General features: G+C 74.6%; 53 protein-coding genes (1 of these 53 running past the window's edge). 31 read left to right on the top strand and 22 right to left on the bottom strand.

Annotation, left to right across the window (positions count from 1 at the left end; translation table 11 throughout):
- Positions 1–462: 462 nt before the first annotated feature.
- Positions 463–1,983 carry a glutamate-cysteine ligase family protein gene (locus IF45_RS0103310; protein WP_003946917.1) on the top strand — a complete coding sequence of 507 codons (1,521 nt, stop codon included), beginning with the start codon at positions 463–465 and terminating at the stop codon, positions 1,981–1,983.
- Between the two features lie 45 nt (positions 1,984–2,028).
- Here the strand turns inward: IF45_RS0103310 and IF45_RS0103305 are convergent, their stop codons facing one another.
- Entirely contained in the window at positions 2,029–3,798 is a 1,770-nt protein-coding gene (locus IF45_RS0103305) for a substrate-binding and VWA domain-containing protein (RefSeq protein WP_030305370.1), read from the bottom strand.
- 165 nt (positions 3,799–3,963) lie between these two features.
- Between IF45_RS0103305 and IF45_RS0103300 the strand changes: the two genes are divergently transcribed.
- Positions 3,964–4,764: a CPBP family intramembrane glutamic endopeptidase gene (locus IF45_RS0103300; RefSeq protein ID WP_030305368.1), complete on the top strand. Its 801-nt coding sequence runs from the start codon at positions 3,964–3,966 to the stop codon at positions 4,762–4,764.
- A 28-nt stretch (positions 4,765–4,792) separates the two neighbouring features.
- Here the strand turns inward: IF45_RS0103300 and IF45_RS0103295 are convergent, their stop codons facing one another.
- Complete coding sequence (locus IF45_RS0103295) at positions 4,793–5,611, bottom strand: PhzF family phenazine biosynthesis protein (protein WP_030305366.1); 819 nt, start codon at positions 5,609–5,611, stop codon at positions 4,793–4,795.
- Between the two features lie 93 nt (positions 5,612–5,704).
- On the bottom strand, positions 5,705–6,289 hold the full coding sequence (locus IF45_RS0103290; RefSeq protein WP_030305364.1) for a GNAT family N-acetyltransferase: 585 nt from the start codon (positions 6,287–6,289) through the stop codon (positions 5,705–5,707).
- Positions 6,290–6,475: 186 nt separating this feature from the next.
- On the opposite strand from IF45_RS0103290, the gene IF45_RS0103285 reads away from it, so the two are divergent.
- The 5 genes from IF45_RS0103285 (at position 6,476) to IF45_RS0103265 (ending at position 11,169) form a co-directional block, all read left to right on the top strand.
- Positions 6,476–7,297: a S1 RNA-binding domain-containing protein gene (locus tag IF45_RS0103285; protein ID WP_242534395.1), complete on the top strand. Its 822-nt coding sequence runs from the start codon at positions 6,476–6,478 to the stop codon at positions 7,295–7,297.
- A gap of 197 nt (positions 7,298–7,494) precedes the next feature.
- Complete coding sequence (locus IF45_RS0103280) at positions 7,495–8,160, top strand: PadR family transcriptional regulator (protein WP_026235181.1); 666 nt, start codon at positions 7,495–7,497, stop codon at positions 8,158–8,160.
- 174 nt (positions 8,161–8,334) lie between these two features.
- On the top strand, positions 8,335–8,952 hold the full coding sequence (locus IF45_RS0103275; RefSeq protein ID WP_030305360.1) for a Clp protease N-terminal domain-containing protein: 618 nt from the start codon (positions 8,335–8,337) through the stop codon (positions 8,950–8,952).
- A gap of 99 nt (positions 8,953–9,051) precedes the next feature.
- Entirely contained in the window at positions 9,052–10,059 is a 1,008-nt protein-coding gene (locus IF45_RS0103270; RefSeq protein ID WP_003946909.1) for an EamA family transporter, read from the top strand.
- Between the two features lie 147 nt (positions 10,060–10,206).
- Positions 10,207–11,169 (top strand): DMT family transporter, encoded by a 963-nt coding sequence (locus IF45_RS0103265; RefSeq protein ID WP_003946908.1) that lies wholly within the window; start codon positions 10,207–10,209, stop codon positions 11,167–11,169.
- A gap of 44 nt (positions 11,170–11,213) precedes the next feature.
- On the opposite strand, the gene IF45_RS0103260 is transcribed toward IF45_RS0103265, so the two are convergent.
- Complete coding sequence (locus IF45_RS0103260; protein WP_003946907.1) at positions 11,214–11,894, bottom strand: pyridoxamine 5'-phosphate oxidase family protein; 681 nt, start codon at positions 11,892–11,894, stop codon at positions 11,214–11,216.
- A 36-nt stretch (positions 11,895–11,930) separates the two neighbouring features.
- Between IF45_RS0103260 and IF45_RS0103255 the strand changes: the two genes are divergently transcribed.
- Entirely contained in the window at positions 11,931–13,262 is a 1,332-nt protein-coding gene (locus tag IF45_RS0103255) for an aminotransferase class I/II-fold pyridoxal phosphate-dependent enzyme (RefSeq protein WP_078842834.1), read from the top strand.
- Here the strand turns inward: IF45_RS0103255 and IF45_RS0103250 are convergent.
- Positions 13,253–14,257 (bottom strand): DMT family transporter, encoded by a 1,005-nt coding sequence (locus tag IF45_RS0103250; RefSeq protein ID WP_030305357.1) that lies wholly within the window; start codon positions 14,255–14,257, stop codon positions 13,253–13,255. The two genes, IF45_RS0103255 and IF45_RS0103250, sit on opposite strands and share 10 nt — an antisense overlap.
- A 73-nt stretch (positions 14,258–14,330) precedes the next feature.
- Between IF45_RS0103250 and IF45_RS0103245 the strand changes: the two genes are divergently transcribed.
- From IF45_RS0103245 to IF45_RS0103235, 3 genes are all read left to right on the top strand, one after another.
- The gene (locus IF45_RS0103245; RefSeq protein WP_030305356.1) at positions 14,331–15,236 is read left to right on the top strand and encodes a LysR family transcriptional regulator; all 906 of its coding nucleotides are present in this window, start codon (positions 14,331–14,333) and stop codon (positions 15,234–15,236) included.
- A 136-nt stretch (positions 15,237–15,372) separates the two neighbouring features.
- Complete coding sequence (locus tag IF45_RS0103240) at positions 15,373–17,154, top strand: PP2C family protein-serine/threonine phosphatase (protein WP_030305355.1); 1,782 nt, start codon at positions 15,373–15,375, stop codon at positions 17,152–17,154.
- The gene (locus IF45_RS0103235; RefSeq protein ID WP_030305353.1) at positions 17,151–17,624 is read left to right on the top strand and encodes a response regulator; all 474 of its coding nucleotides are present in this window, start codon (positions 17,151–17,153) and stop codon (positions 17,622–17,624) included. The genes IF45_RS0103240 and IF45_RS0103235 overlap by 4 nt, the downstream gene beginning before the upstream one ends.
- On the opposite strand, the gene IF45_RS0103230 is transcribed toward IF45_RS0103235, so the two are convergent.
- Both IF45_RS0103230 and IF45_RS0103225 read right to left on the bottom strand, forming a co-directional pair.
- Positions 17,585–19,924, bottom strand: a complete 2,340-nt coding sequence (locus IF45_RS0103230) for an ATP-binding protein (RefSeq protein WP_030305350.1) — start codon at positions 19,922–19,924, stop codon at positions 17,585–17,587. The two genes, IF45_RS0103235 and IF45_RS0103230, sit on opposite strands and share 40 nt — an antisense overlap.
- Positions 19,925–19,978: 54 nt before the next feature.
- A complete protein-coding gene (locus IF45_RS0103225) occupies positions 19,979–20,611 on the bottom strand; it encodes a TetR/AcrR family transcriptional regulator (protein WP_010639805.1) in 633 nt (210 codons plus the stop codon).
- Between the two features lie 112 nt (positions 20,612–20,723).
- Here IF45_RS0103225 and IF45_RS0103220 point away from each other — a divergent pair, with 112 nt between their 5' ends.
- Positions 20,724–22,202 carry an amidase gene (locus IF45_RS0103220; protein ID WP_030305348.1) on the top strand — a complete coding sequence of 493 codons (1,479 nt, stop codon included), beginning with the start codon at positions 20,724–20,726 and terminating at the stop codon, positions 22,200–22,202.
- 25 nt (positions 22,203–22,227) lie between these two features.
- On the opposite strand, the gene IF45_RS0103215 is transcribed toward IF45_RS0103220, so the two are convergent.
- Together IF45_RS0103215 and IF45_RS0103210 are read right to left on the bottom strand one after the other, a co-directional pair.
- Positions 22,228–23,559 (bottom strand): flavin monoamine oxidase family protein, encoded by a 1,332-nt coding sequence (locus IF45_RS0103215; protein ID WP_030305346.1) that lies wholly within the window; start codon positions 23,557–23,559, stop codon positions 22,228–22,230.
- A gap of 84 nt (positions 23,560–23,643) precedes the next feature.
- Positions 23,644–24,066 (bottom strand): Rieske (2Fe-2S) protein, encoded by a 423-nt coding sequence (locus IF45_RS0103210; protein WP_003946897.1) that lies wholly within the window; start codon positions 24,064–24,066, stop codon positions 23,644–23,646.
- Positions 24,067–24,217: 151 nt separating this feature from the next.
- On the opposite strand from IF45_RS0103210, the gene IF45_RS0103205 reads away from it, so the two are divergent.
- The 7 genes from IF45_RS0103205 (at position 24,218) to IF45_RS0103175 (ending at position 30,370) form a co-directional block, all read left to right on the top strand.
- Entirely contained in the window at positions 24,218–25,054 is an 837-nt protein-coding gene (locus IF45_RS0103205) for a HipA family kinase (protein ID WP_003946896.1), read from the top strand.
- Entirely contained in the window at positions 25,051–25,437 is a 387-nt protein-coding gene (locus IF45_RS0103200) for a DUF3037 domain-containing protein (protein WP_010639798.1), read from the top strand. Before IF45_RS0103205 ends, IF45_RS0103200 begins: the two co-directional genes overlap by 4 nt.
- Before the next feature lie 168 nt (positions 25,438–25,605).
- Positions 25,606–26,367, top strand: coding sequence for a 3-oxoacyl-ACP reductase FabG (gene fabG / locus IF45_RS0103195; RefSeq protein WP_003946894.1), 762 nt, complete (start codon positions 25,606–25,608; stop codon positions 26,365–26,367).
- 32 nt (positions 26,368–26,399) lie between these two features.
- Entirely contained in the window at positions 26,400–27,155 is a 756-nt protein-coding gene (locus tag IF45_RS0103190) for an SDR family oxidoreductase (protein WP_003946893.1), read from the top strand.
- A 125-nt stretch (positions 27,156–27,280) separates the two neighbouring features.
- Positions 27,281–28,861 (top strand): ABC transporter substrate-binding protein, encoded by a 1,581-nt coding sequence (locus tag IF45_RS0103185; RefSeq protein WP_030305344.1) that lies wholly within the window; start codon positions 27,281–27,283, stop codon positions 28,859–28,861.
- Between the two features lie 116 nt (positions 28,862–28,977).
- Positions 28,978–29,667, top strand: coding sequence for a uracil-DNA glycosylase (ung, locus tag IF45_RS0103180; RefSeq protein ID WP_003946891.1), 690 nt, complete (start codon positions 28,978–28,980; stop codon positions 29,665–29,667).
- Positions 29,668–29,824: 157 nt separating this feature from the next.
- A complete protein-coding gene (locus IF45_RS0103175; protein WP_030305342.1) occupies positions 29,825–30,370 on the top strand; it encodes a hypothetical protein in 546 nt (181 codons plus the stop codon).
- 13 nt (positions 30,371–30,383) lie between these two features.
- Here the strand turns inward: IF45_RS0103175 and IF45_RS0103170 are convergent, their stop codons facing one another.
- Positions 30,384–30,857 (bottom strand): hypothetical protein, encoded by a 474-nt coding sequence (locus IF45_RS0103170; RefSeq protein WP_030305340.1) that lies wholly within the window; start codon positions 30,855–30,857, stop codon positions 30,384–30,386.
- A 176-nt stretch (positions 30,858–31,033) separates the two neighbouring features.
- Entirely contained in the window at positions 31,034–31,699 is a 666-nt protein-coding gene (locus IF45_RS0103165; protein WP_015508209.1) for a TetR/AcrR family transcriptional regulator, read from the bottom strand.
- A 95-nt stretch (positions 31,700–31,794) separates the two neighbouring features.
- Here IF45_RS0103165 and IF45_RS0103160 point away from each other — a divergent pair, with 95 nt between their 5' ends.
- Entirely contained in the window at positions 31,795–33,090 is a 1,296-nt protein-coding gene (locus tag IF45_RS0103160; protein ID WP_030305338.1) for an FAD-dependent oxidoreductase, read from the top strand.
- Positions 33,087–33,992 (top strand): Gfo/Idh/MocA family protein, encoded by a 906-nt coding sequence (locus IF45_RS0103155; RefSeq protein WP_030305336.1) that lies wholly within the window; start codon positions 33,087–33,089, stop codon positions 33,990–33,992. Before IF45_RS0103160 ends, IF45_RS0103155 begins: the two co-directional genes overlap by 4 nt.
- A 13-nt stretch (positions 33,993–34,005) precedes the next feature.
- Here the strand turns inward: IF45_RS0103155 and lnt are convergent, their stop codons facing one another.
- Both lnt and IF45_RS0103145 read right to left on the bottom strand, forming a co-directional pair.
- Positions 34,006–35,517 (bottom strand): apolipoprotein N-acyltransferase, encoded by a 1,512-nt coding sequence (gene lnt, locus IF45_RS0103150; RefSeq protein ID WP_030305334.1) that lies wholly within the window; start codon positions 35,515–35,517, stop codon positions 34,006–34,008.
- Positions 35,518–35,589: 72 nt separating this feature from the next.
- Positions 35,590–36,045: a nuclear transport factor 2 family protein gene (locus tag IF45_RS0103145; RefSeq protein WP_030305332.1), complete on the bottom strand. Its 456-nt coding sequence runs from the start codon at positions 36,043–36,045 to the stop codon at positions 35,590–35,592.
- 200 nt (positions 36,046–36,245) lie between these two features.
- Here IF45_RS0103145 and IF45_RS0103140 point away from each other — a divergent pair, with 200 nt between their 5' ends.
- Complete coding sequence (locus IF45_RS0103140) at positions 36,246–36,455, top strand: hypothetical protein (RefSeq protein ID WP_234479433.1); 210 nt, start codon at positions 36,246–36,248, stop codon at positions 36,453–36,455.
- An 85-nt stretch (positions 36,456–36,540) separates the two neighbouring features.
- Here IF45_RS0103140 and IF45_RS0103135 read toward each other — a convergent pair whose 3' ends face one another.
- Positions 36,541–37,725, bottom strand: a complete 1,185-nt coding sequence (locus IF45_RS0103135; RefSeq protein ID WP_030305328.1) for an alcohol dehydrogenase catalytic domain-containing protein — start codon at positions 37,723–37,725, stop codon at positions 36,541–36,543.
- A gap of 201 nt (positions 37,726–37,926) precedes the next feature.
- Between IF45_RS0103135 and IF45_RS0103130 the strand changes: the two genes are divergently transcribed.
- On the top strand, positions 37,927–39,390 hold the full coding sequence (locus IF45_RS0103130) for an aminotransferase class I/II-fold pyridoxal phosphate-dependent enzyme (protein ID WP_030305326.1): 1,464 nt from the start codon (positions 37,927–37,929) through the stop codon (positions 39,388–39,390).
- Between the two features lie 10 nt (positions 39,391–39,400).
- Here the strand turns inward: IF45_RS0103130 and IF45_RS0103125 are convergent, their stop codons facing one another.
- The 5 genes from IF45_RS0103125 to IF45_RS0103105 all read right to left on the bottom strand — a co-directional run bounded on the left by IF45_RS0103125 (position 39,401) and on the right by IF45_RS0103105 (position 44,079).
- A complete protein-coding gene (locus IF45_RS0103125) occupies positions 39,401–40,195 on the bottom strand; it encodes a VOC family protein (RefSeq protein ID WP_015508213.1) in 795 nt (264 codons plus the stop codon).
- A 188-nt stretch (positions 40,196–40,383) separates the two neighbouring features.
- A complete protein-coding gene (locus IF45_RS0103120) occupies positions 40,384–41,271 on the bottom strand; it encodes an undecaprenyl-diphosphate phosphatase (protein ID WP_003946880.1) in 888 nt (295 codons plus the stop codon).
- A 280-nt stretch (positions 41,272–41,551) separates the two neighbouring features.
- Entirely contained in the window at positions 41,552–42,304 is a 753-nt protein-coding gene (locus tag IF45_RS0103115; protein ID WP_015508214.1) for a DUF4230 domain-containing protein, read from the bottom strand.
- Between the two features lie 82 nt (positions 42,305–42,386).
- Entirely contained in the window at positions 42,387–43,280 is an 894-nt protein-coding gene (locus tag IF45_RS0103110; protein ID WP_030305325.1) for a class I SAM-dependent methyltransferase, read from the bottom strand.
- Between the two features lie 76 nt (positions 43,281–43,356).
- Positions 43,357–44,079, bottom strand: a complete 723-nt coding sequence (locus IF45_RS0103105) for a TVP38/TMEM64 family protein (protein WP_049977513.1) — start codon at positions 44,077–44,079, stop codon at positions 43,357–43,359.
- A 332-nt stretch (positions 44,080–44,411) separates the two neighbouring features.
- On the opposite strand from IF45_RS0103105, the gene tuf reads away from it, so the two are divergent.
- From tuf to IF45_RS0103090, 3 genes are all read left to right on the top strand, one after another.
- On the top strand, positions 44,412–45,584 hold the full coding sequence (tuf, locus tag IF45_RS0103100) for an elongation factor Tu (RefSeq protein WP_008412796.1): 1,173 nt from the start codon (positions 44,412–44,414) through the stop codon (positions 45,582–45,584).
- A gap of 189 nt (positions 45,585–45,773) precedes the next feature.
- Complete coding sequence (locus IF45_RS0103095) at positions 45,774–46,391, top strand: ArsR/SmtB family transcription factor (protein WP_030305324.1); 618 nt, start codon at positions 45,774–45,776, stop codon at positions 46,389–46,391.
- Positions 46,388–47,629: an MFS transporter gene (locus IF45_RS0103090; RefSeq protein ID WP_030305323.1), complete on the top strand. Its 1,242-nt coding sequence runs from the start codon at positions 46,388–46,390 to the stop codon at positions 47,627–47,629. The genes IF45_RS0103095 and IF45_RS0103090 overlap by 4 nt, the downstream gene beginning before the upstream one ends.
- Before the next feature lie 22 nt (positions 47,630–47,651).
- On the opposite strand, the gene IF45_RS0103085 is transcribed toward IF45_RS0103090, so the two are convergent.
- The gene (locus IF45_RS0103085; protein ID WP_003946873.1) at positions 47,652–48,278 is read right to left on the bottom strand and encodes a LysE/ArgO family amino acid transporter; all 627 of its coding nucleotides are present in this window, start codon (positions 48,276–48,278) and stop codon (positions 47,652–47,654) included.
- Between the two features lie 88 nt (positions 48,279–48,366).
- Between IF45_RS0103085 and IF45_RS0103080 the strand changes: the two genes are divergently transcribed.
- The 3 genes from IF45_RS0103080 to IF45_RS0103070 all read left to right on the top strand — a co-directional run bounded on the left by IF45_RS0103080 (position 48,367) and on the right by IF45_RS0103070 (position 51,371).
- On the top strand, positions 48,367–49,278 hold the full coding sequence (locus IF45_RS0103080; protein WP_078842833.1) for a LysR family transcriptional regulator ArgP: 912 nt from the start codon (positions 48,367–48,369) through the stop codon (positions 49,276–49,278).
- 113 nt (positions 49,279–49,391) lie between these two features.
- On the top strand, positions 49,392–50,468 hold the full coding sequence (locus tag IF45_RS0103075; RefSeq protein ID WP_008412806.1) for a ParB/Srx family N-terminal domain-containing protein: 1,077 nt from the start codon (positions 49,392–49,394) through the stop codon (positions 50,466–50,468).
- Positions 50,469–50,522: 54 nt separating this feature from the next.
- A complete protein-coding gene (locus IF45_RS0103070; RefSeq protein WP_030305319.1) occupies positions 50,523–51,371 on the top strand; it encodes a spermidine synthase in 849 nt (282 codons plus the stop codon).
- On the opposite strand, the gene IF45_RS0103065 is transcribed toward IF45_RS0103070, so the two are convergent.
- Positions 51,327–52,769: an MFS transporter gene (locus IF45_RS0103065; protein ID WP_018893983.1), complete on the bottom strand. Its 1,443-nt coding sequence runs from the start codon at positions 52,767–52,769 to the stop codon at positions 51,327–51,329. The genes IF45_RS0103070 and IF45_RS0103065 overlap by 45 nt on opposite strands.
- A gap of 105 nt (positions 52,770–52,874) precedes the next feature.
- A complete protein-coding gene (locus tag IF45_RS0103060; protein WP_008412813.1) occupies positions 52,875–53,981 on the bottom strand; it encodes a DUF8017 domain-containing protein in 1,107 nt (368 codons plus the stop codon).
- A gap of 135 nt (positions 53,982–54,116) precedes the next feature.
- Here IF45_RS0103060 and IF45_RS0103055 point away from each other — a divergent pair, with 135 nt between their 5' ends.
- Together IF45_RS0103055 and IF45_RS0103050 are read left to right on the top strand one after the other, a co-directional pair.
- Entirely contained in the window at positions 54,117–54,554 is a 438-nt protein-coding gene (locus IF45_RS0103055; RefSeq protein WP_003946867.1) for a DUF4442 domain-containing protein, read from the top strand.
- A 171-nt stretch (positions 54,555–54,725) separates the two neighbouring features.
- Positions 54,726–54,761, top strand: partial view of a DedA family protein gene (locus IF45_RS0103050; RefSeq protein WP_008412815.1) — the start only. 606 nt of this gene lie beyond the right edge of the window; only the first 36 of its 642 coding nucleotides appear in the window; its start codon is at positions 54,726–54,728; its stop codon lies beyond the right edge, outside the window.

Genomic DNA, 54,761 nt, shown 5'->3' with positions numbered 1-54,761 from the left:
TCCGCCGGACAGGTCCTGGCGGTCGCCAATTCACTGCCTCGTTCGCGGAGTTTATACGACGTGTGTTCCATCGGCGCTTCGCCTACCGTTGCTCGGAATTGCGGGCAAGGCGGTATTCGGTCGCCATAATGAGGGGTTCATCCGGATTTTCTCGGGACGGCACGCCTGTGACCTGGATATTCATCCCGTGGGCGGTCGGCCTGTTCCTGTCGGCGATTTCACCACCCGCCCGCCGCCCTCCGGGGGCCGAGTGAGCGACGGATCAGGGCCGAACAGGTGCCGTGCTGCGCGAGGTCATTCGCCCGCGGCTTGCCGCGTGAATGTGCCCAGTGCCTCGGTCCGGATCGAGCCTAGCGCGCGGCGGGCCGCCGCGGGGCGTTATGGATCGCATTGCCTGGGCATCATCTTCCGTGGACCAGCCCTGGTCGGCAGCCGGGGACCAGTACCCCGGGGAGGGCATCGATGGGCGAGAAGGTCGAGGCGGGATCGTTCGATCTGGCGGATCGGCATGCGTTCCGGCGCAAACTTCAGCAGTGCCAGCGGGCGCTGGAGCGGATGCTGGACGAGAAGCGCTTCGACCGCCCGAAGAACCTCCTGGGCCTGGAGATCGAACTCAATCTCGCGGGCTCCGACGGCCTGCCGCGAATGATGAACCAGCAAGTGCTGGAGCGGATCGCGAGCCGCGATTTCCAGACCGAGCTGGGAATGTTCAATCTCGAAGTGAATATCGCCCCCCACCGATTGGGTGATCGCGTACTGGACCGGCTGGCCGAGGAGTTGCGGATCGGCCTCGGGTATGCCGACCGTAAAGCCGGAGAGCTGGACGCCGGGATCGTCATGATCGGAATTCTGCCGACCCTCACCCGTGATGATCTGGTCTCCGCCAATCTCACCGACGTCGACCGCTACCGCCTTCTCAACGACGAGATCGTCGCCGCCCGGGGCGAGGAATTCCCGCTCGACATCGAGGGGGTCGAGCGGCTGCGCTACACCGCCTCGTCGATCGCCCCCGAGGCCGCCTGCACCTCCGTGCAGCTCCACCTCCAGGTGACCCCGGACCGCTTCGCCGACGTGTGGAACGCCGCGCAGGCCGTCGCCGCCGTGCAGATCGCGATCGGGGCCAACTCGCCGTTCCTCTTCGGCAAGGAGCTGTGGCGCGAGTCGCGGGCGCCCCTCTTCCTCCAGTCGATCGACACCCGTCCGGTGGAACTCCAAGTCCAGGGGGTGCGCCCGCGCACCTGGTTCGGCGAGCGGTGGATCTCCGGTGCCCGCGAACTCTTCGCGGAGAACCTGCGCTACTTCCCCGGGCTGCTGCCGATCTGCTCCGAGGAGGACCCCGAGGCCGCCCTGGCCGCCGGCCAGGCCCCCTCCCTCGCCGAGATGGTCCTGCACAACGGCACCGTCTACCGCTGGAACCGCCCGGTCTACGGCGTCGCCGACGGTGTGCCCCACCTGCGCGTCGAGAACCGCGTCCTGCCCGCCGGCCCCACCGTCGTCGACGTGGTCGCCAACGCCGCCTTCTACTACGGGCTGGTCCGCTCGCTGGCCGAGAGCCGCACCCCGGTCTGGACGAAGCTCCCCTTCGAGGCGGCCGAGGCCAACTTCGACGCCGCCTGCCGGTACGGGATCGACGCCCGCCTCACCTGGCCCAGGCGTGGCAAGTACACCGGGACCGCCGAGACCGACGCGGCCACCCTCGTCCTGGAGGAGCTGCTCCCGCTCGCCTCCGCCGGGCTGGACGCCTGGGGCGTCGACCCGGCCGACCGGGACCGCTACCTCGGCGTCATCGAGGCCCGCTGCCGCCGGCGGACCAACGGCGCCGCCTGGCAGGCGGCCACGTACCACCGGGCGCGGGAGAGCGGGATGGAGCGGCGTCCGGCGCTCGCCGCCATGGTGCGCCGCTACAGCGACCTGATGCACGCCGGGGAGCCGGTGCACACCTGGCCGGTCGGCGTCACCGACGCGACCGCCCGGCCGGTCTGAGCCCGGCCGGGCGGGGGAGCCGTACGGCTCGGGAGGTGGCGGCGGTCAGAGGGTGCTGCCCGCCTCCATGATCGCCTTGAGGATCACGGCGTGGATCTGCGCTGGGTCGCTGACCTGGTGACCGGAGCCGCCGGTGGCCTCGGCGATCTCCTTGACCTCCTCCTTGTCGGCGGCCGGGCCGACCGCGATGGCGATCACCGGGACGGGGCGGTCCGGGTCGCGCAGCCCCTCCAGCTCGGCGACGAGGGAGCTGCGGGAGATCGACCCCGGGTCCTCGTTGACCCCGTCGGTGAGGATCACCAGGGCGTTGAACTTCCCGCTGACGTAGCTGTCCTGCGCCGCCCGGTAGGCGGCGAGAGTCGTGTCGTAGAGCCCCGTCGCGCCGTCCGGGACGGGGGTGAGGTCGCCGAAGGCGGCGGTCAGCTTCTCGCGGTGCGCCTTGCCCTTCTCGTCCCGGTCGCCGAGGCGGCGGGTCTCGACCAGCTTGCGGAAGTCCTTGTCGCCGTCGAGGTGGGTGGCGAACTCCCACAGGCCGATCTCGTCGTCCGGGGTGAACTGGGAGAGCGCCTGGATCAGCGACGCCTTGGTGACGTCCATCCGCGACTGGTCGCGGCCCGGCACCGGCTGCGCCATCGAGCCGGAGGCGTCGACCACCGTGGTCAGCCGGGCGCTCTGCACCGTGATGGTCCACATGCCGAGCGTCTCCTGCACCGCCTCCGGGGCCGGCGGCTCGAACTCCTCCTGCTCGTACGGCTGCGGGGTGCGTCCGCCCGCCGCGGTGACGACGGCCTCGTCGGCGCCGCCGGACTCCGGGCGGAAGCCGTGCCGGGCGAGGACCCGGCGGCCCTCCGGCTCGCCGAAGAAGGTCATGAAGCGGACCGCCGCCCGGCTCTCGTCGGTGGTCTGCCCGCGCTCGTCGACCAGGGTGAAGGGGTAGTCGAGCAGCGGCGTGCCGTCCTTCGGGTAGAAGAGGTCGAGCCCCTCCTCTTCCTCGGTGCCGGCGTTGTGCCGGTGGGCGGCCTGCTCGGTGAGGATCAGCGCCTGGTTGCGGCGCGGGTTGCCCTGCTCGGTGCCGGAGTCGTCGCGGGCCAGAGTGTCCAGGACCTGGCCGTCGCTGTCCGACATGCGCGAGGCGAGGATCTTCGCGGCCTCGGCCACCTGGGTGTTGTCCTTGTCGCCCGCCTCGGCGGCGGAGGCGCCGACCATGGTGAGGGCGAGCAGGCCGGGGGCGCTGCGGGCCGGGTCGGCCGTGCCCAGGCGGAGCTTCTCGCCCGAGGTGGCCGCCGCGGTCAGCTCGGCCCAGCTGTACGTCTTCGACGGCCACCCCAGCGAGCGGGCGGCGCTCGGCAGCATGGCGACGCCCACCGGCGTGGCCGCGAGGTTGCCGGTGGGCGTGACGGGGGTGCTGTCGCTGTCGGAGCCCGCTCTGTCCAGCCAGAGGGCGGAGTCGGGCACCCACACCTCGTACTCGCCGCCCTTGCCCGCCCGCAGGGCGTCGGCCACCTGGTAGGCGTCGCGCGGCGTGACCCGGACGTCCATGCAGTGGCCGTCCGAGGTCACCTCCTTGTCGCGGATGTGGGTGGCCGCCTGTCTGAGCGCCGGGGCGATGTCCGGCGCGGCCACCACGTCGACGCGTACCGCCTCGTCCGTGCAGGAGCCGCCGAGCGGCAGCAGGCCGTTGCGTCCGGCCACCGCGGTGCCCGCGGCGACCGCGAGGACGAGGACCGTGGCGATGGCGACGGTGCGGCCCCGGGCCCGGGGGCGAGGGTCGGGCGCAGCGGCCCCGTACTCATCGGGCAAGCTGTGACGTCCCATTGCGGTGGTGCCCCTCCTTGAGCGATGAAGCAAGGAGAGGGGGACAGGCGCGCCGTCGACGGCGCCCGTCCCCCTCGGCCTGTCGCGCACGATCTTCGGATCTGTTTTCGAGACCCTAGCGGGGTGTGCGGGCGGATGGGCCGGGATTGCACAACTGGAGGCAGAGTGCGGACGGAGGCAGGGCTGGTGGCTGGTTCTCTACGGGGGGAAGATCCCTCACGACGGGTGTTCCGGGACGAAACGCTGATCGTGCTGGCGCTGTCGCTGGGGGCGAGCGCCGTCTCCTCCCTGATCAGTTTCGTCGGCTCGGTCACCCGGCCGGGCGGACTGAAGGACCAGGCGGCCAATCTCAACTCCTCGGCGGCGCCGGGGCGTCCGTGGCTGGATCTGGCCTGGCAGCTCTTCGGCATCGCGACCGCCCTGGTGCCCGTGCTGCTCGTCCTCCACCTGCTCACGCGGGAGGGCGCCGGAGCCCGTTCGATCGGCTTCGACCTCACCCGGCCGCGCTTCGACCTGACCCGGGGCACGGCTCTGGCGGCCTGCATCGGCAGCGCGGGACTCGCCTTCTACCTCGTCTCGCGCGCCGTCGGCATGAATCTCACCGTCGTTCCGGAGTCGCTGCCCGGCGAGTGGTGGAAGTTCCCCGTGCTGATCCTCTCGGCGGCCGAGAACTCGGTCCTGGAGGAGGTGATCGTGGTCGGCTACCTGCTGCGCCGGCTCGAACAGCTCGGCTGGAGTCCGGTCGCCGCCCTGCTGGCCAGCTCGGTGCTGCGCGGCTCGTACCACCTCTACCAGGGCATCGGCGGCTTCATCGGCAACCTGGTGATGGGCGTCGTCTTCGCCTTCCTCTACCAGCGCTGGCGCCGTGTCGGGCCGCTGGTGGTCGCCCACACCCTCCTCGACATCGGCGCCTTCGTCGGGTACGCGCTGCTGGCGGGGAAGGTCGGCTGGCTGCCGACGGCCTGAGCGGCCGCCGGCAGCCGGGCCCGGTCGCTCACACCAGCAGTTCGCCGTCGAGGACGGTGACCGCGTCGCCGGTCAGCAGCGTCCGGTCGCCGCGCACTTCGGTACGGACGATGCCGGTCCGCGCCCCGCCCTGGAACCCGGTCAGCCGGTCGCGGCCCAGGCGGGCCGTCCAGTACGGGGCGAGGGCGGTGTGGGCGCTGCCGGTGACCGGGTCCTCGTCGATGCCCACCTGCGGGAAGAAGCCGCGCGAGACGAAGTCGTAGCCGGCGGCCGGATCGTCGGCCAGGGCGGTGGCGATGATGCCGCGCCGGCTGTGGCGGACGAGGGCGCGGTGGTCGGGCTCCAGCTCCCGGACGGTCTTCTCGTCGGGGAGCTCCAGCAGCAGGTCGCCGCAGTGCGGGCCGGTGTCGTGGACGCTGAGCGGCACGGCGCCCAGGGCCTCGGCGAGTCCCTCGGGCAGGGGCTCCTCGGTCAGCGGGGCGGTGGGGAAGTCCAGCGTGTGCCCGCCGTCGGCGTTGGGCACCGCGGTGAGGACACCGCTGCGGGTGGCGAAGCGCAGCGGGCCCCCGCCCGGGGCGACCCGCCCGTCGGAGGTGAGCGCGTGGGCGGTGGCGAGGGTGGCGTGGCCGCACAGGTCCACCTCGCGGAGCGGGGTGAACCAGCGCAACGCCCAGTCGGCCTCGCCGCCCGGCTCCAGCGGATGGGCGAAGGCGGTCTCGGAGAGGTTCACCTCGGCGGCGATCCGCTGGAGCCGTTGGTCGTCGGGAAAGGCGTCGAGCAGCATGACCCCGGCCGGGTTCCCGGAGAAGGGGCGGTCGGTGAAGGCATCGATGATTCGCAGGCGCATGGGGCGAGCGTGCCGCCCCCCGGCCAACGGCGGCAAAGGCCAATCGCGGGTCGGTGGACCTGCTTTCGCCGCGCCCGGCACGGCTTCCGGCGCTCACCGGCGCCCGGCCGCGCCGCCCTCGGGGACCGTGGGTCGTACATTCCCGGAGACCAGGGCCCAGCGTTCGTGGTCCCGCCACTCCCCGTCGATCACCTGGAAGGCGGGCGAGAACCCCTCGTACCGGAACCCCAGCCGTTGGACGAGGGAGAGCGAGCGGGTGTTGCCGGGCTGGATGTTCGCCTCCAGCCGGTGCAGGCCCAGGGGACCGAAGGCGTACCGGATCACGAGGCCCAGCCCTTCGGTGAGGTAGCCCCGGCCGGTCGTCGCCGCGTACGCGGTGAAGCCTAGGGTGCCGCACTGCCGGCTGCCGCGGAGGATGTCGTTGACGTTGACTCCGCCCACGATCGCCCCGCTCTCTGGCAGGCAGATCACGAACCCCTCGTGCGCCGGCCGCCCGAACCGCTCCAGGCGGCGCTCGAACGCCTCCACCGTCGGCTCCTGGACGCCCAGCCAGGGCCGGTGCAGCTCGGCGCTCTCGCGGGTGAGGGCGGCGATCTCGGCGTAGTCCCGCCGGCGGAGGTGACGCAGGGCCACGCGGGGGCCCTGGCTGAGGTGGGGGCTGGGCTTGATCGATGCCATCGGCTCACGGTAGGGGGGCGGCCGGGGGCGGCGACAAGCAGGCGGCCTGTGCCGATGCGTGAGGTTCTCGCCCTCTCAGGGGATTTCGCGCGGCGGACGGGGGCGGTCGATCCCGGGTTTCTCGGCGAGGTCTGAGGCTCTCGGGCGTCGCTCGACGGCACGGGGGCGCGTACTAGGCTCGGCTTCGTGACCGCGTCCGCGCCCGATCCTCGGCTGGAGTCCCTGAGGGGCCGGCTCCTGCCGGGAGCCGTGCGGACGGTGAGGGTCGTCGGGTTCGACGGGGCGGACGTCCTGGTGCGGGTGGTGGACGCCGGGGAAGGGGCGTCGGAGACCGGGCGGATTCCGCTGCACGACGTGTCGATGCGCCGGGTGGGGCACCCGTCCGAGCTGTTCACGGTCGGTCAGGAGATCGAGGCCGAGGAGACCGGGCGGTGGCGCGGCGGGCAGCCGCACTTCTCCGCCAGGGCGTGCGAGAACCCGGCGCTACGGGCTTTCCTGCTCGGGTGCGCACCGGGGCAGGTGGTCACCGGGACTGTTGCCGGGGTGCACGGCTTCGGGGTCTTCGTCCATGTCGACGGTGAGCCGGAGGGGATGTGCACCGGCTTCGTCCGGGTGCCGGACCTGACCTGGGGCTGGATCGAGCACCCGTCCCAGGCGGTCGAGGCCGGCCGGCGGATCACCGCCGAGGTGATCACCGCGGAGACGCGCAGCGGGCAGATCGCGCTGTCCTTGAAGGCGCTGCAGGAGGATCCGCTCATCCGGTTCGCCGACCAGGCCGGCTTGGTCCTCACCGGGACGGTCGTCAGGATCCTTCCTTTCGGCGTGCTCGTGCGGCTCGCTCCGGACGTCGTGGGGCTCCTGCACCTCTCCGAACCGGGTGGCGGGCCGTCCGCCACGCCGGGCCGGCTGGTCGCCGAGGGTGAGCCGATCACGGTGAAGGTCACCGAGGTCGATCTTGAGCGGCACCGGGTGCGGCTGTGCGCCGTCGGCCGGGCGGCCGAGAGCTAGCGAACCGGCTGGGCGGCGGCCCCAGGGGCCGGGGCCTGGCCCCTGGACGTACCCGCTGCGGGGGCGCTCCTCGCCCCCGCGCTCCATGGTCCATCAGACGTCGCCTCGGGGAGACGCAAACCAGAGCCTTGCCGTAAGAACAGTTCCGATATATCGTTGAGGCATCGCGACCGATTACGAACGGAAGGAGCGTTGCGATGCGTATCCACGGACACGAACACGAGCATGAGCACGGACTGGGGCACGGGCGGCAGTTCGGCTCCCACCACGGAGGGCGCGGCCCTGAGGGGTTCGAGCGTTGGGGTGGGGGCCGGCGTGGGCCGGACGGTGACGACCGGCGGCGTATGGCCTTCGGGCCGTTCGGGCCCGGCTTCGGGCCCGGTGGGCCCTGGGGCGGGCGCGGGCGTGGCGGCGGCCGGGGGAGGGCGCGGCGCGGTGACGTGCGCGCCTCGATCCTGGCGCTGCTGGCCGACCGGCCGATGCACGGCTACGAGATGATCCAGGAGATCGCCGAACGCAGTGGCGGTGCCTGGAAGCCCAGCCCCGGATCGGTGTACCCGACCCTCCAGCTGCTGGAGGACGAGGGCCTCATCGCCAGTGAGAGCAGCGGCGGCAAGAAGCTGTTCGCGCTCACCGAGGAGGGCCGGACCGCCGCCGAGGCGGGGCCGGACGCCCCCTGGGAAGAGGTCGGCCGGGGTGTCGACTGGGAGAGCGTCAACGAGATCCGCCAGGCCGGGGCCGGGCTGATGGAGGCGTTCGGCCAGGTCTGGAAGACCGGCACCAAGGAGCAGCAGGAGAAGGCGCTCGCCGTCGTCAACGACGCCCGCAAGCGGCTCTACCTGATCCTCGCCGACCAGGACTGACCCCGCGGCGTGCCCCGGGGGCGTGCGGAACGACCCGCACGCCTCCCGTCCGCGCCGGGCCGCCCCTCCTCCGCAGGGAGGAGGGGCGGCCGCGTCGTGCCCACCCTGTGTCGGACGCGCGAATGCGTCCCCCCGGGGATGTGGACGAAGCGCCCGAATGGTGAGGTGGTGGGTGTGTACCGCCCTCTCCACACATCGGACCCCGGACCCGTCCCGGCCGACGGTTCCCCGCGGCCCGAGCTGGCCAACGCCCTGGCGGGCGCGCGCCGCCGTGCCCAGCGGGACGGCGACGGCCAGGCCGACACCGCGCACCTGCTCCACGCCCTGCTGGAGCACGACCCCGCCAGCCGCGAGGCCGTCGACGCCTGCGAGCAGGGCGGCGAACAACTGGTGAAGCTCCTCGGCCTGCTGGTCCAGCGGAACATCGGTTACGGGCTCAAGTGGCACGGTTCCGTCGAGGACTCCGGCGCGGTGCCGATGGCCCGGTCCGACGGCTGGTCGCCGGCGGCGGCCGAGGCGCTGGAGGCCGCCCGGAAGCGGGCGGACGGCCGGGGCGACCGGCCGGCGGGCCCCGATCTGCTGGCCGGGCTGGTCGCCGACCCCGAGTGCCGGGCCGTCGAGGTCATGGAGCGGGCCGGGGTCGACCGGGAGCTGCTGCGCCGCCGTCTCGGCACGGAGCCGGTGCCTCCGCTTGGGGACCCGGTCCCTCGCGTCGGCGAGCAGGCCGGGCCGATCGACGTGTCGGCGCTGCGCCGGGAACTCGGCGCGCCGAAGGACCGCCCGGGCTCCTGACGGTAAGGAGCACCACGGGGTGACGCCCCTGATCTCTGCTGTCATGATGTGCCCGTGTCAGCCTCCTCCGCTTCCCCCGCATCCGCGGCCCACACCCCTGTGACCTCCCGTCGGCCGTTCGGCGGGCGCGGCGCGGGGCTCGGCCTCGCGCTCGTCTCCGCCCTCGCCTTCGGCGGCTCCGGTGTCGCCGCCAAGCCGCTCATCGAGGCCGGGCTCGACCCGCTCCACGTCGTCTGGCTGCGGGCGGCCGGCGCGGCCGTGGTCATGCTGCCGCTCGCCTGGATCCACCGCGATCTGCCGCGCAGGCGACCGGCGTTGCTGCTCGGCTTCGGCCTGCTGGCCGTGGCGGGCGTCCAGGCGTGCTACTTCGCCGCGATCTCCCGGATTCCGGTCGGCGTCGCGCTGCTGGTCGAGTACCTGGCGCCGGCGCTGGTCCTCGGCTGGGTGCGGTTCGTGCAGCGGCGTCCGGTGACCCGGGCCGCCGCCTTCGGGGTGGTGCTCGCCGTCGGCGGGCTCGCCTGTGTGGTCGAGGTGTGGGCCGGGCTCCGCTTCGACGTGGTCGGGCTCCTGCTGGCGCTCGGCGCGGCCTGCTGCCAGGTCGGCTACTTCGTCCTCTCCGACCAGGGCGGCGACGCCGGGGACGAGGCACCGCATCCGCTCGGCGTCATCGCGTACGGGCTGCTCGTGGGGACCGCGGTGCTCACCGTGATCGCCCGGCCCTGGTCGATGGAGTGGAGCCTGCTCGCCGGGACGGCGCGGATGGACGGGACGCCGGTCGCGGCCTTCCTGCTGCTCGGCTGGATCGTGCTGCTCGCCACCGCCCTCGCCTACGTGACCGGGGTGGTGTCGGTGCGCCGGCTGTCGCCCGCCGTCGCCGGGGTCGTGGCGTGTCTGGAGGCGGTGGTGGCCACCGTGCTCGCCTGGGTGCTGCTCGGTGAGCATCTCTCGCTGCCGCAGATCGCCGGGGGCGTGGTGGTCCTGCTCGGCGCGTTCATCGCCCAGTCCTCCACCCCGGCGGCTCCCTCGGCGGGGCCGGTCGCAGGGTCGGCTCCGGCCGGGAAGCGGACGGCCGGTGAGGAGTTGTCCGGGGCCCGCGACCCTGCCTAGAGTGCGGTCCATGCCCCATGCACTCGTCCTTCCGCCGCCTGCCGCCTGAGGCGGGCCCCCGCGCGTCGTGACCCGGCCGGCCGCCGGGGCGGCGAGTGCTGCCCGCAGACGTGAACCGTTCGCTTCACACCACCTGCGGAGAACACCATGTCCCACCCCTCTGCCGTCGCCCTGCCCGTGGGCCGCGGCCTCTTCTACCTGGTCGTCGCCGGTGCGGCCTGGGGAACGGCGGGCGCCGCCGCCTCCCTGCTCTACCGCGCCAGCGACATCGGCCCCGTCTCCCTCTCCTTCTGGCGCTACGTCGGCGGGCTCGCCCTGCTCCTCGGCGTGCACGCCCTGCGGCGCGGACGGCGCGCGCCGCGGCCCGCCGAACCGCTGCGACGCAAGGTCCGCCGGGTCCTCGCCACCGGGATCGGCCTGACGGTCTTCCAGACCGCCTACTTCGCCGCGGTGCAGGAGACCGGGCTCGCGGTCGGCACCGTGGTGACCCTCGGTTCGGGGCCCGTGCTGATCGCGCTCGGCGCCCGGCTGCTGCTGGGGGAGCGGCTGGGGCTCGGCGGCCTCCTCGCCGTGGGCGGCGCGCTGCTCGGGCTGGCCGTGCTCGTCCTCGGCGGGGAGGGGGCGACGGTCCGGCCGTGGGGGATCGCGCTCGGCGTGATCGCGGCCGCCGGGTACGCCTCCATCACCCTGATGACGCGCTTCTGGGGCCGGGACGGGGACGGCGATCCGCTCTCCACCACCACCTGGGCCTTCGCCGTCGGCGCCCTGCTCCTCCTGCCGTTCGGCCTGCTGGAGGGGCTGGTGCCGCAGAGCGCCGACCCGGTCCGCGTGGTCTGGCTCCTGGTGTACGTCGCCGCCGTGCCGAGCGCCCTCGCCTACGCCCTGTACTTCGCCGGGGCGGCCGTGGTCCGCTCGGCGACCGTCTCCGTGATCATGCTGCTGGAGCCGGTCAGCGCCGCCGCCATCGCGGTGCTCCTGCTCGGCGAGGAACTGACGGTGCCGACGGTGCTCGGGACGCTCCTCATGCTGGTCGCCGTGGTCGGCCTCGCGGTGGCCGAGACGCGCGGCGCCTCCGCCGCCCGGCGCCCGGCCGCCGGGACGGCCGGCTGACGCGGCCGGGGCGGTGCCCCGCCGGGCGCCGCCCCTGGCTCCGGTCAGCTCGCGGGAGCGAGGTACCCGGGCAGCGGGACGTCCGCGCCGAGGTCGGCGGCGGGGGCCGGGGTCCCGTACCGGGTCTCGACGGGGACCAGCCCGGACCAGTAGGGCAGCGCCAGGTCCTCCGGTTCGTCGTTGGGCTCGCCGGTGCGGGACTTGGCGGAGACTTCGGCCAGTTCGAGGCGGAGCACGGCCGTGGCGGCCAGTTCCTTGGCGTCGGCGGGGCGGCAGTCGGCTGAGCGGCCCGGCACGACCTGGTCGACCAGCGCGTCCAGGGCGGCGGCCTTCTCGGCCGGGTCGGTCACCTGGTGGGCGGTGCCGTGGGCCACCACCGAGCGGTAGTTGAGCGAGTGGTGGAAGGCGGACCTGGCCAGCACCAGGGCGTCGAGGTGGGTGACGGTCACGCAGACCGGCAGTCCGGCCTCGCCCCGGGCGGAGTGGAGCGGGCGGGACCCCGTCGAGCCGTGGACGTAGAGGTGCTCGCCGATCCGGGTGTACAGGGTCGGCAGGACGACCGGGGCGCCGTCGCGCACGAAGCCGAGGTGGCAGACGGTGCCTTCGTCGAGGATCGCGTGCACGGTCTCCCGGTCGTAGGAGGCGCGGTCGCGGGAGCGGGTGGGGACGGTGCGCGGGGTGGGGACGTAGGCGCCCTGGTCCGGGGATTCTTGCGGCGCGGCCATGGCGAACTCCAATTGCACTAGTGCATAATGTGGTTTGTGCTAGGAGAGTATCGGATCACCGGGCGGCGTGCCGCAGAGATTTCCGCCAGCGTGGAGCGGGGCGTCGCCACCGGCGCGCTCCCGCCGGGCCACGCCCTGCCGCCGCTGCGGGAGCTGGCCGACCGGCTGGGGGTCAACGCGAACACCGTCGCGGCCGCCTACCGCCTGCTGCGGGAGCGCGGGGTGATCGAGACGGCCGGGCGGCGCGGCAGCCGCGTCCGGGCCCGGCCGGTCTCCACGCCGCGCGACCAGATCCGGGTCGAGGTGCCGCCCGGCGCCCGCGACCTGTCGACCGGCGACCCCGACCCGCGGCTTCTGCCCGCCCTCGCGCCCGCCTTCGCCGAGGCCGCCCGCGCCGCCGACGCCCGGCCGGTCCTCTACGGACAGGAGCCGCTGGACGCCGGGTTCGCCCGGCTCGCCCGCGCCGCCTTCCTGGCCGACGGGGTCCTCGCCGGCCCGCTCGCCGCGACCTCCGGCTCCCTCGACGCCATCGAGCGCGTCCTCGCCGCCCATCTGCGGCCCGGTGACGCCCTCGCGGTCGAGGACCCGGGCTGGGGCAGTCTCCTCGATCTCGTCCCGGCGCTCGGGCTGCGGCCGCTGCCGGTCGCCGTCGACGACGAGGGTCCGCTGCCCGGGGAGATCCGGCGGGCGGTGGCGGAAGGCGCCCGCGCCGTGGTGCTGACCTGCCGGGCGCAGAATCCGACCGGCGCGGCCGTCTCCGCCGAACGTGCCCGGGAGTTGCGCGAGGTGCTCGCCGCCCACCCCGAGGTGCTGCTCGTCGAGGACGACCACGGCCACGGCATCGTCGCGCCGCCCCCGCATCCGCTGGCCGGCACCACCACCCACTGGGCCTTCGTCCGCTCGGTCGCCAAGGCGTACGGCCCTGACCTGCGGGTCGCCGTCGTGACGGGGGACGCCGTCACCCTCGACCGGCTCCGGGGCCGCCAGCGGCTCGGGCCCGGCTGGGTGAGCCTGCTGCTCCAGCGGGCCGTCGCCGCGCTCTGGCGGGCCGGCACCCCCGGCCTCGCCGAGGTCGCCCGCGCCTACGACGAGCGGCGCGAGGCGCTGATCCGGGCGCTGGAGGCCCGTGGGGTCGCGGCCCGGGGCGTGGGCGGACTCAACGTCTGGGTCCCGGTCCCCGACGAGACCCGCGCGGTCTCCGCGCTGCTCCAGGCCGGCTGGGGCACGGCGCCGGGCGCGCGCTTCCGGCTCGGCGCTCCGCCCGGCGTCCGGATCACCGTGTCCCCGCTCTCCCCGGACGATCTGGAGCCCCTGGCGGACGCCGTGGCGGAGGCGGTGCGGCCCTCGCGGGGGGTGCGTTACGACTGAGGCCCGCCGGTGCGCGCCGGCCTGGCGCGGCTCTGGGCGAGGGCCGCACCGACCAGCACCACCACCGCGCCTACCGGTGTCGACCAGGTCAGGGGCTCGCCGAGCAGGGCGACGCCGGCGGCGGTGGCGATGACCGGGATCAGGTAGGTGACCATCTGGGCGATGGTCGGGCCTACCTCGGTCACCAGCCCGTACTGGAGGAGCAGGGCGAGGCCGGTGCCGAGGGCGCCGAGGGCGACGACGGCCAGCAGCGGGCCGAGCGGGAACGTGGTCGGCACCGAGGTGAAGAGCGGGGTGACCAGAGCCAGTTGGACGGTGGCCAGCAGCAGCTGGCCGGTCATCACGGAGAGGTGCGAGGCGTCCACCCCGGCCAGCGTCCGGCGTACGTAGATCCAGCCGACCGGGTAGCAGAGCGAGGCGAGCAGGGCGAGGGCCGTTCCCCGGACGTCCAGGCCGCTGAATCCCTCCCAGACGCCCAGCACCGTCAGCACGCCGAGGAAGCCGAGGCCGAGTCCGGCGACCCGGCGCCGGGTCGGCCGGTCCTCGGAGAGGGCGACCAGGGAGAGGGCCATGCCCCAGAGCGGCGAGGTCGCGTTGCAGATCCCGGCCAGGGTGGAGGGGATGGTCAGTTCGGCGTAGGCGAAGAGGGTGAAGGGCACCGCGTTGAGCAGGAACGCCGCCACCGTCAGATGGGCCCAGACACGGGCGCCGCGCGGCAGCCGGTCGCGGCGGACGGCGAGTGCCCCCGCCAGCAGCAGGGTGCCGAAGACCAGGCGGCCCAGGGTCACCTGGAGCGGGGCGTACGCCTCCGTGCCGACCTTGATGAGCAGGAAGCTGAAACCCCAGATCAGCGACAGCACGGCGAACCGGACCCGCCAGCCGGCCCGGCGGGCGCGGGGCGGGGCGGGGAGGGCCGGCGGGGCGGGGGAGGCGGCCGGAGTCAGCTCCGGTATCTGCGTGGCGGGAGCCCCGGGGACCGGGGGAGCGGTGGTCATGCCGCTACTCTGCGCCGCGTCACCTTTAAGAACAAGCGACGATAATTGCGAGGAACCGCGTAGGATCGCTTACATGTTGAACCTGGAGCGCCTGCGCACCCTCGACGCCCTCGCCCGCCACGGCTCGGTGGTCGCGGCCTCCGCCGCGCTGCACGTCACCACCTCCGCCGTCTCCCAGCAACTGGGCAAGCTGGAGCGCGAGACGGGCCGGCAGCTCATTGCCCGGCAGGGGCGCGGGGTGCGGCTCACCGACGCCGGGCGGCTGCTGGCCGGCCACGCGGCCCGCATCCTCTCCCAGGTGGAGCAGGCCGAGGTGGACCTGGAGGCACAGCGCGGCGCCGTCGTCGGCGAGCTGCGGCTCAGCGCCTTCCCGACCGCCGCCCGCGGCCTGGTGCCCCCCACCCTCGCCGTCCTGGCCGCCGCCCACCCGGCCCTGCGCGTCCGCTCCCGCGAACTGGAGGCCGGGGAGGGCGTACGCGCGGTGCTGCGCGGGGACCTCGACCTGGCGGTGGTGCTCGACTGGTACAACAAGCCGCTCCCGCTCCCCGCGGGGCTGGTCAAGGCCCCGCTGCTGGACGACCCGGCCGACGTGGCCGTGCCGGTGGACCATCCGCTGGCCGGGCGGGAGTCGGTCGAGCTGGCGGAGCTGGCCGAGGACCCCTGGATCACCTGGGGGGAGGGCGAGTTCTGCCACGAATGGCTGATGGTCACGCTGCGCGCCCAGGGCGTCGAACCGCGCACCCCCCACCGCGCGGAGGAGAGCCACACCCAACTCGCCCTGGTCGCCGCCGGGCTGGGCGTCTGCGTCGTCCCCCGGCTCGGCCGCGACCCGGTTCCCGAGGGCATCCGCACCCTGGCGGTCCGCAACGGCATCCGCCGCCACGTCTACGCCCTCTGGCGCGCCGACGCCGACCGGCGCCCCTCGATCCGGGCCGCCGTCGCCGCCCTGGAGCAGGCGGCGGCCGCCGTGCGGAGCTGAGCGAGGGCCCGCCGCGGCTACCCACCGGTAATCTTGGTCCGCCGCTCCCCCCTTCACCGGGGGAGCGGCCCGCGTGGCGGCCGTAGCATGCCAGTCGCACGGTGGGGAGGTCTCATGTCGACGGGTGGGAGGTGTCATGGTGGAACCGGGTACGGACGTACCGGCGCGGGCCGGGGCACCTTTCGACGGGTGGGCCGCCTGGCTGCACCGGCTGTGGCGGGTGGGCACCGACGCGGGTGACGTCACCGCCCTGGCCTCGCTGGTCTACGAGGCGCTGCTCGATGACCCCGGCGTCACCGTCGTCGCCGGGGCCCGCTGGGAACGCGGCCGGTCCAGCTACGTACGCCATCGCGGCCGGGGCGACACGGAGGTCACCACCCTGCCGGGCTGCGACCACACCGAGGGGCCCTGCGCCCCGCCCCCGCTCGACGACGGTCCCACGCTGCTGCTGATCCGCCCGGACGACCCGGAGATGCTGCTGCCCTGCCCCGGCGGGAGCGCCCTGCGGGACGCCGGGGCGGCCGCCGTGGTGCGCTGCGTCTTCGAACTGGGCGACGGCGACCGGGCCGCCCTGTGGGTCGGGGCCGGGCGGGAGCCGGGAGCGCCGTGGGTCGCGCGGACCGGGGAGCGGCTGCGCCAGATCGCGGACGTGCTGACGGTGAGCAACCAGCGCATCCTGGAGTCCCAGGAGCACGAACGGCGCCAGGCCATGGACGCCTTCCTCGCCGAAGCCTCCCTGCAGCTGGCCGGGAGCCTCGACGTGGAGGAGACGCTGCGCCGGGTGGCCCGGATGGCCGTACCCGCCGTCGCGGAGGGCTGCATGGTCCACCTCGCGGACTTCCGGGGCACCCTCTCCGCGGTGGCCGTCGCGCACATGGCCTCCGACGCGCAGGTCCGGCTCCGCGAGGTCGCCGAGGACGACCCCTGGCTCGCCAAGGAACTGCTGCGCGGCGCCGAACGGCGCCACGGTCTCGTCCTGACCGGCGAGGACCTGGAAGGCGGCCCCTTCGGCCCCGGCGCGCCCGGACCCGCCGTCCGCGCGATGAGCGTCAGCCCGCTGACCGCGCGGAACCGGGCGCTGGGCACCCTCACCTTCCTGTACAGCCGCGACAGCGCCGACGCCGACCGCCCGCTCCTCACCGACCTGGCCGGCCGGGCCGCCCTGGCCATCGACACCAGCACGCTGTACGAGCAGCGCCGTCGCCACGTCGAACAGCTCCAGCGCCACCTGCTGCCGCCGGGCCTGCCCGACTGCCCGGGACTGGCGCTGAGCGCCGCGTACCAGGTCGCCGACGACAGCCTCGACGTGGGCGGTGACTTCTACGACGCCGTGCGGGTCGGTGACCGGCTCGCCGTCTTCATCGGCGACGTCTGCGGCCGGGGCGCCGAGGCCGCCGCCTTCACCGGGCTGGCCCGGCACACGCTGCGCACCCTGCTGGAGAACGGCACCTCGCCGGCGGGTGCCCTGGCCCGGCTCAACGGCGCCCTGATCGCTCAGCGGGCCTCGCGCTTCGTGACCGCCCTGGTCGCGGTCCTCACCCCGCGCGACGACGGGACGTGGCGGGTCCGCGTCGCCAACGCCGGGCACCCGTTGCCGCACGTCGCGCGGGCGGGCGGGGAGGTGGTCGCGGTGCCGGCGCAGGGGATGCTGCTCGGTGTCGTACGGCAGGCCGCGTACCGGTCCGTCTCCGTGACGCTGGGGCCCGGGGACGCCTTGGTGCTGCACACCGACGGGCTCGCCGAGGCCCGGGCCGCCGACGGCTCCTTCTTCGAGGACCGGCTGCCCGAGGCGGTCGCGCGGTGCGTGGACGCGGACGGCGGCGGGGCGGACGGGCTCATCGGCGAGGCCGCCCGCTTCCGGGTGTCCGGCGACGACGACACCGCCGTGGTGATCGTCCAGGTGGAGGGAGAACGGTGACGGACGACGGCCGGGTCGCGGCACGACGGGTGGACCTGACGCGGGTCCTGGTGGTGGAGGACTCCGAGGAGGACGCCGAGGCGATCGAACGGGCGCTGACCCGCACCCACCCGGCGCTGCGCCTGGAGTTCACCGCGCACGGCGACGGCCTCGCGGAGCGCCTGCTCGGGTGCGACGAGGAGCTGCCCGGCATGATCCTGCTCGACCTCAACATGCCCGGCGCCGACGGACACAAGGTCCTCGCGGCCCTGCGCGCCCGCCCGGAACTCGCCGGCCTCACCGTGGTGGTCTTCACCTCCTCGACGGCCCCCGCCGAGGTCGACGCCTGCTACGCCGCGGGCGCCGACAGCTACATCTACAAGCCGGTCAACTTCGACCTCTTCCGTACCGTGCTCAAGGGCGCCGTCGACTACTGGCAGCAGGCGAAGGGTCAGCCGCCGGCCGCGCCCGGCTCCCCGAGGGTGAAGTAGAAGGCCGTCCCCTCGCCCGGGGTGCTGGTCAGCCAGACGCGTCCGCCGTGCCGCTCCACGATCCGCCGGACGACGGCGAGGCCGACGCCGGTGCCGCCGCTGTGCTCGGCGGGGCCGTGCAGCCGCTTGAAGAGCCCGAAGACCTCCTCCTGCCGTTCCGGCGGGATGCCGATGCCGTTGTCCCGGACCACGACCGCGAGCCCGCCGCCGGGACAGGGGGCGACCTCCTCCACCTCCACCCGGACGGTCCGGTCCGGGCGGTCCGCCGCGTACTTGGCGGCGTTGACCAGGAGGTTGACCAGGACGTCGTCGAGCCGGTCCGGGTCGGCGTCCACCGCGGGGAGGCGGTCGGGCCGCAGCACCCGTACCCCCGCGTCGGCGAGCCGGGGCCCGGCCACCTCCAGGGCGTCGTCCAGGGCCCGGTCCAGCTCCACCCTGGTCCGGCGCAGCCCGCCTCGGCCCATGCGGGAGTAGTGCAGCAGGGAGTTGAGCAGGTCGTCCATGCGGCCGGCCAGCCGCCGCATGGTGCCGAGCCGGCGCACGCTGGTGGCGTCCAGCCCGGCCCCGGCGTCCTCCACCAGGAACTCCGCCGCGTGGGAGATCCCGCGCAGCGGCTCCTTCAGGTCGTGCGCGGCGGCGTGCGCGAAGGAGTCCAGGTCGGCGTTGATGACGCGGAGTTCCTCGTTGAGCGCGCTCAGCTCGTCGGCGTGCCTCAGCACCATGCCGGTCAGCAGCCGCCACAGCTCCACGGCGGTGTGCTCCTCGCGCGCCTGCCAGGGCAGGCTGCGGCCCCGCGTCACCGAGCGGAAGACCGCGCCCGAACCACGCGGGGTCAGCCGCTCCCCGCGCGGGCCGACCCGCACCGGGCGGTCGGGGTCGGCGGCCCACCGGCGCGGCTCGGGCCGCTCGGCCCGCGTCCACGCCAGGTACGAACGGCCCCGCTCCAGCGCGATCAGCAGGACACCGGACGGGCCGCCCTCGGCCGCCGAGGCGTCGCCCCCGCCGGCCTCCAGCGTCTCGGCCAGCCGGTCGGTCGCCCACACCTGGCCCGGCGCCAGTCCGGCCGCCAGCCGCTTCAGTTCGCCCGCGAGCCGCGCACCGACGGCGGGCCCGGTGGTGCGCACCTGGCCGTCCCGCGCCACGACCAGGCCGTCCGCGCCGGCCAGCTCCCGTACCTCGGCCTCGTGCCGCAGCAGCGAGTCGTACACGTCGGTGCCGAGCAGCCGGGCCACGGAGGCCGCCCGGCCGCCGACGCCGACCAGTGAGTCGGCCCGGTCCCGTTCCTCCAGCGCCGTCAGGTGCAGCGAGAACGCCGTGCCGAACAGCTCGCAGGCCGAGCGGACCTCCGGGCCCAGCCGCTTGGGGTCCGCCCCGTGGCAGGCGATCAGCCCCCACAGGCGCCCGTCGCGCAGCACGGAGACCGACATAGAGGAGCGGACCCCGATGTTGCGCAGGTACTCCAGGTGGAAACCGGAGACCGTGCGCAGTCCGGCCCTGGAGAGGTCGAGGACGCCGCCCGTGTCCGCGCGCCGCTCCGGCACCAGCCGGGCGGTGGCGTCGTCGACGTCGCCGATGACCCGGATCCAGTTCTCCTCGTAGAGCCGGCGCGCCTGCGGCGGGATGTCCGTCGCCGGGAACCACAGGCCGAGCCAGGGCTCCCACCCGTCGGCCACGGACTCGGCCACCACCTCGCCCGGCCCGTCGGCCCCGTCGAAGCGGTACGCCACCACCCGCTCGAAGCCGGTCAGCGCGCGCATCTCCCGGACGGCCGTGGCGCAGCACTCGGCGACGGAGGCGGCCGAGCGCAGCCGGCCCAGCGCGCGCCGGACGCCCTGGTAGAAGTCGCGGGAGGCGGCCGGGTCGGCCTCGCCCGGTTCGAACTCCAGGACCAGCAGGCCGTCGCGCCGGTGCACCGACAGGTCGAAGGCCCGGGGGGAGGGGCCCGCACCCGCCGTCACCGGGAGCGAGAGGACCGCGCCCTCGCCCTCGGCCGACAGCGCGACGGCCTCCTCCCAGTCGGGGGCGCCCAGCACCCGCAGCACCGGGCCGCCCACCAGCTCCCGCGCCTCGACGCCGAGCAGCCGGGCCGTGTTGTCGGCGGCCGTGACGACCGTGCCGCTCGCCACCTCGGCGGCGAGCAGGGTCCCGTACGACTGGACGCCGCCGAGCAGGTGGATGGGTTCGCGGACGCAGGCGGAGAGATCGAAGGCCACGTCCACCGCCTGTTCGGCCTCCTGGGACCGCCGCGAGAGCCACTCGTCCGCCGCGGGGGTGGGGGCGCCGTCCGGGTCTGCGTTCATCCGCACATCCTCACCCGGCGCGGCGGCCATCCGCGCCCCGGGGCCCGTCGCGGCTCACCGTGTCGCGCCGCCCGCACCCCGCGAGACCTCCGCGAGCATCGCCCGCAACCCCTCGATCAGCGCGGCGAGCCCGGTCTCGAAGGCGAGTTCGCGGTGATGGGGCGGGGCCGCGCGGAAGGGGTCCAGGCCCGGCGGCAGGTGCTCCTCCGTCAGCCCGGCGTCGGGGGAGGCGTCGAGGTCCAGGGCGGAGCCGGTCAGGAAGTACTCGACCGAGCGGACCACGGGGAGCAGCCGCTCCTCGGGCCAGCCCGCCGCGCGCAGGGCCTCGAACGCCCTGGCGTACGCCTCCAGGGCGGCCGGGACCCGGACCGGACGGGCGGCGATCAGCGGGACCGCCCGGGGGTGGGCGGCGAAGGCGGCGCGGTAGGAGCGGGCCCAGCGGTCGATCACCTCGGTCCAGGGGCCGGTGGCGTCGGCCAGGTCCATCTCGGCGACGATCAGCGCGTGGAGGCCGTCCACGATCTCGTCGCGTCCCGAGACGTAGGCGTAGAGGGAGGGTCCCTTGACGCCGAGCCGCCGGGCCACCCGGGTCGTGGACAGGGCGTCCGGCCCCTCCTCGTCGACCAGCGCGAGGGCGGCCCGCATGATGCCCTCGCGGCTCACCAGCCGCCGTGGCGGTCTGCCCATCCCGGTACTCCTCGTGCTCCCACGGCGTGCGACGGCCTCTTGTCGGTGGCCGGGCAGCAGTGTACGTTCCGGGCGTATAAAACTACGATCCATAGTTTTACGGAGGCCGGGCATGGAGTACGCGGAGTACCGGGCGCACGACGCGGTGGGGCTCGCCGCGCTGGTGGCGGGCGGGGAGGTCTCGGCGGCGGAGCTGCTGGAGGTCGCGGTGGCCCGCGCCGAGGCGGTCGACGGCAAGCTCAACGCGGTCGTGCGCCCGATGCACGACCTCGCCCGCGAGCGCGCCAGGACCCCGCTGACCGGGCCCTTCGCCGGAGTCCCCTTCCTTATCAAGGACCTCTCGCAGGACTACGCCGGACTGCCCACCGGCAGCGGGAGCCGCTCGCTCGCCCACCTGCCCGCCGAACGGCACAGCGCGGTGGTCGAACGCTGGCTGGAGGCGGGGCTGGTGATCTTCGGCAAGACCAACACCCCGGAGTTCGGGGCGAAGGGCATCACCGAACCGGAGGTGAACGGTCCCACCCGCAACCCCTGGGACCTCACCCGCACCCCGGGCGGCTCCTCCGGCGGATCGGCGGCCGCCGTGGCCGCCGGGGTCGTGCCGATGGCCGGGGCCAACGACGGCGGCGGCTCCATCCGCATCCCGGCCGCCTGCTGCGGCCTCTTCGGGCTGAAGCCGGGACGCGGCCTGGTCCCCGCCGGGCCCGCCACCGCCGAGGACCTGCACGGCGCCGCCACCAACGGCGCCGTCTCGCGCACCGTCCGCGACAGCGCCGCCCTCCTCGACGTCCTCACCGCCCGCCCCGACCCCGGCGGCCCCTACCTGGCCGCCCGCCCGGAGCTGCCGTACGCCGAGCTCGCCCGGCGCCCGCGCCCGTTGCGGATCGGGTTCACCACCCGCTCGCCGATCGGCACCGAGGTCGACCCGCACGCGGTCGCCGCCGTCGACGAGACCGCGAAGCTCCTCGCCCGTCTGGGACACGAGGTCGAACCGGCCGAACCGGAGATCGACCACCGGCAGCTCGCCCTCGACTTCCTCGCCATGTGGACCACCCAACTCGCCCAGACCGTCGACGAGATACGCCGCGCGACCGGCGCCGGACCGGGCGACTTCGAACTCGACACCCACCTGCTGGCCGCCGCCGGCCGCTCCCTCCCCGCGCCCCGCTACTTCGCCGCCCACCAGCGCTGGAACACCTACAGCCGGCAGCTCGCCGCCTTCCACGAACGCTACGACCTGCTGCTCACCCCCACCCTCGCCCGCCCGCCGGTCCGCATCGGCGAGCTGGACACCCCCGCGCCGGTCCGCACCCTCGCCCGCGCGCTGATGAAGGCCGGGCTGCTCGGCACGCTGGCCGGGACCAAGGCGTGGGAGCGCGCGGTCATCGCCAACCTGGCCGCGACCCCGTACACCCAGCTCGCCAACATCACCGGACGGCCCGCGATGAGCGTGCCCACCTACCGCACCCCCGAAGGGCTGCCGCTCGGCACCCAGTTCGTGGGGCCGCTGGGCGGGGAGGGGACGCTGCTCGCCCTCGCCGCGCAGATCGAGGCCGAGCAGCCGTGGGCCCGGCTGGAACCGGAACTCTGACCCCGCGCCGGACAGGGCCCAGGTCTCACAGCGACCGGCGTACCTCCTCGGCCGCCCGGTACCCCGACTCCACGGCCCCGTCGAAGTACCCGTTCCAGTGGACGGCGGTCTCGGTCCCGGCCCAGTGCAGCGGGCCGACCGCCTCGCGCAGGACGGGGCCGAAGGCGGTCCACGCGCCGGGCACCAGGTGGCCCGAGAAGCAGCCCCGGGTCCACTCCTCGGCGAGCCAGTCGAACTCGACGAACTCCTCCGGCTCGCCCGCCTCGGGCCCGAACAGGGCGGTGAGGTGGTCCAGGACGGCACGGCGGCGGGCACCGGGGGCCTGGCGGCGCAGCAGGGCGGCCTCGGCGCCGTAGGCGAAGCCGGTCAGCACGGCCCGGGGCGCGCCGGGCGGCGTGTTGTCCACGGTCTCCGTCAGCACGCCCTCGGCCGACTGCGCGACCCCGGAGAGCCCGGCGGCCCGCCAGAAGGGTCGGGCGTAGACGGCGTGGATCTTCAGCGCCGTCCCGGCCGGCATGCGCTGGAGCAGGCCGGCGTGCAGCGGGGGCAGGGCGGGGGAGTAGTGGAGGCGTCCCGCCAGTACCGGCGGGACGGCGAGGACCACGCGGGCGGCGTCCACCACCCCGCGCGGTGTGTGGACCCGGGCCGCGTCCGGGGCGTACTCGACGGTGTGCACCGGCTCGCCCAGCCGCAGCGTGCCTTCGGGCAGCGCCGAGGCCATGCGTTCCGCGAGGTGCTGCGCCCCGCCCACGAACCGGGTCTCCTGCGCCCCGCCCTCGTAACCGAGCAGCGGCCCGGTGCCGCCCGCGCTCGCCACGTAGAAGAGGGTCTCCAGGAGGGAGTTCTCCGCGGAGCCGCCGGAGAGGAGGCCGCCGGAGACCAGCCGTCCCACCAGGTCGCGGGCGGCGGGCGGGGCGCCGGTCCCCGCCAGCCAGGTGGCGAAGGTGCGGCCGTCCTGGCTCACCGCGTCGGGGGCGGTCCAGGGCCGTTCCGGCGGGACCTCGCGGGCCAGGCGGTCGAGCGAGGCCAGCACCTCGGCGGCCTCGGCGGGCAGCGCGTCCAGGCGGAGCCCGCCGCACTCGACCAGGTCCGCGCCCTCGCCCGGCGTGGGGTAGGTGCGCACGGCATGGCGGTGGACCAGGTCGGCCATGTGCCGCTGGGTGGGGCCGATCCACTGGCCGCCCAGGTCCAGCTGGGTGCCGTCGGCCAGGAAGCGGGTCAGGGCGCGGCCGCCGACGCGGGGGCGGGCCTCCAGCAGCCGGACCGCGAGACCGTCGCGTACCAGTGCGTCGGCGGCGCTCAGGCCGGCGAACCCGGCGCCGATGACCACCACGTCGCACTCGCCGTACCGCGCCATCCCGCCGCCTTCCCCTGCCGCCGACCGTGTCCGGTGCCAGCCTCACCCGGCAGGGGGCGGCCCGCATCCCGGCGGGCGGACCGGTCAGGTCAGCCGGAGACGGCCGCCGTCGACCTCGACGCCGACCGGGGGGAGCGCCTTGGTGGCGGGCGGCTCCTGCACCGAGCCGTCGGCCGCCGAGAAGCGGCTGCCGTGGCAGTCGCAGGTGATGACCGAGTCCTTCACCCCCGAGACCAGGCAGCCCGCGTGGGTGCAGACCGCGCTGAACGCCTTGAACTCGCCCTTCTCCGGCTGGGTCACCACCACCTTGTCGTCGGCGAAGACCTTGCCGCCGCCCACCGGGATCTCCCCGGCCGGCCCCAGCTCCTTCCCGCCCGACGGCTCCTCACCACCGCCCGGCTCCCCGCCCCCGCAGGCAGCCAGCGCCCCGGCCAGCCCCGCCCCCGAGACCGCGGCCACGAAACACCGCCGCGTCGCCCCGCCGCCCGATCCACTCGTCGTATCCATGACGCTCCGTCGCCTCGGCCCGGCCGCCGGACCGGCTCCGGCGGAGCGGCCATTGTCCCGGACCCGGGCGCCCGCGCGGGGGAATTCGGCGGTGCGCCGCCCGGTCCGACGGGACGGCTGAGGCCGCCCGGGCCGCACGTAGTGTGGGCGCATGCTCACCGAAGTCTCCGCGACCCGCTACATCACGCCGCTGCGTGAGGGCGGGTCCCTCCCCGGTCTGGTCGAGGCGGAACGGGACGGCCACCGCGCCCCCTACGTCCTCAAGTTCAGCGGCGCAGGGCAGGGCCGCAAGACCCTGGTCGCCGAGGTGGTCTGCGGGCAGCTGGCCCGCGCTCTGGGCCTGCGCGTCCCCGAACTGGCGGCGGTCCGACTCGATCCCGTCCTCGGCCTCGGCGAGCCCGACGAGGAGGTGCAGGCCCTCCTCAAGTCCAGCGGCGGCCTCAACCTCGGCATGGCCTACCTCAGCGGCGCCCTCGGCCACGACCCGCTCGCCTACACGGTGCGGCCCGACGAGGCGGCCCGCGTCCTGTGGTTCGACGCCCTGGTGGGCAACGTCGACCGCTCCTGGCGCAACCCCAACCTCCTGGTCTGGCACGGCGACCTCTGGCTCGTCGACCACGGCGCCACGATGATCTGGCACCACAACTGGCCCACCGCCCGGAACTCCGCGCTGCGCCCCTACGACGGCGGCGGCCACGTACTGGCCCCCTTCACCTCCGCCCCCGAGGTCGCCGCCGCCGACGCCGCGCTGCGCCCGCGGATCACCCCGGAACTGCTCGCCGAGGTCACCGCCGACATCCCCGGGGTCTGGCTCGACGGCGAGCCCGGCTTCGCGACCCCGGACGAGGTCCGCCGCGCCTACGCCGACACCCTGCTGACCCGCGCCGAGGGCCTCCTCGGCCGGCTCACCCTCCCCTCCGGCCTCGCCCCGGCCGGACCGCCCTACGGCTGGCGTCTCCCCGCCACCGGTGAGGAGCCCCGCCCGTGACCGACGGCCTGGACGTCTTCGAGTACGCGACGCTCCGCGTCGTCCCCCGCGTCGAGCGCGGCGAGCTGATCAACGCCGGGGTGGTCGTCTACTGCCGCGCCCGGGGCGTGGTCGCCGCCCGCACCCACCTCGACGAGGCCCGGCTCGCCGCCCTCGACCCCGCCGCCGACACCACCGGCGTACGGGCCGCCCTGGCCGCCGTCGAGCGGGTCTGCGCGGGCGGCGACGCGGCCGGCCAGGCGGCGGGCGACGACGCCGGGCGGCGCTTCCGCTGGCTCATCGCGCCGCGCTCCACCGTCGTGCAGCCGGGGCCCGTGCACACCGGCCTCACCGACGACCCCGAGGCGGAGGCGGACCGGCTGCTGCACCAGCTGGTGCTGTGATCCTCGTCCGGCTCTCCGTGTGCCGTTGACACCGGGTGCCAGGGCTTCTAGCGTCACGACGGGAGAAGGTACTAAGCGGTCGCTCACCTGCGGGGGACGGCCGTCGCCCGGGGCCGCAACCCACGGCTTCGCAGGAGTTCCAGGATTTCCAGGACGAGGAGAACCAGCATGTCCACCACCGAGCAGCGTGTCGCCGTCGTCACCGGGGCCGCCCGCGGGATCGGCGCCGCCACCGCCGTGCGGCTGGCCGCCGAGGGCCGTGCCGTCGCCGTGATCGACCTCGACGAGGCGGCCTGCAAGGACACCGTCGAGCAGATCACCGCCGCCGGGGGCCGCGCGCTCGCCGTCGGCTGCGACGTCTCCGACGAGGCCCAGGTACAGGCGGCGATCGACCGCATCGCCGCCGAGCTGGGCGCGCCGACCATCCTGGTCAACAACGCCGGCGTCCTCCGCGACAACCTCCTCTTCAAGATGAGCGCGTCCGACTGGGACACCGTCATGAACGTGCACCTGCGGGGCGCCTTCCTGATGAGCCGCGCCGTGCAGAAGCACATGGTCGACGCCAAGTTCGGCCGGATCGTCAACCTCTCCAGCTCCTCCGCCCTCGGCAACCGCGGCCAGGTCAACTACGCCGCCGCCAAGGCCGGTCTCCAGGGCCTGACCAAGACCCTCGCCAAGGAGCTGGGCAAGTTCGGCGTCACCGCCAACTCGGTGGCCCCCGGCTTCATCGCCACCGACATGACCGCCGCCACCGCCGAGCGCGTCGGCATGGGTTTCGACGACTTCCAGGCGGCCGCCGCCACCCAGATCCCCGTCCAGCGCGTCGGCACCCCCGACGACATCGCCAACGCCATCGCCTTCTTCACCGGCGACGCGGCCGGCTTCGTCTCCGGCCAGGTCCTGTACGTGGCCGGCGGCCCGCTCAACTGACCCCCGCCGCAGAGAACAGGGACGACACCAACATGACTGTGCAGGACAGCGGCAAGGTCGCACTCATCACCGGCGCCAGCCGGGGCATCGGCTACGGCGTCGCCGAGGCGCTGGTCGCCCGCGGGGACCGGGTCTGCATCACCGGCCGTACCGAGGAGACCCTCAAGGAGGCCGTGGAGCGGCTCGGCGCCGACCGGGTCATCGGGGTGGCGGGCAAGGCCCACGACACCGACCACCAGGCCGAGGCGGTGGCCCGGACCATGGAGGCGTTCGGCCGCGTCGACTTCCTGGTCAACAACGCCGGCACCAACCCGGTCTTCGGCCCCATCGCCGAGCTGGACCTGAACGTGGCGCGGAAGGTCTTCGAGACCAACGTGATCTCGGCGCTCGGCTTCGCCCAGCAGACCTTCAGGGCGTGGCAGGCGGAGAACGGCGGCGCCATCGTCAACATCGCCTCGGTCGCCGGGGTCTCGGCCTCCCCCTTCATCGGCGCGTACGGCATGAGCAAGGCCGCCATGGTCAACCTCGGCCTCCAGCTCGCCCACGAGTTCGCGCCCAAGGTGCGGGTCAACTCCATCGCCCCGGCCGTGGTGAAGACCAAGTTCGCCCAGGCCCTCTACGAGGGGCGCGAGGAGGAGGCCGCGGCCGCCTACCCGCTGGGCCGGCTCGGGGTTCCCTCGGACATCGGCGGAGCCGCCGCCTTCCTCACCTCCGAGCAGTCCGCCTGGGTCACCGGGCAGACACTCGTGGTCGACGGAGGCATCTTCCTGAATGCGGGCGTCGGCTGACGAAGCCCCGCGCACGGGACGTTTGACGCATCAAGTTCCCCGCCGGTCCTGGCACTTGGACCGGCGGGGAGCTGCGGTAAGGTGCGCCAACCCCCCCTTGGCATGGCCGATCGAGGAGCGAGCGCGTGTTCAACCGGAATCGACGTCTGCGTGTGGTGGCGGCCGTTGCGTCCACATCCCTGCTGGCGGGTTGCGGCCTGGTGTCGTCCGACAGCAAGGAAGAGGAGCAGGAGATCGTGGTCGGCACCATGAGTGCCCCCACCACCCTTGACCCGGCCGCCGCGTGGGACGGCTCCTGGGAGCTGTACCGGAACATCTTCCAGACCCTGGTGGCCTTCCCGCCGGGCGCCACCGAGCCGGAACCGGACGCCGCCGAGAGCTGCCGCTTCGTCGACACCCGGAACAAGGCGTACGAGTGCACCCTCCGCGAGGGCCTCACCTTCTCCGACGGCTCCGAGCTGAACGCCGACGCCGTCAAGCACTCGGTGGACCGCATCGTCGCCATCAACGACAAGCGCGGCCCCGCCGGCCTGCTCGGCAGCCTCGACCGGGTCGAGGCGAAGGACGAGCGGACGGTGACGTTCTACCTGAACAAGCCGGACGCGACCTTCCCGTTCGTGCTCTCCGCGCCCGCCTTCTCGATCGTCTCCCCCAAGGGCTACCCGGCCGACAAGCTCCGCGAGGGCGACGAGGTGATCGGCTCCGGCCCGTACACGCTGGAGGACTACAAGCCGGAGGGCCACGCGGACCTGGCGAAGAACGCCACCTACAAGGGTCCCGCGAAGGTCGGCAACAACGCGGTCTCCATCCAGTACTTCAAGGACTCCGGCACGATGGTGGAGGCGCTGAAGAAGGAGGAGATCGACGTCACCTTCCGTGGCCTCGCCGCCGAGGACGTCGTCGCCCTCAACGGGGAGAACCGCAAGGCGGGCATCCAGCTGGTCGAGGCGGCCGGCACCGAGATCCGCTACCTCGTCTTCAACCCGAAGGACCCCTGGGCCAAGAACCCGGCCGTCCGCAAGGCGGTCGCCCAGACGGTGGACCGCGGCGCGATAGCCCACAAGGTCTACCGGGACACCGTGGAGCCGCTCTACTCGATGGTCCCCCGGGGCCTCACCGGCCACGCCACCAGCTACTTCGACCGCTTCGGCAAGCCGGACGAGGACAAGGCCGCGCAGATCCTCTCCGAGGCCGGGATCAACGAGCCGGTCCCGCTGACGCTCTGGTACACCACCGACCGGTACGGCTCGGCCACCGAGAAGGAGTTCCAGGAGCTGAAGCGGCAGCTCGACGGCTCCGGCCTCTTCGACGTGACGATCAAGGGCCGCCCGTGGAAGACCTTCGAGCCGGGCTACCGCAAGGGCGAGTACCCCGTCTTCGGGCGCGGCTGGTTCCCCGACTTCCCCGACGCGGACAACTTCATCGCCCCGTTCGTCGGTGAGAACAACGCGCTGAGCACGCCGTACGTCGCCAAGGAGATCACCGACGACCTGCTGCCGCAGTCGCGCCGGGAGAGCGACCGGGGCGCGGTCGCCGCGCAGTTCGAGAAGGCCCAGTCGATCATGCTGGAGGACACCCGGCTGCTGCCGCTGTGGCAGGGCAAGCAGTACATCGCCGCCAGCGAGGAGATCGCCGGCGCCGAACGGGCCCTCGACCCCTCGGCGATCATGATGATGTGGGAGCTGAGCCGCAAGCAGAGCCGGTAGCGGCCGGCCGCCCCTCCCCGTCCGCCGGGGAGGGGCCGGGGCGGCGGGTACGGCTGTCGGTGGGCGCCGGTAGGTTCTCCAGCGATACGTGACCGCACCACCGGAGGGTTGTCCACGTGACCGACACCGCCCAGCTGCCCGAGTCCTGGCGCGAGGTCCTCGGCGAGGAACCGCAGAAGCCCTACTTCCCGCAGCTGATGGAGTTCGTGGAGGAGGAGCGCGCCCGCGGGCCCGTCTACCCGCCGCGCGACCAGGTCTTCGCCGCCCTGGAGGCCACCCCGTTCGACCAGGTGAAGGTCCTCGTCCTCGGCCAGGACCCGTACCACGGCGAGGGCCAGGGCCACGGCCTGTGCTTCTCGGTGCGTCCGGGCGTGAAGACCCCGCCCTCCCTGCGCAACATCTACAAGGAGATGCACGCCGAGCTGGGCCACCCCGTCCCGGACAACGGCTACCTGATGCCCTGGGCCCGCCAGGGCGTCCTCCTGCTCAACGCGGTCCTCACCGTCCGCGCCGGGGAGGCCAACTCCCACAAGGGCAAGGGGTGGGAGAAGTTCACCGACGCGGTGATCCGCGCCGTCTCCGACCGCCCCGACCCGGCCGTCTTCGTCCTCTGGGGGAACTACGCCCAGAAGAAGCTGCCGCTGATCGACGCCGAGCGGCACGCCGTGGTCAAGGGCGCCCACCCCTCCCCGCTCTCGGCGAAGAAGTTCTTCGGCTCGCAGCCCTTCACCCAGATCGACAAGGCCGTCGCCGAGCAGGGGCACGAGCCGATCGACTGGCGCATCCCGGATCTCGGGCTGAAGTAGCCGGACCTCCTCCGCCGCGTCCACCCGGGCGGTGCGCCCGACACCGCTGTGCGGACGAGCCCGCCCGGTGGCGCGCCGGGAATCCGGGTGGCGGCGGCTAGCGTCGGAGACGGCCGCCGGGTGCCGGGCGGCCGTCGGACGAGACGACGGAGGAACGGTGGCGGAACAGCGGGGCCGGGCGGCCGACGATCCGGTGATGACCCGGATCGGGCAGATCGCCATGCTGCAGCACGCGGGGGACCGGGAAGAGGCCCAGCAGCGGTTCGCCGCCCTCTGGGAGGAGATCGGCCCCCACGCGGACCCCCTCCACCGCTGCACCCTCGCCCACTACATGGCCGACACCCAGCAGGACCCGGCCGAGGAACTCCGCTGGGACCTGCTGGCCCTGGAGGCCGCCGACGGGCTCACGGACGGCTCCGCCGCCCCTGCGCACACCGCCCCCGCGGTCCGCGGCTTCTACCCCTCCCTCCACCTCAACCTCGCCGCCGACTACGCGAGGCTCGGCCGCCCCGACACCGCCCGCGACCACCTCCGCGAGGCCCGCGCCCACGTCGACGCCCTGGCGGACGACGGGCACGGGCACCAGGTGCTCGGCGGCATCGAACGGCTGGAGCGCGAACTGGCGGCCACCGACGGGCCGGCCCAAGGGACCCCGGGGTCCGTGGGGCGCCCCCGGGCCGAGGGCGAGGCGGGCGGAGGCTGAGCGTCGGGGCGGTTCAGCGCCCGTAGGCGTCCTCGCAGATCCGCGACTGGGGGCTGCCCGGGGGCCACTTGCCGTACTGGCGTCCCAGGGCGCAGACACCGGGGTTCGCCGGGGGAGCCGCCGGCGGCTTGGCCCGGGGAGCGGGCGGGGCGGCGGGTGCCGGAGCCGGGTCCGGCCGCGCGGGAGGGGGAGGGGCGGGCGCCGCGGGCCGGGGCGGGGGAGCCGCCTTCGTGGGCCGGGGGCGCGGTGGACGCGTAGCCCTGCCGGTGGGTTCCTCCCCGACACGGCGCAGGCTCTCGCGGGCCGGGGACCGTTCGATCTGCGGCTCGGCGTGTTCCCCGGCGGAGGTGGGGGCGGTGGCGGGGGAGCGGCCGGTGGGCGAGCCCGGCCCGGTCGGCCGGTCCACGGTGACGCAGCCGGAGAGGGCGGTCACCGCCACGGTGGCCAGGAGCGCGGCGGTGGTTCTGGTTCGGTGCACGCGCGCCACTCTGGCCCATCGCGAGGGGTCCGGACCCCGTCCGGCCGCAGGATGGCCCGCACGGGTGATCCCCGGGGCGCGGGGGTGCCGCGCGGAGATCCCCGACGCCGGCTCCGTGGCCGCCGCTTCCGGTGGGCCCTCGCCCTCACCGCCGCCGCGATCCCCGCCGCCGGCGCGCCAAAGGCTCAGCGGGCCTTGTCCCCGCACCCCGGGGCCGCGAACCCCGCCAGCCCCATCCCCGTGAACAACTCCGCGAAGCCGCGCCGGAGTTCCTCCAGCGACGGGACCGAGGCGTGGTACGAGCCCGCGATGCAGGAGAACATCAGCCCGTCGCACCAGGCGACCAGCGAGAGGGCGTGGCGCTCCGGCTCGGGGGAGCCGAGCGCCCGCATCAGGGCCACCAGAGGGTCCCGGAAGCCGCGCCCGGCCTCGTCGTAGATCTCCCGCAGCTCCGGGCGCCGGGTGGCCTCCAGGGCCAGTTCGTAACGGGCCACCAGGAGCGGCCGGTGGGCGGTCAGGTACTGGTGGAGGGCGTGGGCGAGGGCCTCGGTCAGCTCCCCGGGGGTGTTCGCGGCGGCCGTGTCGCCCGGCCCGCCCGGCGGCGCGAGCAGGACGGACTCGCGCTCCGCCTGGCGCCGCACCACGGTCCGCAGCAGGGCCAGCCGGGTCCGCGCGTGGTTGGAGGTCGATCCCTGGGGGAGCCCGGCCGCCTCGTCCACCGCCCGGTGGGTCAGTCCGCGCAGGCCGCGCTCGGCGAGGAGGGTCAGCGCGGCGTCGGCGATCCGGTCGGCCCGCCCGCCGTCGGGGGCCTGCCTGCCGGGCGTCGGGGCGCCGGTGGAGCGAGAGGACATGGCCGCATCCTACCCAGTCCACTACGGATGTAGTACGGTCGGACATGAGGCCACTACAGGCGTAGTGACGCCATCCCGCGTGAAAGGCGAGCGCCATGGAGAACGGCACCGGAACCACACCCGCCCGGGACCCGGGCACCTCCGCGGGCGAGCCGGGCCGCCGCGCCCTCGTCATCGGCGCCGGGATCGGGGGCCTCACCGCGGCGGCGGGCCTGGCCGCCCGGGGCTGGCACGTCACCGTCCTGGAGCGGTCGCCCACCCTCGAACCGGTCGGCGCCGCCATCTCCCTGGCCCCCAACGGCCAGCGCGCCCTCGACCGGGTCGGCGTCGGCGACGCCGTCCGCGACCTGGCCGCCTGGCAGGGCTCGGGCGGCCTGCGCGCCCCCGACGGACGGTGGCTGGCCCGCACCAGCAGCGAGGAGGCCGGCGAGCGGTACGGCGACAACCTGGTCCTGCTCCACCGGTCCACCCTGATCGACCTGCTCCGCGCCCGGCTCCCCGAGGACGCGGTACGCGTCGACGCCGCAGCCGAGGTGACCGACCCCGGCGCCGCCGACGACCCCCGCCGCCCGGCCCGGGTGCGGACCGCCACCGGCGAGCTGACCGCCGACCTCGTCGTCGCCGCCGACGGCATCGGCTCCGCCACCCGCCGCCTCCTCTTCCCGGACCACCCGGGCCCCGAGTACGCCGGGTTCACCACCTGGCGCATCATGGTCCCCGCCCCCGCCGAACCCTTCGCACCCCACGAGACCTGGGGCCGCGGCGCCCTGTGGGGCAGCCACCCGCTCCACGACGGCACCGTCTACGCCTACGCGGCCGCCGCCGTCCCCGAAGGCGGCCACGCCGAGGACGAACGCGCCGAGCTGCTGCGCCGCTTCGGCGACTGGCACCACCCCGTGCCCGCCCTGCTCGCGGCGGCCGCACCGGAGGGCGTCCTGCGCCACGACGTCCGCCACATGCGCCGGCCGCTCCCCGCCCACCACCGCGGCCGGGTCGCCCTCCTCGGGGACGCCGCCCACGCCATGACGCCCAGCCTCGGCCAGGGCGGCAACCAGGCGATCGAGGACGGCGTGGTCCTCGCCCACCACCTCGCCCCGGGCACCCCGCCGGGGCCCGGCCTCGCCGCGTACAGCGCCGACCGGCTGCCGCGTACCAGTGCCGTCGTCGCGCGGGCCGCCAAGGCCGGGGCGCTCACCCTGCTGCGCCCCGCCCTCGCGGTCCGGGCCCGCGACGCGCTGGTCGCCACGGCCAGCAGGCTCGGACCCGACCTCGTCCTCCGCTCCTTCGCCGGGATCACCGACTGGCGGCCGCCGGAGCGCACGTATGCTGCCCCCGCACGCGGCGCCCGTCCGGAGGGCCGCCACGGCGAGGAGACGGGGAGCGGTACATGAGGGTCGGCTGCATCGGACTCGGGGACATCGCGCAGAAGGCGTACCTGCCGGTGCTGACCGCCCAGCCCGGCGTCGAACTCCACCTCCAGACCCGCACCCCCGCCACGCTGGCCCGCACGGCGGCCGCGTACCACCTGCCCGCCGAGCAGTGCCACCAGGAACTCGACTCCCTGCTCGCGGCCCGCCCGGACGCGGCCTTCGTGCACGCGCCGACCGAGGTCCACGAGGAGCTGGTCCGCCGCCTGATCGAGGCCGGGATTCCCACCTATGTCGACAAACCGCTCGCCTACGACTACGCCGCCTCCGAGCGGCTCGTCGCCCTGGCCCAGGAGCGCGGAGTCCCGCTGGCCGTAGGCTTCAACCGGCGGTACGCGCCCGCCTACCGCCAGTGCCTGGAGCACCCGCGCGACCTGATCGTCCTCCAGAAGAACCGGGTCGGCCTCCCCGAGCACCCGCGCGGCTTCGTCTTCGACGATTTCATCCACGTGATCGACACCCTGCGCTTCCTGGCGCCGGGACCGGTCGACCACGTCGGCATCCGGGTCCGGGCCGAGGGCGGGCTCCTGCACCACGCGGTGCTCCAGCTCGGCGGGGACGGCTTCACCGCGCTCGGCGTGATGAACCGGCTCAGCGGCTCCACCGAGGAGATCCTGGAGGTCTCGGGCCAGGACGCCAAGCGCCAGGTCCTCAACCTCTCCGACATCGTCGACCACAAGGGCCAGCCCAGCGTCCGCCGCCGGGGCGACTGGGTCCCGGTCCCGCGCCAGCGCGGCATCGAGCAGGCCGCCCTCGCCTTCCTCGACGCGGTCCGCGCCGGGGAGCGCCTGGATGCCCGGGACGCGCTGGAGACCCACGAACTGTGCGAACGCGTGGTGCGCGAGGCCGAGGCCGCGGCGGGGTAGTCCCACCGCCGGACTACCTGTCCCCGCGCCCCCTGACCCGGCGGACCGCGACCACGCCGCCCGCCACCGCCAGCCACGCCACCGCCGCGTAGACCGTCCAGTCCCCGAACCGCACGTAGGCGGTGGAACCGGAGGCGGGACGGACCTCGTACAGCCCAGTGGTGCCGCGGTCGGTGCCGAGCCGGGGGCCGACCGGCCGGCCCGAGGCGTCGAAGACGGCGCTCACCCCGGTGAGCGTCGCGTGGACGACGGGGCGGCCCGACTCGGCCGCCCGCACCGCCGCCAGGGAGGCGTGCTGGGCCGGCGCCCAGCTCTGCTGGAAGGTCGAGGTGGAGGACTGGGCCACGATCAGCCCGGCCCCCGCCCGCGCCAGCCGTCGGCTCAAGTCGGGGAAGGCCGTCTCGAAGCAGACCAGCGGCCCGGTCCGCAGCCCGCCCGAGGTCTCCATCACCACCTGCCGGGTCCCGGGGTGCCGGTCCTCGCCGGCCGCCCGTCCCACCGACGTCGCCCAGCCCAGCAGCGACCGCGCCGGGACGTACTCGCCGAAGGGGACCAGCCGCATCTTGTCGTACCGGGGGCCGGTCGGCCCCGAGGCTCCCACCAGTACCGAGGTCTTGGAGATCCCTGGGCGGCCCCGGCGGCGGGCGTCGACGTTGACCAGCAGTTCCGCGCCGGTCCGCCGGGACAGGGCCGCCAGCCGGCCCGCCAGGTCCGGCCGGGCGGCGAGGTCGAAGCCGACCGAACTCTCCCCCCACACCACCAGCTCCGCACCCCGCCCGGCCAGCCCAGCCGTCAGCCGCTCCTGCCGGTCGAACCGCTGGGCCGCGCCCGGGACCACCCCCGGCTGCACCACCGCGATCCGGGCCGGGCGGTCGGCGGGTACGGGACGCGGGGCGGCCGCCGCTACCCCGGTGGCGAGCGCGGCCACCGCCGCCCCGGCCGCGAGGGTGGCCCACCGGGCGCGCGGGGAGGCCGCCACCACGACCAGGGCCGTGTTGACCGCCACCAGCAGCAGGCTCACCAGCCAGACCCCGCCGACCGGGAAGAGCCGCAGCGCCGGACCGACCTGCCACTGACTGGCGCCCAGCAGTCCCCACGGCCCGCCCAGCCCCTGCCAGGACCGCACCAGCTCGATCACCAGCCACCCCGAGGCCACCCCCGCCGGCGCCGTCACCGCGCGCCACGCCGTGCCCGGACCGGCGAGCAGGGCGCGGGCCAGCATTCCCCAGGGCGCCCACGCCAGTCCGAGGAGCGCGGCGAGGACCAGGGTGAAGACGTGCAGGCTCGGCATCAGCCAGTGGTGCACCGCCAGCATGAAGCCGAGCCCGCCCAGCCAGCCCTCCAGGGCGGCCCGCCGCGCGGTCGGCGCGGTGCGGAGCAGCAGCAGCCAGGGGACGAGGCAGAACGGCGCCCACCACCACCAGCCGGGCGCCGGGAAGACCGGCGCGGGCAGCCCGCCGGCGAACAGCGCGGCGGGCGCGCGCCACCAGGACGGACGGGGGCCGGACGTCGCTCGCTGGACCACCTGGCTCACCCCTTGAGGCCGCGGCTCGGAGCGGGGAGTTCCAGTCTGCGGCCCGGGCCCGCGACCGCCAGGTCAGTTCGGACCGGCCACGGACGCCCCGCCCTGCCAGACCTCCTGTGCGACCACCTCGCTCAGCCGCCAGCCCTCGGCGGTGCGCACGCCCCGCATGCGGTACCGGCCGCCCCGCACGGTGTCCGCGATCCGGCCCGGCCCGTTGCTCCGCATGGGGGTCACGAAGTCGGCGTCCACCACGGCGAGGTCGCCCACCTCGCCCTCCCGGCGCTCGAAGGCCACCCGGCGGTTCACGATCAGGTGCTGGTAGGGCCGGGGGCCCTCGTCACGGCCCTGCGGGCGGGGGACGGTGCGCCCCCGGTTCTCCTGCCGTACGTCGAGCACCGGGTCGTCGAGGACCGCCCCCGGCACGCAGAGCGGACGGCACGCCTCCGGGTCCCCGCCCGCCACGGCGCGGGCGTACTCGGTCACCAGGGTGTCGACGGCGAGACGGTCCAGAACGGTCGCGAGCTCCACACGCTGCGTCATCACCTCAGTGTTGGGCACCCGGGCGCCGGGGCCAAGACACGTGCACCGCCCACCCGGCGGCGGAGCGGTGGCTTCGGCCGAGCGAGGGAACCGGAGCGCGCCGCACCGCATGGTCCCTCACCCCGCGTGACGAGCCGATTAGCGTACGTGACGCTCGGTACACCCCTTACAGAGAAGTGGAGCGTTCCATGATCCGTCGTATGGCGATCACCCTGGCCGGCGTCGGCACCGCCGCCCTCCTTGCCGCCTCCCCCGCCGCCGCCTCCGGTGGCGGCAGCGCCGAGTTCGAGGTCGAGGGCTGGAAGGTCCACGGCACCGTGGTCAAGGTCGGCGACATCGTCGTCAAGGACTTCAAGGGCGCCGGCTTCGAGGCCGAGGCCGAGTTCACCCGCCGCTGACCTGAAGCGTCGGCGTCACCCCGCACCGGTGCCCCGGCCACCTCGTGGCCGGGGCACCGGTGCGTGTCCGCCCGCTCGCCCCCGCTCAGGGCTTGAGCAGGGTCTTCACCATGCCGTCGGCCTTCTCCTGGAACATCGCGTACGCCTTCGGTGCCTCCTCCAGCGGCATCGCGTGGGTGGCGAAGTGGTCGACGCCGAGCACGTCCTCGTCGTCGAGGAGCGGCAGGATCTCCGGCACCCACCGCAGGACGTTGGCCTGCCCCATCCGCAGCTGGATCTGCCGGTCGAACATGGTCAGCAGCGGCATCGGGTCGAGCGCGCCCCCGTACACCCCCGATACCGAGACCGTGCCGCCCCTGCGCACCAGCCGCATCGCCATGTGCAGCGCCGCGAGCCGGTCCACCCCCGCGTGCTCCATCAGCGGCTGCGCCACCGCGTCCGGCAGCAGCCCCACCGCCCGCTGGGCGCCCTTGGCCACCGGCGAGCCGTGTGCCTCCATGCCGACCGCGTCGATCACCGCGTCGGCGCCCCGGCCCCCGGTGTACTCCGCCACCGCCTCAGGCAGGTCCTTGCCGTACCGGCGCCAGTCCAGCGGGATCACCCCGTGCGCGGCCGCCCGGTTGAGCCGGTCCGGCACCAGGTCCACGCCGAGCACCCGGCCCGCACCCCGGTGCAGCGCGATCCGCGCGGCCATGTCACCGATCGGCCCCAGCCCGAGCACGACCACGGTGCCGTCCGGGGGCACCGAGGCGTACTCCACCGCCTGCCAGGCGGTGGGCAGCACGTCGGAGAGGTAGACGTAGCGGTCGTCCGGCGGCCCGTGCCCGACCTTCACCGGCAGGGTGTTGCCGAAGGGCACGCGCAGGTACTCGGCCTGCCCGCCGGGCACCTGGCCGTACAGCTTCGTGTACCCGAAGAGCGCGGCGCCCGTGCCGTACTCGGTGACCTGTGTGGTCTCGCACTGGGACTGGAGGCCCTGGTCACACATGAAGCAGTCGCCGCACGAGACGTTGAACGGCACCACCACCCGGTCCCCGGGCTTCAGCGCCGTCACCGCGCCGCCGACCTCCTCGACGATGCCCATCGGCTCGTGGCCGAGGATGTCGCCGGGGTCGAGGAACGGGCCGAGCGGTTCGTACAGATGGAGGTCGGAGCCGCAGATCCCGGTGGAGGTGACGCGGACGATCACGTCGGTGGGCTCCTCGATCCGTGGGTCGGGCACCGTCTCCACCCGGACGTCCCGCCTGCCCTGCCAGGTCACCGCACGCATCGCCGCTCCTTCCGCTAGCCGGGGGCACCTCTCGGCACGATGCCGCTACTGGCCGGGGTGCCCGGGGCGGGGGAGGGGAAACGAAGGGGGCGATAGGTTCTGCCTCTCGTCCGGGTGCCCGGGAGGTGCCCGTTGACCCGTCCGGCCCAGACGGGGGCGCCGCCCGTTTTCCCGTGGACCCGGACCGGGAATCCGCGCTCCATGGACCACGAGCAGGTACCCGTACTCGACGCCCTCGCCGCCTACCACGCCGAGCGGCAGCTCCCCTTCGCCCCGCCCGGCCACAAGCAGGGCCGGGGCGCCGACCCCCGGGTGCGCGCCGTCCTCGGCGAAGCCGTCTTCCGGGGCGACCTGCTCGCCATGAACGGCCTGGACGACCGCACCTCCTCACGGCAGGTGCTCCAGCGCGCCCAGGAGCTGATGGCCGACGCGGTCGGGGCCGAGCACACCTTCTTCTCCACCTGCGGCAGCTCCCTCTCCGTCAAGGCCGCCATGCTCTCCGTCGCCGGACCCCACGAGGAGCTGCTGATCGGCCGCGACGCCCACATGTCGGTCGTCTCCGGCCTCGTCCTCGCCGGCATCCGCCCCGTCTGGGTCGACCCGCAGTGGGACCCGGACCTGCACCTCGCCCACCCGCCGTCCGCCGAGACGTACGCGGAAGCCTTCGCCCGCCACCCCGACGCCCGGGGCGCCCTCGTCACCACCCCCACCCCCTACGGCACCTGCTCCGACCTGGCCGCCATCGCCGAGGTCTGCCACCGCCACGGGGTGCCCCTGGTGGTGGACGAGGCGTGGGGCGCCCACCTGCCCTTCCACCCCGACCTGCCCACCTGGGCGATGGACGCCGGCGCCGACGTCTGCGTCACCTCGGTGCACAAGATGGGCTCCGGGCTGGAACAGGGCTCCGTCTTCCACCTCCAGGGCGACCTGGTCGACCCGGCCGCCCTGCGCAGCCGGGAAGACCTCCTCGGCACCACCAGCTCCTCGGTGCTGATCTACGCCGCGCTCGACGGCTGGCGCCGCCAGATGGTCCAGCACGGACGGGCCCTCTACGACGACGCGCTGGCGCTGGCCGCCTCGGTACGGGCGCGGGCCGAGGAGGTCGACGGCCTCCACGTGCACGGCCGGGAGGACTTCTGCGGACCGGGGCGGGCCGTGGACCTCGACCCGCTCCAGCTGATCATCGACGTGAGCGGCCTCGGCATCAGCGGGTACCGCGCCGTGGACGCCCTGCGCACCCAGGGTCTCTCCCTGCACTTCGGGGACCACCGCCGGATCAACGCCCAGCTCACCCATGCCGACGACGCGGAGAGCGCCGACGCACTCCTGGCCGGGCTGCACCGGCTCGCCGCCGAGGCCCGGGGGCTGCCACGCGACCGCCCGGTGGAGGTGCCAGGCCCCGACGGGCTGCGGACGGAGCAGGTCGTGCTGCCGAGGGACGCCTTCTTCGGGCCGGTGGTGGACGTGCCCTGGCAGGAGGCCGAGGGCCGGGTGGCCGCCGAGATGCTCACGCCGTACCCGCCCGGCATCCCGGCGGCGCTTCCCGGGGAACGGCTGACCCGCGAGGTGCTGCGCTACCTGCGGACGGGGGTCGAGGCGGGCATGGTGGTGCCGGACGCGGCGGACCCGGGGCTGGACACCGTACGGGTGGTCGCGGAGGGGTGAGGAGCGGGTCTCAGTGCCCGGCCGAGGCCGGTGCCAGGGAGAAGACCGCGCCGTCCGGGTCGCGCAGGACCGCGCCCTCGTCGGCGACCGGGGTGGTCTCCGCCAGCCGTACCGCGCCCAGTTCCACCGCCCGGCGGGCCGCCTCGGCGACGTCGGGGACCGGGAAGATCAGGTTCCAGCGCGGGTGGAGCGCCGGGTTCTGCGGGTCGCGGGGGCGGAGCCGGGCCGCGACGTGGCCGTGGTCGCGCAGCACGATCTCGTCGTCCTCGTACCCCACGGCGTCCTCGCCCTCGCGGTACTCCCAGTCCAGGACCGCGCCGTAGAAGAGGGCGGCGGCGAAGGGGTCCGCGCTCTCCAGGACCAGCCACCACGGGCGGTGCAGCCGCCAGTGCTGCCAGTCGTCGACCATCCGGCCCTCCCAGAGGCCGAACGTCGGGCCCGTCGGGTCGGCGGCCAGGGTGGCACGCCCCGAGGGGGTGTCGACCGGGCCGATCGCCACCGTCCCGCCGCGCTCCCGGACCCGCCCGGCCGCCTCGTTCGAGTCGGCCACCGCGAAGTACGCCAGCCAGTCGACGGCGATCGGCAGGGAGCTGGCGACCGCGCCGAGGCTGGCCACCGGGATGCCGTGGGCGGTCGCGGTGGACCACTCCTCACCCATCGGGGAGGGCTCGAACTCCCAGCCGAGCACCTGCCCGTAGAAGTCGCGGGCGGCGGCGATGTCGTGGGTCAGCAGGGTGGCCCAGCAGGGCGCGCCGGTCAGCGCGTTGCCGGTGATCTCCATGCGCGAGGTGCCGGCGGTGGTCATCGGGTCTCCCCGTGCGGTGTCTGGGTCATGTCGTACTCGCTGCCTCACCTGTGCGGACGGGAGGGGCCCGCCGCCGGACGGGGCGGGCGCTCCACGCGGGCGGTCCGGACGTGCCGGAGGTGCCCACTCCCGTCTGCGAGTGTGACAGCAGACCACCCGATAGGCGAATGAAACGGACCAAAAGGGGCTCAGGCCGCCGACTCGCCCGCGTGCGGACTCAGGACCCCGGCCGCCACCAGGATGAAGATCAGAATGCCCAGGGCCACCCGGTAGTAGACGAACGGCATGAAGCTGCGGGTGGTGATGAACCGCATGAACCAGGCGATCACCGCGTACCCGACCACGAAGGCGACCAGGGTGGCGAAGACGGTCTGGCCCCACGCGACGTGCCCCTCGCCCGCGTCGCGCAGCTCGTAGAAGCCGGAGGCGAGGACGGCCGGTACGGCCAGCAGGAACGAGTAGCGGGCGGCGGCCTCGCGGGTGTAGCCCATCAGCAGACCGCCGCTGATGGTGGCACCGGAGCGGGAGACGCCGGGGACCAGGGCCAGGGCCTGGCAGCAGCCGTAGATCAGGCCGTCGCGGACGCCCAGGTCGCGCAGGGTCTTGCCGCCGTTCGCCCGGTGCCGGCCGCCGCCGGTCTCGGCGCGGGCCGCCAGCCGGTCGGCGAGGCCCAGCACCAGGCCCATCACGATTAGGGTGGTCGCGATCAGTCTCAGGTCCCGGAACGGGCCCTCGATCTGGTCCTTGAGCGTCACGCCGAGCACGCCGATCGGGATCGAGCCGATGATGACCAGCCAGCCGAGCTGCGCGTCGTGGTTGCCCTGCATCGAGCCGTCCCGGCGGACCATCGCGACCACCGAACGGCACCAGGCGCCCACGATGGTGGCGATGTCCTTGCGGAAGTAGATGAGGACGGCCGCCTCGGTGCCGATCTGGGTGATCGCGGTGAACGCCGCGCCCGGGTCGTGCCAGCCCGCGAAGGCCGCGGTCAGCCGCAGATGGGCGCTGGAGGAGATCGGCAGGAACTCGGTGAGTCCCTGGACCAGCCCGAGGATGAAGGATTCGAACCAGGACATGGAAGGCAGGCCGTCCGGGGAGCGTCGTGCGTGGCGGCCGGTGTTCCCGGGGCGCCGTCGCGGTGCGGGCAGGGCCGCCCGACGTGGCGTCAGGCGGTGCCGACGGGTGCGAAAGGTGCGGTATGCCCCGGATCGCGCCCCCGGCCCGGGCAGCGTAACGCCGTCAGGTGGCCGGGGGGCGACGCCCGCACAGGCGGGTCGTGGGCCGGAAGGTGTACGCAAAGTGACGCGCCGGCAGGCCGGGGGTGGTCCCCGGCCCGCCGGCGCGCGGCGACGGGCCTCACTTGTCGCCGTAGACGACGGTGACCTCCTTGAAGCCCAGCGAGGTCAGCAGCCCTTGCAGCATGCCGGTGGTGTTCCGTTCGGCGCGGGAGACCAGGCCGCTCTCCTTGGCGGCGTCGCCGATGTGCCGTACGGCCAGCTTGTTGACGGCCTGTTCGCTGCCCGGGTTGTCCGAGATGAAGTCGCCCAGCCGGTCGAGCAGGCCCCGCTGCTTGGAGACGGTGTAGCTGCGGTCCGCGTCGAGCGCCGGCTTGCCGAGCTCCGCGTGCGGCAGCCGGATCTCGGCACGGGTCCGCTCCTCGTTCACCGTGACCGCGTCGTCGCCGATCCCGCCGAGGTCGACGGAGGCGCCGACGGTGCCCGCGCCGACGAAGAGGGTCCGGGTGCCCTTGATGGCGTCGGGCACGTACTTGGTGTCCTTCTCCAGGTCGACCACGACCTGGAAGTTGCCGGAGGCGGCCTGGTAGCTGCTCATGTCGCGGATCGACTTGAGCACCGCCGGACCGGTGCGGTCCTTCGTCTCGCTGCCGAACACATCGTCGAGCCCCGGCACCAGGTCCAGCCGGGTGACCGCGAAGAACAGCAGGAGGAGTCCGGTGAAGAACGCCAGCATCTTCACCCACCACGGGGCGCGCCGGCGCTCCCGGACACCCCCGGTCCCCGCGTGCGGCGGGTCCGGGCGGTCGGCGTCGTACTCCGGCGCCACCTGGTCGGCGGCGCCCTTCCGGGGTCTTGCGTCCTTGGGCGACATAGCTGCCTTGTGACCCGAACGGCCCCGTTGAATCCAGCAGTTCGCCCCCGCCGTGACCCTGGCGGGGGCGAAGGCGCCCGGACTACGCCACCGGGCGGCGCGCCCGCAGCGCGAAGAGCAGCGGAACGCGCGGCGCCGCGTCCGGCAGCCGCCACCGCCCGGACTCCGTACGCACCATCTCGGGCCAGCGCGGGAAGGGCAGCTCCTCGTCCTCCCGCAGCAGCTCGATCACCAGCCCCGCCCCGGTCAGCGCGGTCACCACCTCGCCGAGCCCGTGCATCCACTCGACGCTCTCCGTCGCCCCCTCCACCGGCGGCCCGTCGGTGTACGTGTACGTGGCGTCCCGGCGGATCGCCCCGCGCCCGGCCAGGTAGTCGTGGCGGAGCACCAGCGGAGTCCCGGCCTCGGCGGTCGGCGTCGGGCCGAAGGAGTTGAGCAGCGGGTGGAACTCGGCGAGGTAGAGCATCCCGCCCGGGCGCAGCAGACCGGCCACCACCGCGGCCCAGCGGTCCAGGTCCGGCAGGTAGCACAGGGCGCCCTTGCCCGTGTACACCACGTCGAAGCGGGCCACGCCGAGCGCCTCCACGGCGTCGTAGACATTGGCCTGAACGTAACGGGTCCCGGCCATCGGCCCGGACTCCTGCCGCGCCGCCAGCTCCCGGGCGGCCGCCACCGAGGCCCCGGAGAGGTCGAGCCCGGTCGCCCGGGCGCCCTTGCCGGCCAGGACCAGCGTCTCGGTCCCCAGGTGGCACTGGAGGTGGACCAGGTCCCGCCCGGCCAGCTCCCCGAGGTCCTCCCACTCGTACGGGGCGAACCAGCGCGCCGGGTCGAGCGCCTGGGCGTCGTCGGCGAGGCCGTAGAAGTCGCTCGCCGTGTGGACGGGGGTCCGGGCGTCCCAGTTCGCCTCGTTGACCGCCATCAGCCGCCGGTCGGCGGGGTCGGGCCGCCGCTTGTCGTCCGTCACCAGGTCATCCATACGGCCCATCCAACCCGGCCGTGGCCCGCGCGTCCCGCCCCGCCGGGAAGATCGAGCCAGCCCCCCGCGCGGCGGGTCAGCCGGAGCCGAGCCGGTGCCGCCTGCGCCAGGCGAAGACCGAGGCGGCCAGTGCGGAGAGGGCGATGAACCCGGCCGAGGCGAGGAAGACCGGGGAGGTCGGCGAGGCGGCCGTCGACCCGGCCAGCACGTACGCGGCGGTGTTCGGCACCGAGCCCACCGCCGTCGCCAGCAGGAACGGCGTCCAGCCGATCCGGGAGACGGCGGCGCAGTAGTTGGCGGCGGCGAACGGCACGCCGGGGAAGAGCCGCACCGCCAGCATCGAGCGGAAGCCGTGCCGGCTCAGCTGCCCGTCGGCCGCCTTCAGCCAGCGGCCGCGCAGCAGCGGGCGCAGCGCGTCCTGGCCCAGCAGCCGCCCCAGCCCGAAGGCGATGCCCGCCCCGACCACGGTCCCCGCGACCGCCGCGACCACACCGGTGGCCGAGCCGAACAGGGCGCCCGCCGCGAGGTTCAGCAGCGGCCGGGGCACGAACGCGGCCGTGCAGATCCCGTACCCGGCGGCGAAGAGCAGCGCCGCCGCACCCGTGCCGAGGGCCGCGGGGATGCCCGTGGTGAGCAGCTGCTGCGGCTCCAGGACCAGCATCGCCGCCCCGGCCGAGACCAGCACCAGCACCAGCAGGGAGAGCCGCGACCACGGCGACATCAGCAGCCGTGCGCAGCGCACCGCCGCGGACCGCGCGGGGCGGACAGGAGCCACCGGTGCGGTGGTGGGGGACGCCATTCGGGGAGCGTAACCGACAGAACGGGGTGATCGCCCTGCGGGCCGCGTCAGCGGGGTACGGGGGCTGCCCGGCTTGCGTGGTGTCCGGGCGGCGGGTAAATCGCTCGACGCCCCCGCTCCCTTCGGCCAGGATGTGGGCCATGTCCCGGTACGCCTTTCCCGCAGCCACGTCCGCAGTCGCGGACGCTGCGAAGGGTGCCGGTTTCCCCTTCGACGGCTTCGACGGCGCACGAAGCTGACCCTCCCCGGAACGTCCGGCGGACCCCGCAGGGGGAGGGTCGGCCAGAGCCCGGGGTCCCGGATCGTCCCGCCTTCCGGAGAAGGACATCACCATGCCCAAGACGGCATACCTGCGTACCAAGCCCCACCTGAACATCGGCACGATGGGCCACGTCGACCACGGCAAGACCACCCTCACCGCCGCCATCACCAAGGTCCTCAGCGAGCGGGGCTCCGGCACCTTCGTGCCCTTCGACCGCATCGACCGGGCGCCCGAGGAGGCGCGGCGCGGCATCACCATCAACATCGCCCACGTCGAGTACGAGACCGACACCCGCCACTACGCCCACGTCGACATGCCGGGCCACGCCGACTATGTGAAGAACATGGTCACCGGCGCGGCCCAGCTCGACGGCGCGATCCTGGTGGTCTCCGCCCTCGACGGGGTCATGCCGCAGACCGCCGAGCACGTCCTGCTCGCCCGGCAGGTCGGCGTCGACCACCTCGTCGTCGCCCTCAACAAGGCCGACGCCGGGGACGAGGAGCTGACCGACCTGGTCGAACTGGAGGTCCGCGACCTGCTCGACCGGCACGGCTACCCGGGCTCCGAGGTGCCGGTGGTCCGGGTCTCCGGACTCCGGGCGCTGGAGGGGGACCCGCGCTGGACGGAGGCGGTCCAGGGGCTGCTCGACGCCGTCGACACCTATGTGCCGATGCCCGAGCGGTACGTCGACGCGCCCTTCCTGCTGCCGGTGGAGAACGTCCTGACCATCACCGGCCGGGGCACCGTCGTCACCGGCGCCGTCGAGCGCGGCACCGTCCGCGTCGGCGACCGCGTCGAGGTGCTCGGCGCCGGGGTGGAGACCGTCGTCACCGGTGTCGAGACCTTCGGCAAGCCGATGGAGTCGGCCCAGGCCGGCGACAACGTGGCGCTGCTGCTGCGCGGCGTCGCCCGTGACGCGGTGCGCCGTGGCCATGTCGTGGCGGCGCCCGGCAGTGTCACCCCGCGCCGCCGCTTCACCGCGCGGGTCTACCTGCTCCCCGGCCGGGAGGGCGGCCGGGGCACCCCGGTGGTCACCGGCTACCGCCCGCAGTTCTACCTGCGTACGGCGGACGTCGTCGGGGACATCGACCTCGGTGAGGCGGCTGTCGCCCGGCCCGGCGAGACCGTCACCCTGACCGTCGAGCTGGGCCGCGAGGTACCGCTGGAGCCCGGCCTCGGCTTCGCCGTCCGTGAGGGCGGCAGGACCGTGGGGGCGGGCACGGTGCAGGAGGTGCTGGGCTGAGCCGGGAGGCCGGCTCTCCTCTCGGCCTCCTCCGGCCCGCGGACGCGCGGGCCGGAGGAGGTTCCGGCACCGTCGCCGGAACGCCCCGCCGGAACGCTCCGAACTGATCCTGTCCGTAAGAGAGTTGGGTTCCGGCCGATTCTCACAACGACTCTTTCGCAACAACTGTTGTGACTCTACTCTCGGCGCATGACCGATCCCTCCGCCGCGTCCGCGGACGCGGACTCCTTTGCGCGGGACATCGAACTCGACACGGCCGCACTGCGCGTGCTCGCCCACCCGCTACGGCTGAACGTGCTCTCCCTGCTGCGTGAGCGCGGCCCGTCCACCGCGGGCCGGATCGCCGGGGAACTCGGCATCAATCCAGGGGCGGCCAGCTACCACCTGCGCCGTCTCGCCGCCGGGGGACTGATCGTGGAGGAGCCGGGGCGCGGCACCGGACGCGAACGGTGGTGGCGGTCCGCGCACCGCCAGTCGATCCACGACCCCGCCGCCGCTTCCGGCGCGGAGCGCGAGGCCGGGCTCGGGTACACCCACGCGGTGGCCCTCGCCGCGGCGGACCGGCTGCGCAGGTCGGCGCAGGAACTGCCCCGGATCCCCGGGGAATGGCTCGACGTCATCACCTACAGCGACTTCCTCCTCCGGCTGACCCCGGCCGACGTGCACCGGATGCGGGCGGAGATCTTCGAGGTGATCGAGCGGTATCGCGCCGACGGCGGGGAGAGCGAGGGCGCCGTCCCCGTGGCGCTGCAGCTCCAGGCGTTTCCGGTGCCGGGTACGGCCCGGCCTCCGGCGGGTGACGAATGAGTGCCCAGGACGTGGCCGTGCCCGCGCGGCCCGCCTACGGGGACGCCAACGTCCTGCGCTGGCTGACCGCGTACACCGCCTCCGTTGCGGGCGATGTCGTCTTCTTCCTCGCGCTGTCCTGGGCCGCCACGCGTGCGGGCGGGCCCTCGCAGGTGGGGCTGGTGGTCGCGGCCGGGGCCGTCCCCCGTGCGGTCCTCATGCTCGGCGGCGGCGTGGTGGCCGACCGGTTCGGGCCGCGCCGGGTCGCCGTCCTCAGCGACGGGGTCCGCTGCGTGGTGATCCTCCTCGCCGCCGCGGCCCTCGCGCTGGCGCCCGCGCACCTGTGGCTGCTGGCCCTCGTCGCGCTGATCTTCGGTGTGGTGGACGCGGTCTTCATGCCGGCGGTGGGAGCGCTGCCACCGCGCATCACGACAGCCGACCAGCTCGCCCGCGTCCAGGGGATGCGCGGACTGTCGATCCGGCTGAGCAACGCCGTGGGACCGCTCGTGGCGGGGGCCGTGCTGGTGGCCGGGGGAGCGGAGGGCGCGTTCGCCGTGGCGGGGGTGCTCTTCGCCGTCTCCCTCGCCACCCTGCTCACCGTGCGCGTCACCCCGGTGGCCGGACCGCCGCAGCGCGACTCCGCGCGAGGAGAGCTGAGGGACGGGCTGCGCTACGTCCGCCGCCACCGGCTGCTGGCGCCGCTGGTCGTGGTGATCGGGCTGAGCGAGATGTGCTTCAGCGGGCCCGTCGCCACCGGACTGGTGCTCCTGGCCGACGAGCGCGGCTGGGGTGCGGTGGGCATGGGGTGGGTGGCGAGCGCGTTCAGCGTGGGCGCCACGGCCTCCGCGCTGCTGCTCACCGTGGCACCGCGGGTACCGAGGGCGGGGGCGGCGATGGCGGCGGCCCTGCTCGTCACGGCCGCGGGGGCCGTGGGCCTGGGCCAGGCGCCCTCCCTGACCGTGGCCGTCGCCTTCGGCGCTCTGATCGGCCTGACCAGCGGATTCGCCACCACCTTGACGGGGGCGCTGGTCCAGACGGCGACCGACCCCCGCTACCTCGGCCGCGTCACCTCGGTCACCACCCTGTGCACCCTCGGCCTGGCCCCGGTGCTCTTCCCCGCCGTCGGCATCACCGTGGAGCTCTGGGGCGCGGCCACGTTCTTCGCCGGCTGCGGCGCGATCTGCCTGCTCGCCGCTGCGCTCGGCCTCGCCGTCCCGGCGCTGCGGCGGGCGGAGCTTCCGGAGCTGGGGTCCGCTTAGGCGGCAGCCCGCGTTCCGCAGGTCAGACCGTACGCAGCAGCAGCGTCGCCCCCATGGCGAGCATCGTGACGGCCACCAGGGAGTCGAGGACGCGCCAGGCGGCCGGGCGGGCCAGTACCCCGCTGAGCAGGCGGGCGCCGTAGCCGAGTCCGGCGAACCAGGCCAGGCTGGCCAGCATCGCCCCGGCCCCGAAGACCCAGCGCAGCGGGCCCCGGTCGGCGGCGATCGAGCCCAGCATCAGCACGGTGTCCAGGTAGACGTGCGGGTTGAGCCAGGTCAGGGCGAGGCAGGTGAGGACCGCCGCCCGGACGGAACCCGTGGTGGTGCCCCGGGTGGACAGGGCCTGCCCGTCGCCGGGGCGCAGCGCGCGGACGGCGGCCAGCGCGCCGTAGCAGAGGAGGAAGCAGCCGCCGGCCAGGCCGACGACGGTCAGCGCGGCGGGCCAGGCGGTGACCACGGCTCCCAGCCCCGCGACGCCGAGGGCGATCAGCGCGGCGTCGGAGAGGGCGCAGATGACGACCACCGCGAGGACGGCCTGGCGGCGCAGGCCCTGCCGGAGGACGAAGGCGTTCTGGGCGCCGATCGCGACGATCAGGGAGAGGCCGGTGCCGAATCCGGCGGCGGCCGCGGGGACGAAGCTGCTGGTCATGGCAGTAACGCTAAGGATCGGTCCGCCATCAGTCCAGCTAAAGTTTCTTACGTAGCATGAGTGAGGCTGAAGGTGGAGGGTGAGCGGGATGGCCATGACCGACCTGCCGTTCGAGCAGGTGCGTACCCTGCTCGCCGTGGTGGACGAGGGCACCTTCGACGCCGCCGCGAAGGTGCTGCACGTGACGCCGTCCGCGGTCAGCCAGCGCATCAAGGCGCTGGAGCAGTCCACCGGGCGGGTGCTCCTGATGCGGACCAAACCGGCCCGGCCCACCGAGTCCGGGCAGACGGTCGTCCGGTACGCGCGTCAGCTGGCGACGCTGGAGCGGGAGGTGCGCGCCGGTCTGGGCGTGGCCGAGGACGGGTCGCCGGCCCGGCTGCCCATCGCGGTGAACGCCGACTCGCTGGCCACCTGGTTCCTGCCCGCGCTGACGCGGATGCCGCAGCAGTTGCCCGTCTGCTTCGAACTGCACTGCGAGGACGAGTCGTACACCGCGACCCTGTTGCGGGAGGGGCGGGTCATGGCGGCGGTGACCTCCTCCGCGGAGCCGGTGGCGGGGTGCACGGCGCGTCCGCTCGGCCTGGCCCGGTACCTGCCCTCGGCCCGGCCGGAGTTCGTGGAGCGCCATCTCTCCGCGGGCCCGCTCGCCGAGTGCCTGCCCGAGGCGCCGGTGATCGTCTTCGACCGCAGGGACGAGCTCCAGGACGCCTTCGTCCGCGAACTGACCGGCGGGGCGCGGGGTGCGAGCAGCGTCCGGCACCACGTCCCCACCTCGGAGGGCTTCTGCGACGCGGTGGTCGCCGGGCTCGGCTGGGGGCTCCTGCCGGAACAGCAGGCACTGTCCCACTTTGCCTCGGGCGACCTCGTCGGATTCGCCCCGGAGCGGCCGTTCGACGTCCCGCTCCACTGGCAGCAGTGGAAGCTGGACGTGCCGGCCCTCGCCCTGGTCGCCGAGGCGGTCGCCACGGCTGCTGCGCAGGCCCTGCACGCACCGGGGTGAGGACGCCGTTCACCGACGGTTGGCGTGGACGACGGCTCCGCGCCGGACCGGCGTCACGCGCTGCCCCGAGCCTTCCTCGGGCGCCCCCCTTCCCGAGGCCGAGGAGCCCGACCGTGCGCCAGCACCCCAGAACCCGCCTGCTCCGACGCGCCGTTGCTCTCGCCGCCTGCGCCGTCACCGTCGCGGTGACGGCGGCCGGCCAGGGGGGCGCCGCGCCCGGGGGGCCGGGCCACCGGACCGGGCTGTGCGGGCCCGGCCGGGCCGACACCACCTACACCGACCGCCTGTGCGCGGCCGAGGGCGACCTGCTCGACGTACGGATCGGCGACGTGCGGGCGACCCAGCCCTCGGTCGGCTACGACGAGGTCTACTACAAGCTCGGCCGCTACACCCTCGGCAAGGACGCGGTCAACAAGAAGTTCGACGACTGGTGCGAGGCCAACGGGCAGCTGGAGGCCGCCTCGGCGGGGTCCGGCGCGCGCCTGGACGACCCGGCCTCGTTCACCTGCGAGCTCCCCGTCGGCTCCGAGACCAAGGAGAGCGTCGCGGCGATGAAGACGGTGGTGGTGGGCCCGGGCGGCAGCCTCTACCTTACTGACGGCCACCACACCCTCACCTCCTTCTTCGAGACCCCGGACGGCGGGCCCGAACTCCACGTGCGGCTGCGGGTCGTGGCCAACTACGCCACCTTGACGCAGCAGGAGTTCTTCAAGCGGATGGAGGCGAACCGGTGGGTCTGGCCGCGCGACCCCGAGGGCACCCTCGTCCCGGTCACCGGCCTCCCCAAGAGCCTCGGACTCTCCCGTTTCCAGGACGACCGCTACCGCAGCCTGCTCTACTTCGCCCGGGACATCGGCTACACCCCGGGCACCCGCCCCTTCCAGGAGTTCTTCTGGGGCACCTGGGTCCGGGAGAGCAGGGCCGCCGACCTGGCGGACTGGGACCCGAAGTCCCTGCCCAGCTACCTCGACACGGTCGAGAAGATCTCCCGGGCGCAGAGCGCCCTGCCGGCGAACAGCACGGTGGCCGACGGCCTCACCGCCGGCGAACTCGGGGCGCTGGCCGAGTGGAACGCCGGAAAGGCGGCCGACAAGGGGGAGTTCGCCAAGCTCTCCGTGCCCTACGCCGAGGCCAAGCCCGGCAAGCTCGCCTACGCGCTGCGGTACAAGGACGCGCACGGCATCGGCTGAGCCGGGCGAGGGCGGCAGTGACACCTGCCCCGCCCTCCGGGGCACAATGCCGCAGTGACCGACTCCCTCCCCGTGATCCGCGCCGTCGACAGCGGCACCGCCCGCCTGCTGCCCGATGTCGACCGCCCCCGCGCCTGGCTGCTGACGGTGGACGACGCGCCGCAGTCCTACGTGGACCTCGACGACCCCGCGCACCTGGAGTTCGAGTACCAGTGCCGGATCGCCCACGTCCTCGACACGCTGGCGGCCGGCGCCCGCGACCTCGTCCACCTGGGCGGCGGCGCCCTCACCCTGCCCCGCCGGATGGCCGCCGTCCGCCCCGGCGTCTGCCAGCGGGTGGTGGAGTACGACCGGGCGCTGAGCGGCCTGGTCCGCGAGCATCTGCCCTACGGGGGCGACGCCTCGGGGATCACGGTGCACGGGGCCGACGCCCGGCAGTGGCTCGCCGGGGCTCCCGCGGAGAGCGCGGACGCCGTCGTCGGCGATGTCTTCGGCGGCTCCCGGGTGCCCGCCGAGCTGACCACGCTGGGCTGTGCCCGTGACGTGGCCCGGCTGCTGCGGCCGGGCGGGGTGTTCGCCGCCAACCTGGCGGACGGTGCGCCCTTCGCCTTCCTCCGCTCCCAACTGGCCACGTTCGGCGCGGTCTTCGCCCACCTGGCGCTGGTCGCCGAGCCGGGCGTGCTGCGCGGGCGACGGTTCGGCAACGCCGTCCTGGTCGCCTCCGGCCGGCCGCTGGACACCGCGGAACTGGCCCGCAGGACGGCGGCCGACCCTTTCCCCGCGCGGGTGGTCGAGGGGGACGAGCTCCGCGGGTTCACCGGTTCCGCCCGCCCCGTCGCGGAGGACGAGGCGGTGGGCTCACCCGTCCCGCCGGGCGGCACCTTCCGCGTCGGCGGCGTCTGAGCCGGGCTCGGCCGCCGGAGCCGGCACCGAGGTGGCGGCGGCCACGACCGCGCCGGCCCCGGGACCGGAGACGGTGTCGACGGCCGCCACGGGCACGCCCTCGGGAACCGCCTCGCCCTCCCCGCCGGCGTCCTCCGCCTCCGGCGGCCGGCGCGTCATGGTGCGTACCTCCGGGACGAAGAGCACGGCGGCGGTGACCAGCACGATGAGGACCGCCCCGCCCCACAGCGCGTTGCTCCGGCCGAAGGCCGACTCGGCGGGGCCCGCGAGCGCGGTGGCCAGCGGGACCATGCCGATCGAGCCCAGCCAGTCGTAGGCGGACATCCGGGAGAACTTCTCCTCCGGGATCTCCTGGTGCATCGTGGTGATCCAGGCGACGCCGAAGAGTTCGATGGCCACGCCGCTGACGAACATCACCCCTGCCAGGCCGAGCGCCGGGAGGGGGACGGCGAGCGCCGCCGAGGGCAGGGCGAGGGTGAAGACGCTGAGGGTGCCGGCGAGCAGCAGCCGTCTGGGCTGCCAGCGCATCATGAGGACCGCCCCCACCACGGTGCCCACCCCGAAGGCCGCGAGGGCGAACCCCCAGGGCGCGGGCCCGCCGAGGTGGTCCCGGGCGACCAGCGGCCCGTAGACCGACTCGGCGGCGCCGACCACGGCGACCACCACGGAGAACTGGGCGACGATGCTCCAGAACCACGGCCGGGCCAGTGCCTCGTGCCAGCCGTCCCGCAGGTCGGCGAGGAGGCTGCCGCCCTGCGCCCGGCGCGGCATGCCGCTGAGGTCGAGCAGGGCCCGCAGCCCGGCCGAGACGGCGAAGGCGGCGGCGTCCACCGCGAGCACCCAGCCGGGGCCGATCACGGCGACCATCGCGCCGCCGAGCGCGGCCCCGCCGATGGTGGCGCCGTTCATGGTCAGCCGGAAGACCGCGAACCCCTTCGAGGCGTGTTTCCGGTCGACGGTGGCCAGCAGCATGCCCTCGGCGGCGGGGGAGAAGAACGCCTGCCCGGTGCCGCCGAGCGCGGCGAGCAGCATCATCTGCCACAGGAGCGGCGAGCCCGCCAGGACCAGCACGGCGAAGGCGGCCTGGGAGAGGCAGTTGAGGAGGTTGGCGGCGACCATCACCCGGTGGCGCGGCAGCCGGTCCGCGACCGCGCCGCCGATCAGCAGGAAGAGGATCAGCGGGACGGTCCTGGCGGCGGCCACCAGACCGACGTCGCCCGCGTCGCCGCCGTGCTCCAGCACGGCGAAGGCGGCGGCGATCAGCGCGCCGTGGCTGCCCAGCGAGGTGATGAAGGCCGCCGAGGTCAGCAGCGTGAAGTTGCGGCTCGCCCAGTCGGGCGTCCGGGGCAGCAGACGCGCCGCCGAGGGGCGCGACGGGGTGGGGGGTGCGGTGCTCACCGCTCGACTCTGCCTGCCGGGCCCCCGTGTGGCCAAACGGTTATCGGAGCGTGCCCGGGTGGCGGGACCGGTGCCGGCCACCCGGGTGCCCCGAGGGCGTGGGGCTCAGCCCGTCGGCTCCTCCTTGGTGAGCCGCACCGTGCTGAGGATCTTCTGGATGGTGTCCTCGGCGAGTTCGTCCTTGACGCCCTTGGCGCCGTAGAGGTTCCAGGTGACGAAGTCGCCGGCACCGTTCTGGAAGGCGAAGGTGATGGCCTTGCCGTCGCTGGCGCACTTCCCCTTCTGCGGGGTGTTCTCGGAGTGCGCGGTGATGACGCTGCCCTTGAGCCCGGACTTGGTGGTGTAGGGCTTGGGCTTCCCCTGCTTGACGCTCTTCTTGTCGGGCTCGGTGTAGCCGCCGAAGATCCACCACGGGACGCGGGTCTCGGCGGCCTCGTCGGCGTCCTTGGCGCCGTTCTCCCCCCGGGTACCGGCCGTCGCCAGCGAGGTGTCGCTGGTGGAGCCGTCCTTGTCCGGGTCGTCGGTGCACCACTTGGGCTTCAGCTCGGCGGGGGCGGTGACCGTGGTGCGGTCCCACTCGCCGTCATCGTTCTCCCACTCGAAGCCGATGCTGGTGTCGGTGGACCGGAGCTCCCAGCCCTGGGGCACGTCGAAGACGGTGCCGAAGCGCGGATTGACCACCGCCGTCCACCCGGCGATGGTGGGCTGCTCGCCGTTGCTGCCGTCGCGCGGGTTGGCGGGCTTCTCGCTCGGCTCCTTCTCGGCCGGCTCACCCGACTTCTCGGCGGAGGCGGCCGGGGTGGGCTTGCCGTCGGCCTCGTCCTTCTTGCCGTCGTCCCCGCCGAAGACCACGAAACCGGTGACGGCCGTCGCCACCACGACCGCGGTCGCCGCGACGATGGCCACGATCGTGGTCTTCTTACGGTCGTCCCCGGGCGGCTTGGCGCCGACGGTGACGGTCGGCGCGCCCCACTGGCCCTGCTGACCGGGCTGGCCCGGCTGCGGCGGGTACGGCGTCTGCTGGTATCCCGGCTGCTGGTAGGGGTTCGGCTGCTGGTACCCCGGCTGCTGGTACGGGTTCGGCCCCGGCGCGGGCGTGCCGCCCGGAACGGGTGGGTTCTGACCCTGCTGCGGAGTTCCTCCCGCGTTCGGATTCTGGTTCTGGTCCTGCGGGTTCTGCTCGCCCCCGGGCGGCTGCTGTCCTGGCCACATGGCCAGTAACCATAGAGGCCGTGGGAGGGCCGCTGCCACGCCTGTGCTGTCCCGACTCCGTCACGACCGCCGCCGGGAAACCATGGCCAACTCTCGCTACTCGTGGGTAACATCCGGTCCATGAGCGCAGAACAGATGTCCATCGGCGAGATGCTCGCCGCCACGGTCCCCATGGTGCGGACCCTCGACCTCACCTTCGGCGAGGTCACCGCCGAGCGTGCCGTGGCCCACCTTCCCGACCAGGCCGCCTACCACAACCACGTCGGCGGCCCGCACGCCGGAGCCATGTTCACGCTCGCCGAGTCGGCGAGCGGGGCCATCGTCCTCGCCGCCTTCGGCGACCAGCTGACCCGTGCCGTGCCGCTCGCCGCCAGCGCCGACATCCGCTACCGCAAGCTGGCCCTCGGCCCGGTCACCGCCACCGCCGTCCTCGGCCGCCCGGCCGCCGAGGTGGTCGCCGAACTCGACGCGGGCACCCGCCCGGAGTTCCCCGTCCACGTCGAGATCACCCGCGAGGACGGCGCCGTCACCGGCGAGATGACCGTGGTCTGGACCCTGCGCCCCAACAGCTGACCGGCCCGGCGTCCCCAACTCCCCGGCAGCCGGGCCGGGGAGCCCGTCCCACCCCTCCCACCGGCCCGGACGTCCCGGCGGCCGAGGCGTCCGGCCCCGTCGCGGTCCAGTAGGCTGCGCGCGTCCGTGCCCGGAATCCGCGGGTCCGGCGCGATGCGGGAGGAACCGACTGTGCACGTGCAGGAGTGGCTGGAGACTGTCCCGGCC

The organism is Streptomyces albidoflavus (assembly GCF_000719955.1).
In the GTDB taxonomy this organism is placed as follows: Bacteria; Actinomycetota; Actinomycetes; order Streptomycetales; family Streptomycetaceae; genus Streptomyces; species Streptomyces albidoflavus.
Note: the sequence above shows the minus strand (reverse complement) of the source record. Positions and strands in the feature narration are given on the sequence as shown.

What these genes read in the sequence shown, in the direction of transcription:
- IF45_RS0103260 (WP_003946907.1), bottom strand. Translation starts at nt 11,894, where the DNA reads ATGGCCGCGCCGCAAGAATCCCCGGACCAGGGCGCCTACGTCCCCACC.
- IF45_RS0103120 (WP_003946880.1), bottom strand. Translation starts at nt 41,271, where the DNA reads ATGTCCTGGTTCGAATCCTTCATCCTCGGGCTGGTCCAGGGACTCACC.
- IF45_RS0103135 (WP_030305328.1), bottom strand. Translation starts at nt 37,725, where the DNA reads ATGCGTGCGGTGACCTGGCAGGGCAGGCGGGACGTCCGGGTGGAGACG.
- IF45_RS0103190 (WP_003946893.1), top strand. Translation starts at nt 26,400, where the DNA reads ATGACTGTGCAGGACAGCGGCAAGGTCGCACTCATCACCGGCGCCAGC.
- IF45_RS0103310 (WP_003946917.1), top strand. Translation starts at nt 463, where the DNA reads ATGGGCGAGAAGGTCGAGGCGGGATCGTTCGATCTGGCGGATCGGCAT.
- IF45_RS0103250 (WP_030305357.1), bottom strand. Translation starts at nt 14,257, where the DNA reads ATGACCACCGCTCCCCCGGTCCCCGGGGCTCCCGCCACGCAGATACCG.
- IF45_RS0103210 (WP_003946897.1), bottom strand. Translation starts at nt 24,066, where the DNA reads ATGGATACGACGAGTGGATCGGGCGGCGGGGCGACGCGGCGGTGTTTC.
- IF45_RS0103090 (WP_030305323.1), top strand. Translation starts at nt 46,388, where the DNA reads ATGAGTGCCCAGGACGTGGCCGTGCCCGCGCGGCCCGCCTACGGGGAC.
- IF45_RS0103160 (WP_030305338.1), top strand. Translation starts at nt 31,795, where the DNA reads ATGGAGAACGGCACCGGAACCACACCCGCCCGGGACCCGGGCACCTCC.
- tuf (WP_008412796.1), top strand. Translation starts at nt 44,412, where the DNA reads ATGCCCAAGACGGCATACCTGCGTACCAAGCCCCACCTGAACATCGGC.
- IF45_RS0103085 (WP_003946873.1), bottom strand. Translation starts at nt 48,278, where the DNA reads ATGACCAGCAGCTTCGTCCCCGCGGCCGCCGCCGGATTCGGCACCGGC.
- IF45_RS0103060 (WP_008412813.1), bottom strand. Translation starts at nt 53,981, where the DNA reads ATGTGGCCAGGACAGCAGCCGCCCGGGGGCGAGCAGAACCCGCAGGAC.
- IF45_RS0103295 (WP_030305366.1), bottom strand. Translation starts at nt 5,611, where the DNA reads ATGCGCCTGCGAATCATCGATGCCTTCACCGACCGCCCCTTCTCCGGG.
- IF45_RS0103220 (WP_030305348.1), top strand. Translation starts at nt 20,724, where the DNA reads ATGGAGTACGCGGAGTACCGGGCGCACGACGCGGTGGGGCTCGCCGCG.
- IF45_RS0103155 (WP_030305336.1), top strand. Translation starts at nt 33,087, where the DNA reads ATGAGGGTCGGCTGCATCGGACTCGGGGACATCGCGCAGAAGGCGTAC.
- IF45_RS0103055 (WP_003946867.1), top strand. Translation starts at nt 54,117, where the DNA reads ATGTCCATCGGCGAGATGCTCGCCGCCACGGTCCCCATGGTGCGGACC.
- IF45_RS0103205 (WP_003946896.1), top strand. Translation starts at nt 24,218, where the DNA reads ATGCTCACCGAAGTCTCCGCGACCCGCTACATCACGCCGCTGCGTGAG.
- IF45_RS0103305 (WP_030305370.1), bottom strand. Translation starts at nt 3,798, where the DNA reads ATGGGACGTCACAGCTTGCCCGATGAGTACGGGGCCGCTGCGCCCGAC.
- IF45_RS0103095 (WP_030305324.1), top strand. Translation starts at nt 45,774, where the DNA reads ATGACCGATCCCTCCGCCGCGTCCGCGGACGCGGACTCCTTTGCGCGG.
- IF45_RS0103290 (WP_030305364.1), bottom strand. Translation starts at nt 6,289, where the DNA reads ATGGCATCGATCAAGCCCAGCCCCCACCTCAGCCAGGGCCCCCGCGTG.
- IF45_RS0103280 (WP_026235181.1), top strand. Translation starts at nt 7,495, where the DNA reads ATGCGTATCCACGGACACGAACACGAGCATGAGCACGGACTGGGGCAC.
- IF45_RS0103125 (WP_015508213.1), bottom strand. Translation starts at nt 40,195, where the DNA reads ATGACCACCGCCGGCACCTCGCGCATGGAGATCACCGGCAACGCGCTG.
- IF45_RS0103165 (WP_015508209.1), bottom strand. Translation starts at nt 31,699, where the DNA reads ATGTCCTCTCGCTCCACCGGCGCCCCGACGCCCGGCAGGCAGGCCCCC.
- IF45_RS0103265 (WP_003946908.1), top strand. Translation starts at nt 10,207, where the DNA reads ATGTCCCACCCCTCTGCCGTCGCCCTGCCCGTGGGCCGCGGCCTCTTC.
- fabG (WP_003946894.1), top strand. Translation starts at nt 25,606, where the DNA reads ATGTCCACCACCGAGCAGCGTGTCGCCGTCGTCACCGGGGCCGCCCGC.
- IF45_RS0103080 (WP_078842833.1), top strand. Translation starts at nt 48,367, where the DNA reads ATGGCCATGACCGACCTGCCGTTCGAGCAGGTGCGTACCCTGCTCGCC.
- IF45_RS0103225 (WP_010639805.1), bottom strand. Translation starts at nt 20,611, where the DNA reads ATGGGCAGACCGCCACGGCGGCTGGTGAGCCGCGAGGGCATCATGCGG.
- IF45_RS0103140 (WP_234479433.1), top strand. Translation starts at nt 36,246, where the DNA reads ATGATCCGTCGTATGGCGATCACCCTGGCCGGCGTCGGCACCGCCGCC.
- IF45_RS0103105 (WP_049977513.1), bottom strand. Translation starts at nt 44,079, where the DNA reads ATGGCGTCCCCCACCACCGCACCGGTGGCTCCTGTCCGCCCCGCGCGG.
- IF45_RS0103110 (WP_030305325.1), bottom strand. Translation starts at nt 43,280, where the DNA reads ATGGATGACCTGGTGACGGACGACAAGCGGCGGCCCGACCCCGCCGAC.
- IF45_RS0103215 (WP_030305346.1), bottom strand. Translation starts at nt 23,559, where the DNA reads ATGGCGCGGTACGGCGAGTGCGACGTGGTGGTCATCGGCGCCGGGTTC.
- IF45_RS0103240 (WP_030305355.1), top strand. Translation starts at nt 15,373, where the DNA reads ATGGTGGAACCGGGTACGGACGTACCGGCGCGGGCCGGGGCACCTTTC.
- IF45_RS0103130 (WP_030305326.1), top strand. Translation starts at nt 37,927, where the DNA reads ATGGACCACGAGCAGGTACCCGTACTCGACGCCCTCGCCGCCTACCAC.
- IF45_RS0103245 (WP_030305356.1), top strand. Translation starts at nt 14,331, where the DNA reads ATGTTGAACCTGGAGCGCCTGCGCACCCTCGACGCCCTCGCCCGCCAC.
- IF45_RS0103230 (WP_030305350.1), bottom strand. Translation starts at nt 19,924, where the DNA reads ATGAACGCAGACCCGGACGGCGCCCCCACCCCCGCGGCGGACGAGTGG.
- IF45_RS0103115 (WP_015508214.1), bottom strand. Translation starts at nt 42,304, where the DNA reads ATGTCGCCCAAGGACGCAAGACCCCGGAAGGGCGCCGCCGACCAGGTG.